This window comes from Clostridium sp. FS41 (genome assembly GCF_000954015.1).
In the GTDB taxonomy this organism is placed as follows: domain Bacteria; phylum Bacillota; class Clostridia; order Lachnospirales; family Lachnospiraceae; genus Enterocloster; species Enterocloster citroniae.
This window is the reverse complement of sequence record NZ_JYHN01000059.1, coordinates 346,027-403,697: the sequence shown is the minus strand read 5'-3', so window position 1 is coordinate 403,697 and position 57,671 is coordinate 346,027. Positions and strand designations below refer to the sequence as shown.

Genomic DNA, 57,671 nt, shown 5'->3' with positions numbered 1-57,671 from the left:
GCTTAAGCACCCGGCGCTCCGGATCCAGAGTAGTCTCCCACAGCTGTTCGGCGTCCATTTCACCAAGTCCCTTATATCGCTGAAGGGTAAAATCCCCGGTATGGCTCCTGCGGTAGCGCTCCAGCTCCTTTTCATCATACAGATACTGCTCCTCGCCCCGCTTCGGGATCACCTTAAACAGGGGCGGCATTGCAATATACACATGTCCGTCATAGATCAGCTCAGGCATAAACCTGTATAAAAATGTGAGAAGAAGCGTATCGATATGGCTTCCGTCCACATCGGCATCCGTCATCAGTATGATCTTATCATAGCGCAGCTTGGTAATATCAAAATCATTGCCATAGCCTTCCGAGAACCCGCAGCCAAAGGTATTGATCATGGTCTTGATCTCGGCGTTAGCAAGAACCTTGTCCATGGATGCCTTCTCCACATTGAGGATTTTTCCCCGGATCGGAAGGATTGCCTGATATTTGCGGTTTCTGGCCGTCTTGGCGGAGCCTCCGGCGGAATCTCCCTCTACGATAAAGATCTCGCATTTTTCCGCTTCCCTGCTCTCACAGTTGGCCAGCTTTCCATTGCTGTCAAAGGAAAATCTGGATTTGGTCAGCATGTTGGTCTTGGCCTTTTCCTCAGCGCGCCGTATCTTGGCCGACTTCTCGGCACAGGCGATCACACCCTTTAGCACTTCCACATTGCGGTCGAAATACAGCTGCAGCTCGTCTCCGGCCACAGTAAACACAGCCTTGGTGGCGTCCGCACTGGCCATCTTTGTCTTAGTCTGTCCCTCAAAGATAGGGTCCGGGTGCTTGATAGCGATCACCGCCGTCATGCCGTTGCGGGTGTCCGCTCCCGTAAAGTTGGTATCCTTTTCTTTTAAAATCCCAAGCTCCCTTGCGTAGCTGTTGATCAGCGCCGTAAACTTGGTCTTGAATCCAGCCAGATGGGTGCCGCCCTCCTGGGTAAATATATTGTTGCAAAAGCCCAGGATGTTCTCCTCAAAGGTATCCACAAACTGAATGGCGGCCTCTACCTCGATCTTGTCCACAGTACCCTTAAAATAGATAGGATCGTGAACCGCGGTCTTGCCCGTATTCAGTTCCTTAACATAGGCCACAATGCCTTCCGGCTCATGGTAAGTGACCTTCTCCTCTTCCCCCGCCCGCTTATTCTCATAGTAGATGGTCATCTGCGGATTCAGATAGGCAGTCTCATGAAGACGGCTTTTAAGCCATTCGGCCTTAAATCTGGTCTTCTCAAAAATCTCGCTGTCCGGAAGGAAATTGATTCTGGTTCCGGTCTCCCTGGTCTTTCCCACAATGGGAAGCAGCCCGTTCTCAAGCTTGACCACGGGCTTTCCTTTCTCATATTCGTCATGGTGAATGAAACCGTCCCGGTACACCTTTACATCCATGTGTTCCGACAGGGCATTAACTACGGAGGAACCCACTCCGTGAAGTCCTCCGCTGGTCTTATACGCGTCATTATCAAATTTACCGCCTGCATGTAAGGTGGAAAGAACGATCCTGGCTGCCGATACCCCCTTCTTGTGCATCCCCACCGGTATACCGCGTCCATTATCCCGCACCGTGCAGGAACCGTCCGCTTCCAGGGTCACCCAAGCGCTGTCACAGTATCCGGCCAGATGCTCGTCCACCGCATTGTCCACAATCTCATAGATCAGGTGGTTTAATCCCTTTGATCCAACGCCTCCTATATACATACCCGGACGCTTACGCACTGCTTCCAACCCTTCCAGCACTGTAATACTGTCCGCATTATACTGTTCCTTTGCCATTGCAATCCTCCATAATCAATAAGTACATACGTACGTTTCATCTTATAGTATTAAAACATATTTGTATTGTTTTGGCAAGTTTTGAGGGAGAAAAATTCTCCTGTGTAAAAATCTCCTGCCGTTTTGATGATTTTAAGAAACAAAAAAGGCCCTGTATTCACAAGGCCCTCAGTGTAAGCAGATGACGGGAATCGAACCCGCCTCCCCAGCTTGGGAAGCTGGTGTTCTACCGATGAACTACATCTGCACAACACTGATATTATACCACATCTTCCCGATATTTCAAGCAGATTTTATAAAATTTGGAAATTTTTTTATATGTTCTCTTATATTCGTCCTGCCATCTCTACAATACCTTGTTTAAAAAGCTTCTGGTACGCTCCTCCCTGGGGTTCCCAAATACCTCCTCAGGCGTGCCTTCCTCCACAATATACCCTTCATCCATAAAGATCACCCGGTCGGCCACTTCCCTGGCAAATCCCATCTCATGGGTGACCACCACCATGGTCATGCCATCGGCTGCCAGCTGCTTCATAACCTCCAAAACTTCTCCTACCATCTCAGGATCCAGGGCCGAGGTGGGCTCATCAAAGAGCATGACATCCGGATTCATGGCCAGGGAACGGGCAATTGCCACCCTCTGCTTCTGTCCCCCGGAGAGCTGTCCCGGATATGCATCCGCCTTATCAGCCAGCCCCACCCGGTTCAGAAGCTCCATTGCCTTTTTGTCCGCGTCAGCCTTGTTCAGAAGTTTCAGCTCCGTGGGAGCCAACGTAATGTTCTCACGCACCGTAAGGTGGGGGAACAGGTTAAAATGCTGGAACACCATGCCAATGTTCTCACGCACCTTGTTGATATTGGTGTTGGGATCGGAAATCGGATGGCCGTCCACCACAACATCACCTGCCGTGATCTTCTCCAAACGGTTAAGGCAACGCAGAAACGTACTTTTACCCGAGCCGGAAGGCCCGATCATACACACGACCTCCCCTTCCCTTATCTCAATATTGATATCCTTTAAAACTTCCAGATCCCCAAAGCTTTTCTGGAGTTTCTTAACTGAAATCTTATTTTCCATAGGACACTCTCCTCTCCACATATTTTGCCATCCTGGACAGTATGGTACATACAACCAGGTAGAAAATTGCCACGGCCAGGTAAATGGGCATTACCATGGAACTGGCATTGGCGGCAATGATTTTGCCGTTCTGTGTAAGCTCCCTTGGGCCGATGACAGAAATCAGGGATGTATCCTTCAGCGTGATAATGAACTGGTTAATGATGGTGGGAAGCATGGTGCGGAATGCCTGGGGCAGGATCACCTTTCTCATGGCCTTGCCGTAGGACAGTCCAAGGCTTCTGGCCGCCTCCATCTGTCCCTTGTCCACAGCCTCAATGCCGCCTCTGATGATCTCGGCCATATAGGCGCCCGCATTCAGGCTCAGGGTCACGCAGCCTGCCGTAAAGGCCCCGCCGTAAAGGTTCCACTGGAACCCCAAGGGACGCAGCATACTGCCCACTCCATAGTACATGATATAGACCTGCACCAGAAGCGGCGTTCCTCTGATGATATCAATATAAAAATTGGCAATCACCTTCAGCGCCTTAAAGTCAGAGACCTTAAACAGTCCAAAGATCACTCCCAGGACCGTGGCGCAAAGAAGTGAAATGACCGTCATCTGCATGGTGATTCCCAATGCCTTAAAAAACGATGGGTAATACTGTGTCAAAATGTTAATAATCTGCATACTATCATCCTTTTCTCTTTTATAAGCTGCATGTGTCCTCCGGCAGGCTGCCGGACCGTTATAGCCAAATTTAAAACACTTAGCGCCACTGCATGTAACTGCTTTAAATTTATCCATAACATTTGTTTTCACATTCAGGCGCCGGTCCTGCTCCTGGCAGCAACCGGCGCTCATTGACTGCTGTGTGCCAGCAGTACTTATTTAGCAATATAGGTGTTCAGAATCTCTTCATACTTTCCATTTGCCTTGATGTTCTCCAGTCCCTTGTTGAACATGTCAACCAGTTCTGGATTAGCGCCCTTTAAGGTTGCAAAGCCATAGGAAGAACCTTTTTCCATATCAGTGGGAAGTGTCAGTTCAAGGCCTCTGGAAATCTCATAGCCGATTACAGGATAATCCTCAAAGCAGGCAGCCGCCTCGCCGCTGAGAACTGCCTGGTACATGTCGGAGGAGCTCTCGTACTGTGTCACCTCAAAACCATACTGGTCAGCAATGGACTCCGCAAAGGTGCATCCTTCCGTACCGATCTTTGCAGCCACATTCTGTCCCTTTAACTGGTCATATGTAGTGATGTCGGAACCGGACAGCACTGCCATTCCAACACCGGAATCATAGTATGGTTCAGAAAAATCGTATTTCTGTATCCTCTCATCTGTGATGGACATGCCAGCGATCACGCCATCGCACTCTCCGGACTCCAGAGCGATACATGCTGCGGAAAATCCAACCGGAATCACTTCATACTCAAATCCCTGGTCCTGGGCAATTGCCTTTAAAATATCCAGGTCAATCCCCACCATCTCACCCTTCTCATTCTCAAATTCAAATGGGGCAAATGTGGTATCCGTGTTGATGACGTACTTCTTTCCTGACGCTGCGGTACCTGCTGCTGATTCAGCTGCCGTGGTATCGGCCGCGCTGGTATCGGCCGCTGCCTCTGTTGCCGCCGTGGTATCGGCCGTGGTCGTCTCCGCCGGCTTGGAACCACATCCGGCCATGGAAAGTACCATAACAGCTGCCATTGATAATGCCATGAATTTTTTCATATCTACTTCCTCCTTTTGCTCAATGAAATAAAATAAGGGTGACTTTAATACATCCTGTCCCCTTTGACCTGTGACGCACCTGCATCATGCAGAATACTATAACACAAAGAAAAGCCAAAGTCAACTTATTGTAACTACCACAATCGAAAAATTGTGGTTTTCCGTAACAGTTCAGGACGGCGGGAAAACAAGTGCAAAAGCGGGGTCTAAATCCCCTGGCGAACCGGAAATTTCTCCACGATCTTCCCTGTGTGATATGCCTCCAGGAGCATTTCCAGATCACGTATCTTTGTCTTCAGCTGGCATCCCACATCCGTATCGCCCACAAGCTTGCGGTTGGACACCCGTTTGACAATGATGCTCTCCGAGTGGATATCGCTTTCCTTTTCTATGGCCGCCTCCGTGGACTCAAAGGGTTCATGGGCTGCCAGGATCAGCCCGTAGGAATTATAGCTGAGCGTATAACCTGCAATGCCGGTTTCCTTCTGGTATGCCCGTGAAAATCCGCCGTCAATGACCAGCACCTTTCCGCCGCATTTGACGGGATTCTCGCCGTTTTTTGACTTCACGGGCACATGGCCGTTGATGATGTGCCCCTCCTCCTGGGAAAGTCCGAATTCATCCAATATTGCCCGGGCCGTGGCCTCATCCTCCAAAAGGCTGTAGTAGGGATTCTTCTTCTCCCTGTGCGTCTCCTTGTCTGTCAGGAAATACCGCTCAAAGGTAGCCATCTTGTCCTTGCCAAACAGCGGGGAGTTCTGATGGAGCCAGATATACCAGCAGATATCCCTTCCCTTTTTCTGTTCCTCACAGTCGGTGGACATAAAACCCTTGCGAACATAGCTGTCCAGCCGTTCATATAGGGCCTTGCCCTTACAGGTTTCCCCGTATATCTCAACTTCCTTAAAGCTGCCGTCCTCATTTAGAGGGATGCAGCCGTGATAGAGGAGGTTTCCGTTGTATACCTTGTACAGGCTGCCTTTGGCCAGCAGAAAACGCATATGCTGCTGCAGTTTTTCACAGTTCATGAATGCCTTTACCAGGCGTTCCATGATCCCTTCCTCCTCCTCTGTCAGCCGGTATGGATCCGCCGGGTCCACGGTGGGGAAATGACAGTCCGTCATCTGGTACTCCTTCCCATCCAGACAGATGGTGCCTTTCTCAAAATCAACCAGATGGAGAAGATTCCTGGCCTCCAGTTCAAATTCCGGATGCTCCTTGATGAGCTGTCCCTCCACCTTAAACTGGATAATGGAGATGGCTTTGTGCATCTTCATATTCAGGTCCGTCTCGCTGGGACTGCAGGTGTTGGTCCCCTTAAGCACAAAACAGGTGCAGGGATCATTTCCATAGACGTCCAGGGCAAAGGTGGCCAGCGGAAGCAGGTTGATGCCATATCCGTCTTCCAGGATATCCAGGTTTCCGTACCTTGCACAGATGCGGATCGCATTTGCAATGCATCCCCTCTGCCCCACCGCGGCTCCCATCCAGAGCACATCATGGTTCCCCCACTGAATGTCCAGGGAATGATAGGACATAAGCTTATCCATGATGATATGGGGTCCCGGCCCCCTGTCATATATATCTCCCAGTATGTGCAGATGGTCTACAATGAGGCGCTGGATCAGTTCACACAGGGCCACGATAAATTCCCCGGCCCGGCCCACCCGTATGATGGTCCGCACAATGGCGCTGTAGTAGGATTCCTTATCCCTCACATCCACCTTTTCCGTGATCAGCTCCTCGATCACATAGGCAAATTCTGGCGGCAGGGCCTTTCTCACTTTAGATCGGGTGTATTTGCTCGCCGCCCGCTTGCTCACCTCAATGAGGCGGTACAGGGTTATCTTATACCAATCCTCCCTGTTATGTACCTGATCCAGGATCTGCGCCATCTTCTCCCTGGGATAATAGATCAGGGTGGCCAGTTTCTGCTTATCCTGGCTGCTCAGCGTGTTTCCGAACACGTCATTTACCTTGCGCCGCACAGCTCCCGACCCATTTTTTAACACATGGGAAAATGCTTCATATTCCCCATGGATATCTGTCAGGAAATGCTCGGTCCCTTTTGGCAGGTTCAAAATGGCCTCCAGATTGATCACCTCCGTGGAAGCTGCCGCAATGGTGGGGTACAGTTCCGACAACCGCTCCAGATACCTAGTTTCAAGATTACTCATAGTTACCTCCTCCCTGTTTAAAAGGGCCTGCCACCCTTACAGCGGGAAAGCAGGCCCGAATACCGGCCGGTATCAGACAACGGGAACATTTACTCCTGTATGTCCCGGTCGATATAAATCTTTTCTTCTTCATCTATATGGTCCAGGCGCAGATAATCCTCCGTTCTGGAGGACAGGTCCTTTTTCACAAGGGAATTGCTCACATACATGGATGTAAGCCTGTATATAACGGCAAATGTGGGAACCCCGATGATCATTCCCACAAAGCCCATGAGTCCGCCAAACAGCAGGATGGAAAACAGCACCCAGAAGCTGGGAAGCCCCGTGGAATCCCCCAGTATCTTCGGCCCCAGGATATTGCCGTCAAATTGCTGTAAAATCAGTATGAAAATGAGGAAATACAGGCACTTCATGGGACTGACCAAAAGGATCAGGAATGCGCTGGGTATGGCTCCGATAAAGGGGCCGAAAAAGGGGATCACATTGGTCACGCCTATGATCACACTGATGAGGAGCACATAGGGCATTTTCAGGAATTTCAGGGCAAAAAAGCACATGATCCCGATGATCAGGGAATCCAGAAGCTTGCCGGTGATAAAACCGCCGAACACACCGTGGGCAAAACGCACTTCACTTACGATCCGGTTGGCTTCCTTGAGCTTGAACACACTGTATATGATCTTCTTGGACTGGGCTGCCAGGGTATCCTTGATATTCAGGAAATAAACCATGACAATCACGCCGATCAATATATTCTTCACCACCGTAACCACGTTCAGCAGTCCCGTGGACAGCTGTCCGATGATCATTGACATGTTGGGGACCAGCTTCTCGGTGAGCCACTTCTGGAATTCCTCCACAGCCTGCTCATAATATGGCATAACAGCCTGCTGGACATCCGGGTTGTCCTCAAACAGCTTGGTCATCCAAAGGGTCAGGTTGTTGATATACTCTCCTATACTCTCCTGCAGCCCGATGATACTGGTGTAGATCTGGGGGATGATCATACTGAACAACCCAGCCACAATGGCGAACAATACAATAAGGCTTACCAGGGTGCCGGCCGTCTTGGCCAGCTTTCCGATGGCAGACTCACTTTTCATAACAGTCTTCAGCTTCAGCGTGGTGCATGCTCTTGTCTTATTGTAAATGGGCAGCATCAGATATGCCAGCACTGCCCCGTATATGATGGGCATCAGAATGGAGGCAATCTTCCCCAGCGCCCCGGATACCAGTTCAAACCGGGACAGAAAGAATCCAAACGCCACGCTGAGGGCGATCACGGCAAGGGCGGTGGTGCCCCAGTATATATAATTTTTAAATCTTGGGTTTTTCATGTACTATACTCCTATATCTTAAGTATTCCGTCATTTTCACAGGTCATACACCTGGACTTCCGTTTTAGTATACCATAAGCAGATGTTTCCAGCAATTGAGATTTATTTGAACCCGATGTTCCGGGGAAATTTTCACGGTTTCTTAACGCCTGTACCCCCTTCCCATTGCCCTGTTCCCTGCCCTTTAAAAGGAAACTCACACAAATCCTCGCATTTGTGGTATGATAGGGTTTACAGGAGTGCTCCGGGGACCCCTTTATATCCGGATCCCCAGGAGTGCCCCAGCAATTGATCGAGGTGTTGAACTATGTCATACATTATAAAAATGGCCCTGGATATCAAGGCCCGTTTTGAACCCCCCGCCCCCATGACATCTCCCCTGGAGGCCTACTGCGCCATCGGCACCATTGCCAAGGCCATGAAATTCAAGATGCCGGACCGGCAGGACACCCTGTTTCAGATGCGTGAAAAACTGAACGCTGACATAGGCCCGGATGGGCCTGAAGATGAGCGCATCAGAAAGATACATACCATCCTTATGAATTTCATCCGGGATGATGAGACAACAGATCAGATGATGGAATATGTCGCATATGGATATGAGAATGAGAGGTGACGGAAATGGATTATACGGAATATAGGGTTATTTTTCATATTGACGAACGTTCCAAATGGAAGCTGCTTCTGGGCAATGTGGAAAACCTGCTGCAGGCAGCTGATTCCCATGAGGATTGTCAAAGCATCACAGTGGAAGTACTGGCCAACAGCGAAGCAGTGCTGGAGTACGCCCCGGCCAGAGGCGCCGGCAGTTACTCGGCCCAAATGGCCGGTCTGCATCAAAGGGGTGTTACCTTTGCCGCCTGCAGGAATGCAATGAAAGGCAACGGTCTTACCGAGACGGATTTGGAAGATTTTGTGGTTGCGGTGCCTGCCGGTGTGATGGAACTGGTAAAGCGGCAGGCTCAGGGTTACGGTTATATCAAGCCGTAACCCGTTGAGCTGCAATACCGTTAAGCGGGCCATACCCCTGTCGGGCTCTGATATTGTTAAACGGGCAGGATTATGTCCTGCCTTTTTTCCTGGTCATTACGTAGATCAGGGACGCGGTCAGGGCCACGGTCAGTATGATCATGCCTGCCACCGGAAGGAGAAGTCCGTACTCAGCCCTTCCTGTTTTGGGGAGGGCTTGAAGCTCCTCCTGCGACACGGCCTGGATCAGTGTCGGCTCTTCCGGCTGGCCAAGTCCGCCTTTGTCCTGACCCGGATCGCTTAGATTGACCCAGAAATCCCTGTTCCCGTAATAGTAACCGCAGTACCCCCACAGATCCCCGTTGGGATCCTTATATATCATATCAAACTGCATATCACTTTCCATTATCTTCAGTTCATTGTACCAGTCTTCAGCCCCCGGATACTGCCACAGATAAATGATCCCCTGTTCCGGCATTTCAACACGGGGCATGGATTCCTGGTCTGTCTCCTGCAGCTCACCCTTATGTTCTTCCCGGAAACTCTGTCCATCGTAGACCACCAGAAGGTCTGTCATGGGGATCCAGCCCACAGCCGCGCCATCCTCCCATCCATAATCCATCACCGGACTGCCGTTTTCATCCATGCGGTACTGAACCACTCCCCAGGTCCCGGAACGCCCGGTATCATAGGTCATGGAAACATAAAACACCGCTCCATTGGCAATGTGGTCTATGATCTTCCCTGTATCCGGCTGTTCCATGACCGTCACATATCCGTTGGAACCATTGGCATAATACCTGCGTCCCACATATTCGCAGTCCTCATAGTGCTCCTCGTAAAAGGAGTCATTGGGGGTCCATATCACGTCTCCATAGGCAGTCCCATTGCCCAGAAAACAGATGGATACTGCCAAAAGCATGCACCAAATCCACGGAACAGCATACCGCACTTCTGCCCGTTCCATCTCTGCCCGTTCCATCTTTGCCCGTTTCACCTCTGCCCGTTTCCTGTCCCTCTGTTTCCTTCCCCAACACGTCCTGCCGCCAAAACCGCTTTTCATCTTGATCTCCTCCTACTTTTTATCTCCTCCGGCTTATCCTCTGGTCCCATCTTTTATTCCCGCCTTTAGCATCTGCCTTCTATTTCTGTCTTCCATCCCCGCCTTTAGCATCTGCCTTCCCGCTCTATCTGCCGGCCAGCGATGTGATGGTCGCTCCCACAGTAAAAGAAAACAGGTTGGCCCCTGCTGAAAACAGCCAGGGACGGCGGATCCGTCTGGATGCCGCCCTGTAGCACAGCCCTTCGGCCGCCGCCGCGCCTATCTCCAGCGCCGCTGTAACCGCTGCCTGGTTCTGTCCCATATACAGCAGATTCACATAATTAAGAAACACCACCGCCGGATTAGTCAGCAGGTTTACAAGTATCACCAATATCATATCCCAGGGATTCCTGATTCCAAGGATCATTCCAAAACCAAGTTCCAGCACAATGGTCAGCGCCAGCGATATGGCCAGTGTTTTTAATATCCATATTCCCATTAGTTTACCACCTGCCTTAATCCCCACCCCAGAAGGAACAGGGACAGGACAGCCATGGGCGCCATCCCCGCCGGCGCAGATGCCGCAGTGAAAAGACCGGCAGATGACAGCAGGTTCCTTGTCCCTGATCCGGCGCCTTCCAGATAGACCGGGCAAAAGCCAAGGAACAGGCCAAATGTGAGAAGGCCGAAGCCAAATCCCTTTGCGCCGGGAAAGGCCCCGGCCACTGCCCAGAGTGTGAGGGGCATGGACATGTTCCAGAAAAGCACGGCCCCCAGCCCGCCAAAGGGATGCTCCAAACATAGAAATCCCAGCGCGGCTGCGCCCATGGAGAGGAACGCTGTCCTCGTGATGCCCATCCGGTCCCCCAGGATCCCTCCCAGGATCTTTCCCAGCACTACGCACAATATAAGGAGCAGGGCGCCTCCAGGAAAAGTCTCTTTCCAGGGAAACTTCTGGACCATGCCGGAAAAAGATCTCAGTATAACGGCACACAGGCAGCATCCCACAGCCAGAAGAATCCGCCGGGAACGCGCCCTGTTTTCAAACCGGACAGGCAGGTTTCCTGAGGAACGCCATAAGCCGCGGCTGTCTGCGGCCACAGGGATGAGAACCGCTGACAAAAGCAACAGCCCGGCGACCCAGATGGCCATACCCGTTCCTGTCTTTCCCGCCACTGTTCCAATATAGACGCCCAACGCTCCCGGAGCCACAAACAGGCCCAGAGGCCCTGCTTTCTTTTCACAGTGGTTCAGCACATCGATCCCGCCTCCCACATGAAAACAGGCGTTGCCGACCCCCGCGGTCAGGGAAGCGGCAGCGGGATATCCGGCAGCTCCCAGTCCCAACCCGGCCAGGACACCCACACATCCACCCGCAGCCACCATACCGTTGCGGTTCAACCGGTCGGCAGCCGCGCCAATGGGCATTTGCATGGCAAAGGCACAGAAATTATAAACAAGCAGCCAAAGGTACCACCCTTCCCCTCCCACCACATAGGCAAATACAAGAAAGGCACATGATAAATCCACTGCCATATGGACCAGCGCATAAATTCCCGTCACCTGTTCTCCCCCTTACCCGGGTCCTGCGGTTTGTTCCTGAACCTGCCATCCCCTGCATTCTTTTGGATATCCGGGATATCCATATTCTTCCTTTACTATACCACAGGAATTATGGGCATTGTTTTAATATTTGCTTACGGTTCCTAAAAGAAAAACGGCAAAAAAGCGGAGGGATGGTTTCCGCCCCCTCCGCAATTACCTGCGCCCGCTGCATAAATCATCCCTACTCTCTTGAGATCATGCCCAACGCTTCCGCTATGTCCAGATTACAGCCAAGTACGTTGACTGTCTCTTCACCGAAGATGCCTAATGTCTTACCTGTGGTATTCCTGTCTATGATGGAATTCAGCTCATCTTCTGTCAGGCCCGAGGCTTCCATGACAGCTCCAACCTGTACTCTGGCCCCCTGAACCGTTATATGCGGGTCCAGGCCGGACCCCGATGCAGTCAGGAGCTCAGAGGGTATATCTTCCTGTTTCACACCGGGATGATCTTTCATCCAGGCGGCCAGGTCTGCTTCCACCCGCGCCTTCAGATCCGGATTGGAATTTCCATAATTATAGGAACCGGATGACACACCGCCATAGCTGCCCTCTGCTTTTTCCTCCTCTGTATAGCAATTATAATTGACTGAAGAGATCCTTCCGTGGAAAAAGCGGGAATCCTCAAATTGCTGCCCTACATATTCAGAGCCCACCACCTGTTCCTGGCCGTCCACAGTAACCGTAATCAGGCTTCCGTTTGCCTGTTTTGGGAAAAGTGCCTGCCCGGCCAGGGTTAATGCCGCCGGATATACCACACAGCATAACACGCCCAGAACCAGGGAACATTTAAATGCGCTGTTTAAATACTTCATAACTGATTTCATATTTTTTATCTCCTTCCGGCCGTTTTATTTGCCTTGATTTTATAAGCCTAACAATGCAAGTAACGGTGACACCATGACATCGATGATCTTAATTCCTATAAATGGCACGATCACACCGCCCACTCCATAGATTCCCATATTTTTAAGCAGCATCTTATCAGACCGCATGGGCTTATATTTTACTCCACGCATGGCAATGGGAATCAGGCTGGGGATGATGATGGCATTAAATATAAGCGCCGAAAGGATTGCACTGTATGGGGTTGTGAGCTTCATGATATTCAACATGTTCATCTGCGGAATCACCAACATGAACATTGCCGGTATGATGGCAAAATATTTGGCCACATCATTGGCAATTGAAAACGTGGTCAATGACCCTCTTGTAATCAAAAGCTGCTTGCCTATTTCCACCACTTCCAGGATTTTTGTCGGGTCGGAATCCAGATCCACCATGTTGGCCGCCTCTTTGGCCGCCTGGGTCCCCGAATTCATTGCAAGTCCCACATCCGCCTGCGCCAGAGCCGGAGCATCATTGGTTCCGTCTCCTGTCATTGCCACGATTTTTCCCTCAGCCTGCTCTTTCCTGATTTCAGTAATTTTATCTTCCGGCTTGCATTCGGCGATAAAACCGTCCACACCGGCTTCCTTTGCAATGGTTGCGGCAGTTAGTGGGTTATCGCCGGTACACATAATGGTCTTGATGCCAATTTCCCGAAGTCTTGCAAAACGCTCCACCAGCCCCGGTTTTACCGTATCTTTCAAATAAATGACGCCGAGAATACGGTTGTCTCTGCAAACAGTAAGAGGTGTTCCGCCTAATTTTGATATTTCCTCTACAATCGTGTCCAAATCCTTTGGAAGCTTTCCGCCATGGGCGCTCACAAATGCCTTGATCGCCTCTCCCGCCCCTTTTCGTATCCTGGTGCCGTCCTCCAGATCAACTCCCGACATCTTGGATTGGGCTGTAAACTCGATGAAATCCATGTTCTTCTCAACGGAAAGATCGATCCTGCTCCCCATCTTCTTCCCCAACTCCACAATGGACTTTCCCTCAGGTGTTGTATCTTCCAGCGATGACAATACCGCCAAGTCAATCAGTTCCCGTTGATCTGCCCCTGCCACCGGCCGGAAATCCGCCGCAAGGCGGTTGCCAAATGTGATGGTACCTGTTTTATCAAGTATCATTGTATCCACGTCACCACAAGCCTCCACAGCCTTTCCTGACATGGCGATCACATTAAATCTGGTAACGCGGTCCATGCCCGCGATACCGATTGCAGACAGCAGCCCTCCAATGGTGGTAGGGATCAGGCAGACCATCAGCGCAATCAATGTTGCCACCGGAATCTGTACCCCTGAATAGACCGCAAAGGGGTATAGGCACACAATGACGATCAGGAATATAATAGTCAGCCCTACCAGCAATGTGTTAAGAGCGATTTCATTTGGCGTCTTCTGCCTGGACGCTCCCTCTACCAGGGCAATCATTTTATCGAGGAAAGAACTTCCCGGTTCCGCTGCGATTTTTATCTTCAGCCAGTCTGATACCACAGTCGTTCCGCCTGTCACGGAGGAAAAGTCACCTCCGGCTTCGCGGGTAACCGGCGCGGATTCACCCGTGATGGCCGATTCGTCAACAGAGGCAATTCCTTCAATGACCTCGCCGTCATTGGGGATCAGCTCGTTCATCCTGACCATCACCACATCTCCCTTTTTCAGTTCAGAAGCCGGAATGTCCGTCTCTGAACCATCCGGCATCAGCAGATGGGCAATGGTGTCCTTTTTTGTCTTCTTAAGGGTTTCCGCCTGAGCCTTTCCCCTTCCTTCCGCTACTGATTCAGCAAAGTTTGCAAATAATACAGTGATAAAAAGGATGATGGTAACAATGACATTATACGCCCTCAGGGACGCCACGGAAAACCCGTCTCCCATGGCATCTACATCTCCAAACATATTTGGGATAAAACAGAGAAGAAGGGTTATAAAAAATCCTATCTCAACCACAAACATGACCGGGTTCTTACTCATATATCTTGGATCAAGCTTCTGGAATGCCCCCATTATGGAGTTTTTCAGTATATCCTTTGTTATGAATTTTGTTGTTTGCTGTTTCTTGTTTGACATTTGAAATTTCCTCCTTAACTTAACCCATTACCGGGAACCAGACTGTCAGGTGCTCCGCGATGGGTCCCAGCGCCAGTGCCGGAAAGAACGTCAATGCCGCGAATATATATACGACAAACACAAGAATCAATGTAAATATTACATTATCCGTTCTAAGTGTACCGATCGTTTCATTTACCTTTCGTTTGGCAAGAATGCTTCCGGCAATTGCCAGCTGCAGTATAATAGCCGGAAAACGTCCAAAATACATTGCCAAGCCTGCCGTCATGTTCCAGAAAACAGAGTTATCTGCAAGCCCCTCAAAGCCGGATCCATTGTTTGCCGCTGAGGAACTATATTCATACAGTACCTGGGACAGACCGTGGAACCCCGGATTGGTAATCCCCTCAAGGCCGCCTGCCGTGGATACGGCCAGAGCTGAAAAGCCAAGGATCAGCAGCGGATGAATGATAAGGCAGACCGCCACCAGTTTCATCTCCCGCCCTTCTATCTTCTTGCCCAGGTATTCCGGTGTACGCCCAATCATCAGGCCGCTGATAAACACCGCCAATATGACATACATGACCATGTTCATCAGGCCTACGCCCTTTCCTCCAAATACACAGTTGAGCATCATATGGAGCAAAGGTACCAATCCTCCTAACGGCGTCAGTGTATCATGCATGTTATTAACGGTTCCGGTTGTAAATGAAGTGGTCGTAGTGGTGAATAACGCTGACTGGGCAATTCCAAACCGCACTTCCTTTCCTTCATAGGATCCCATATCCTGATTCAGGCCCACGCCTGCAAGGATGGGATTACCTGCTTTTTCAGATACATAGCAGACTGCCAGGCCTGCCATGAAGATAATGGCCATTGCTGCAAACACAGTCCTGCCCTGTTTCCCGAAGATAGTCTTCTTCCCCAGTTCCCTGCGCTTGTCGGCAATCATACGGCCAAAAGCAATCACACAAGCACCCGGAAGAATCATCATGGAATAAAGCTCTGCAATATTTGATATGATCGTAGGGTTTTCCAATGGTGTGGATGAGTTGGCTCCCAGAAATCCACCTCCGTTTGTTCCCACATGCTTAATGGATTCCAGCGCTGCAATGGGTCCCGTTGCAATATCCTGGAGTTTTCCCTCCATTGTATGTACCGTAAAGTTTGACTGGAAGTTCTGCGGTGTACCCTGCCAGATCAAAATCAGTCCTACTATAAATGCAATGGGAATCAGGATACGTGTGGTGTTCCTGACCATGTCTTCATAAAAATTACCCATAGGTCTCCCGGACATACCGCGGCAGAATGCCATACAGGCTGCGTATCCGGTTGCCGCCGAGGTGAACATCATAAATATGATGACAACCACCTGGCTCAGGTAGGTCAGGCCGGATTCGCCGGAGTAATGCTGAAGGTTCGTGTTGGTCATAAATGAAATGATCGTGTTATAGGAAAGGGTGGGTTCCATTGCCCCAATCTTATTGGGATTCAGGAAAAGCAATCCCTGCAGCCTTAAAACCAAGTAACCGATCAATATCATAACTGCATTTGTCATAAGCAGGTTAAGGGCATAGGTTTTCCAGCTCATATTCCCCCGCTCAATGCGGCAGACCTTATAAATCCGATTGTCGATCCGGTCAAATACAGGATCAGCAAATGTCTTTTGTTTTGTTGCCACATGATACAGATAAATTCCCACAGGAACCACCAAAACCATGTAAATGAGCAACGTCATCAATATCTGAAACATCTCTATTCTTCCTCCTCTTAATCTGTTGTGCACTCCCGGAGACTCCGAGGGTACACCTGTCTTACAGCTTTTCCGGATACACAAGCGCATACACCAGATATGCAGCCATTCCTGCAATGATGATCCCTAAGATAATCATACGATTCCTCACTCCTTTTTTATTCCGTCCTTTAAAATCCTGAACCGCCTTACTGCTTCTCCTTTGGATCCACCTGGGATTCACACCAGTCCACAAACAGCTTCATCAGCACGCAGCTGGCTAATATGGTGCCAACCATACAAATATCCATCATTTACATTTCCTCCTTCATATACGTTGCAACTGTTTTCGTATTGTAGCATCAAACCATATAAAAATTCCAATGGGATTCCCCCTATTGCTTATAAATATTTCATAAAGCATTATTCTACCAATCGGTATCCCGCTCCTTCAACAGTTTGGATAAAACGTGGATTTTGATAGTCGTCATCTATTTTCTTTCGGACTGTCCCGATATAAACCCTTATCTTCCGGATATCCACTTTGAGGCTTTTCCCCCACACAGCATCGTTAATGTCTTCATAGGTCATCAGGCGCCCTCTGTTGTTGATGAGGACTGACAGCAGCCTATATTCCGTAGGCGTCAAATGCACACTCCTGCCATGGACAATGACTCTCATCTTTCCGAAATCAACGGTCAGATATCTCATCTTGAATATGGGCTGTTCCTGTGTGTCCTCAACCAGCATTCTGCGCCTGCACCTTGCTCTTATCCTGGCAAGAAATTCTCCCTCGCCAAATGGTTTCCTGATGTAATCATCCGCACCGCATTCCAATGCCTCGATCACAATTGCATCCTCCCCTTTCATAAATGATGTTGCAATAATAGGTATCTGTGACACACTCCGTACATCCCTTATGAATTCCAGCGCCCCATAGTCCTCCAGCATCATGTCCAAGATAATCAGATCCATTGAACTGTTCCTTAAAACAGACCAGCCAACCTTACCCTTATCTGTCAATACGCATTGATACTTATGCTTTTCAAGAAAAGACCCCATGTACTTTTGCACCTGGGAATCACTTTCAATCACTAAAATCCGTTCAAACACAATCCACATGCCTCCCTATTGCTGTCAAACATGGTAAATACTGCCCTAATACCATAACAAATAAGCATATAAAGAAGCCATACGGCTTTTGCTCATGACAATAAATATTGTATAAGCGCTGAGATATGGCCTGTTCGTCATAACGTCCTGATATGTGAAAAACAAAAAAGAGGCTATAAAAGCCTCTTCAAAATCTTTTAAAATTTAAATAAACCCCTGTAAACACAGGGGTTTTAATCAAGCCACTGGCCGGACTCGAACCGGCGACCCACGCATTACGAATGCGTTGCGCTACCAACTGCGCTACAGTGGCATCCGAACAGCTTTCACTGTCCAACAAGATGACACGAGGCTGTCGCATCAGCAACAGCCTCATCATCATGACCTGACCGGGAATCGAACCCGGGTTTACGCCGTGAGAGGGCATCGTCTTAGCCGCTTGACCATCAGGCCTTAAGGTACATCGAGGCGACGTGATTCGAACACGCGGCCTCTGCGTCCCGAACGCAGCGCTCTACCAAACTGAGCCACGCCTCGATACCTTTGGTAGTATAATACAATTAAGCTGGAATGTCAACCATAAATTGTCAAAGTTTTTAAAATAATTTTGAAAATATTATACTTCCACTGCCGAGAAACCCAATCCGTCCAAAATCTCCACTGCTTTTGCCTCACAGGAACCGCATCCGTCAATGGTCACTGTCTTGGAATCCAGATCCACCTTATTTTTAATATCAGCGGCATCCAGCCCTTTTTTTATCCTGTTTACACAGCCCCCGCACATCATTTCCTCGCATTTGAACGTCTTCATCTCAGTCTCCTTTTCAGTCGTCATTTTATCAGTAGATATCATTGTAGTCATAGTTTGCATAGAAATCAGTGATTCTATCAAAATATTCCTCTTTATTTTCCCTGGTCAGCCGGTGCTCTCCCGCTGCCATCCATTCCAGAAGCTGGTCTCCCACCTTTTCCGAGTAGTGGATGACATCCATGTAATTGTCCAGATCACAGATAATTGAGAACTGGTCGTCAAAACCAAAAAGCCGGATATTGTCACACTCCGTCAGCATGTCCGTCATAAGCCTGAGAGCGGAAAGCTGCCGTTCAAACTCGCCTTTTGCGATCAGCTCACTGTGCCAATAGGCAATGCTGTAGGGCGGGATAAAACAATAAAAGGTAATGTCCGGGTTCGCCCTGGCCGTGGCCAGGATATTCTGCTCCACATTCTCCCGGACCAGTTCACGGTCCTCCTGGGTAAAGGGAACCGGCTCCTTGACTGAGTCAGGACGATCAAATGTTTTTAGCACTGCCTCCCTTCCCCATTCCTTGTCCGGAGCCCAGTGCATGTATTCGTCAAAGGTGGTCGTGCGCCCGCCCGCTCTGGTCCTGGCAAAGACGCCCCTCACATTTCCAAAGATCACTTCCTTGTTCCATATGTAATTCACATCATTCCAGGGATTCCTGTCATTTAAGTAATCGGGCGCCGGCGCCGTGGTATTCCAGGCATCCTTGTCATACATGAGGAAGCTTTTATCCAGGCTCCTGAACACCATTTTGATCCGGGGATGATAGGAAACAGCCCGCCTGACCGCCTCATCCACCTCTTTATAATATGCGCCTCCGTATGGTATCTTGATGGAGGTCACTCCAAACAGCCGGTCGAACTGGGACGCTTTAAAGTTCTCCGTCATAGAGGTGCCTGTCAGCACCGCGTCATATGTAAAATGCCGGCTGATGCCGTCATTCTGATAGCGCTCACTGTCAATGGAATAGGCCAGCCCCCGAAGGGGTTTGTGGTAATGGAAAAATGGATCCACAGCCACTACAATACCCCCCAGCAGGACCAGACCTGCCAGAAATATTCCCAGCGTAGCCCAAAGCCACCTTCCCCAGCCCCCCTGCTCTGCTTTTTTGCGTGTCCCCGGTTCACCGGTCTGTGTCTTTTCCCGGCCTTTGCCTGTTTTGTCCTCTGTCCGCATATCCAATGTCTTTTCTCCCGTAGCTCTTTTTAAAATTGAAAATAGATAAAGGTGGAGATCCCAGCAAGTGAGATCACCGACCACACCAAAAGCAGCGCGGTGCCTATACTCCTTAACAGGGTGGGCTTAAGTTCAGCTTCCCCCATATTCCTGGTATTCATCACCAGGTAAAGGGCTATGGCATGAATTAAAACTACACAAAAAACCCTGTGGCTCTGGATTGCCAGGGGCAGCTCTACCAGTTTAAAGCTTCCCAGCCATCCGGGACTCAGCTGCATGTTGTCAAGCCGCACCAGCTGTTTAAGGAACTGCTTTGCCTGGGAAATGCTGTCCGCCCGGAATATGACCCAGGTCATATTCACAAACAGAAAGGTTGCCATCCATTGGAATGCCGTGTGAAGCTGGTTCCACTGCTTCTCAAAGGCCCTGTTAAGGGCCTGGGCCGCCCCGTGCAGTGCGCCCCAAAGGATAAAAGTCCAGTTGGCCCCGTGCCACAGGCCGCTGGCCAGAAACACAATCATGATATTCACATAGGTCCGCACTGTCCCCTTTCTGCTTCCCCCCAGGGGGAAATATATGTAAGTCCGCAGAAAACGCGTCAGCGTCATATGCCAGCGTTTCCAGAAATCCACGGGCGACAGCGCCTTGTAGGGCGAATCGAAATTTGGGGGCAGTTCCAGATTAAACATCCGGGATATCCCCATTGCCATATCACAGTAGCCGCTGAAATCAAAATACAGCTGGAACGCGTAGGCCAGCATTACAAGAAATGCATCCGTGGAGCTTAACATTTCCACCTGAGCATATCCCCAGGCGACAGGACTGGCAAAAAACTCGGCCAGGATCACTTTTTTAAACAGGCCCACTGCAAATACCATCAGTCCCTTGGACATGTGTTCCGGATTCATGTTCCTGCGGGATTCATCCCAAAGCTGTGGTATAAATTCCCTGTGCAACAGGATCGGACCCATGGCGATCTTCGGAAAATAGACCGTAAAGAGAACATAATCCAAAAAGCCGTATTCTCCCGTCTCACCGCGCCAGGAGTCCACCAGCCATGCAATCTGCTGGAAGGTAAAAAAGCTGATTCCCACGGGCAGGAGGATTTTTGACAGCACCAGATCCTGACGGAAGATCAGGTTCAGGTTTTCAATGAAAAAATTAAAATATTTATAATAGAATAAAAGGCCCAGATTGGCCGCAATTGCAATGGTAAGAAGCGCTTTGCCAAAACTGGGGCTTTGGGCAGGACGGTTGCCGTCATTTGCCCCGCTTCTATAAAACATACGTGAGATCCACCAGTTAAACACTGCACTGATCAAAAGGAGCACCAGATACCACGGGTTCCCATAGGCAAAAAACAGTAAGGACATGGCTGCCAGAAACATTCTGGCCGCCCTCTCCTTACCAAAGTGGTGCAATCCGAAATACCCTGTCAGGGCCGCCGGAAGAAAGATCATTATAAAGAGATAAGAGTTAAACTGCATGGGTGTCATTTCCTTTGTCATTGGTTTTTACAATCAGAGTTTCAGATTCTTAAGCCGCAAAGCGTTTCCAACCACGCACACGGAGCTTAAGGACATGGCAAATCCGCCAAGCATGGGGCTTAACAGCGGGCCGCCCATCAGGTACAGCAGCCCGGCCGCCACCGGGATCCCCAGCGTATTATAGAAAAAAGCCCAGAACAGGTTCTGCCTGATATTGCGAATGGTGGCTTTGCTGAGCTTAATGGCCCGGTACACATCCATCAGATCGGATTTCATCAGCACCACATCACCTGATTCCAGGGCAATATCGCTGCCGTTTCCAATGGCGCATCCCACGTCCGCCTGGACCAAGGCCGGCGCATCGTTGATGCCGTCACCTACCATCATAACTGTTTTTCCCTCTTTCTGCAACCGGTTTACCACATCAGCCTTGTCCTCAGGCAGAACTTCCGCCACCACGTGATCCACATGGGCCAGCTTTCCGATATAACGTGCCGTTTTCTCATTATCGCCTGTGACCATGTGGACCTGGACACCCAGGCTTTTGATCTTTTCCACGGCCGCCACGCTTGTTTCCTTGATGGTATCCGCAACACAGATCAGCCCGGCCAGCCGGCCGTCAATTACAATATACATGGGCGTCTTTCCCATTCCCGCAAATTCCGCGGCCTGGTTCCCTGTTTCCTCGGATACCGGTACATTCAGATGTTCCACCAGCCTGCGGTTGCCCACAGCCACCTTCCATCCCTTCCAGGCGGTAATAATGCCCGCTCCCGTCACACTCTCAAATGCTTCCGGCATCACCAGATCCATCTGCTTATCCCTGGCAGCCCGGACAATGGCCTGGCCCAATGGATGTTCCGACATCTGCTCACAGGAGGCTGCCAGGAAAAGCAGGTGTTCCTTCTTCTCAGCATCGGACGGCGGTGCTGCTTTGGTGGTGTCTGCGGGAGCGGATGCAGGCACGGTTCCGGGCACCAACGCGCTTTCCAGCTTCCATACCTGTTCCACCACCGCACTGCTGATCACGCTCACATCCGTCACCTTCGGCCTGCCCTCAGTGATCGTTCCTGTTTTATCCAGAATCACCGCGTCCACTTTATGACATATTTCCAGCGCTTCGCCGCTCTTGATCAAGATTCCGTGTCCTGCTCCCACCCCGGTTCCCACCATGATGGCAGTGGGTGTGGCAAGCCCCAGGGCACAGGGGCAGGCGATGACCAGCACCGCCACAAAGATGGTCAGCACAAATGCCAGATCCTTGCCGCCCACCAGCCACCACAAAAGTGCGGCCACCACAGCGATGCCCATTACTGCCGGCACAAAGTAACCCGCCACCTGGTCGGCCAGCTTGGAAATGGGTGCTTTCTTTCCCTGGGCATCCTCTATCATACGGATGATTCTGGAAAGCGTGGTATCATTTCCCACATGGGTCACTTCCACCTCCATGGCCCCGTTGTAGTTCATGCTTCCGCCGATCACCCGGTCACCGGACTGCTTTTCCACCGGAACGCTCTCCCCTGTCAGCATGGACTCGTCCACACTGCTGTTTCCGTTGATAAGGACACCGTCCAGCGGGATCCGGCTGCCCGGCTTGATCAGTATGTGCTGCCCCACACCCACCTGCGCTGTCTCCACCTCACGCTCCACTCCATTTTCATAAAGAATGGCTGTGTCGGGCGCCAGTTCCATCAGCTTGCGGATGGCTTCGGACGTCTTTCCCTTGCTTCTGGTCTCCATATACTTGCCCAGCATCACAAGTGTTACGACCACGGCCGCTGATTCGTAGTAGAGCTGATGGGCCCTCATATGGTTGTCCGGTACTCCCAGGGTCATCACAAGGCTGTAAATAAACGCGCTTCCTGTTCCAATGGCCACCAGGGAGTCCATGTTGGGGTTTCCCTTTAAAAGGGAGCGGATACCCACCACATAGAATTTGCGCCCGCAGATCAGGATGGGCACTGTGAGGATCAGCTGTGCCAATGAAAAGTTCAGGGGATTTTGATCCATGGCGATCATACTGGGAAGGGGCAGTGTAAAGGGCAGCATATGTCCCATGGAAATATACAGCAGAGGGATGGCAAAGCAGACCGCGACCACCACCTGGCGCCTGGCGGCCTGCTGGTGTTTCTCCTGCCTTTGCCACTCCTCTTCCTCCGCCTTCCCGGTCAGGTCCTCCTTCTCCATCAGACTGGCGGCAAATCCGGCCTTTGCCACCCTGTCGCTGATCATGTCCGGGGTCACCTTACTCTCATCATAAGTAATGACCATACGGCCCGTGGTCAGGTTCACATCACTGCTCTCCACTCCGCCAAGTTTTCTTGTGACCCGTTCCACCGCACTGCTGCACGCCGCGCAGGTCATTCCGTCTATGTGATACTGCTTTGTTGTCATATGCTCTGCTCCTTTCCGGTTTTCCACGGTTAGTATGTCCTGCACGGAAAGGCTTTATCAGATTTTCTGTCCATATTGCTAAAAATTTCATACCGGCCTTTTTACTGCAAACCGGATCGTCCATGGTTTACATGGCCTTCTGCAGCATCCGGCGGAATATCACCAGGATCACCCCATAGCACGCGATCACTGCCATCAGGGTTCTGGATACGGTCAGGCTGATGAATCCGCTCACCAGAATACCGATATAGAGCAGGATCATCACCGTATACCCGGTGTAGGCCCAGCAGCGCAGCCCCAACAGGCGGTTTCTCTCATCTGTCTCATAGATCTTCCTGGCCTTTCTAAGCTCCGGGTCCTTCAGATACCGCATATTCCTCATCACGGTTATGATGCCCGCAGCCATCAGCCCCACTCCGGTTCCTCCGTAGAATCCCGGGATGTATTCCCGGTAACCCGGTTCCAGATACAAAACAAACACATGACTTTTGGATATAAACGCCATCCCCAGGGCCGCCGCTCCTAAAAGTGCAAACAGGATTCCCGTTATTATGCGGCTTCTGCACCGCTTTTCAAAGTTAATTGGATTCTCAATAAATAATTGACTCAGCCACATGGTCATTCCTCCTCCTCATATAAAAAAATATCCTCAATGCTTTTCTCAAAAAACCTGGCGATCTTAAACGCCAGCTGAAGGGATGCGTTATACTTCCCATTCTCCAGGGAAATGATGGTCTGCCTGGTTACTCCCAGGGCAGACGCCAGCTCTTCCTGGGTCACCTTGTTCTGCTTTCGCAGCTCCTGTATCCTTGTCTTCAATCACATCACCCCTTGCCTGACTGTCATTTTATGCTTCGTAAATGTAAATCATGCTTTACATTTTTAGTATAGTCTGCTTTACATTAAATGTCAAGCTAATTTTACATTTACTGATAGATACATAAAAATACCCTTTTTTCCTCCACTATAAAAACAAACAGGCAGCCTGACCGCTTCCATGGCCAGGCTGCCTGTTGATCGTCTGTTATTTCTGACTCTGAATTAAAACTTATTTCACCATAAATTTTGATACATATCCCTGTATAAAGATGCCCAGCACGATCAGGGGCAGGATATAACTCACGTAAATCCTGGCCCAGGCCGGGAACTTGATTCCCTCACCCTCATTGGCCTCGGCCATAAATTTCTTAAAACCCCATCCATACCTGCTGGTACAGAACAGAAGGTACAGCATACTGCCAATGGGCAAAAGATTATTGCTGAGAATAAAATCCTCCAGATCAAGCACCGTGCTGCCCTCCCCCAGAGGCGCAAAGCCGCTCCACAGGTTAAAGCCCAATACACAGGGGACCGATAAAAGGATGATGACCACAATATTGCAGATGACTGCTTTTTTGATGGTGCATCCCGTCAGATCCGTTGCAAAGGATATGATGTTCTGGAACACTGCAATGATGGTGGAAAATGCAGCAAAGGACATAAACAGGAAAAACAGGGTCCCCCATATCCTTCCGCCAGCCATATGGTTAAATACATTGGGAAGGGTAATAAAGATCAGGGACGGACCTGCCTTGGACTCAATGTTGTAAGCAAAGCATGCCGGGAAAATGATCAGTCCGGCCATAAACGCCACCAGGGTATCTAACAGAGCAACACTGATCGCCTCACCTGTCAGAGTCCTCTCTTTTCCAATATAGCTTCCGAATATGGCCAGCGCGCCAATTCCAATGCTCAGTGTAAAAAAGGACTGTCCCAGAGCGGCAAATACAGCTTCGCCGATCCCTGCCTCCGCCATCTTGCCAAAATCAGGCATCAGGTAAAATTTAAGGCCGGGGCCGCCTCCGGGAAGGATCATGGAATGAACGGCCAATACCACCATAAGCACAAGCAGACATAACATCATGACCTTGGTGATCCGCTCCACGCCTTTTTGAAGCCCCATGGCGCAGACGCCAAAGCACAGGAATACCACCGCCACCATAAAACCGCCCATGAGGGCCGGGTTTGCAAGCATGGATCCAAACTCCCCTGCCACCGCATCCGCCTCAAGTCCGGTAAAATCACCTTTCATCATCTTAAAAAAGTAAAGGAGCATCCATCCGCCAACCGTGGTATAAAACATCATTAACAGGTAGTTTCCTGCCATGGCGATATACTTGGTCAGGTGCCACTTGCTCTCCTTTGGCTCCAGCACATCAAATGACAGAGCAGCACTTTTCCGGCTGGCCCGTCCCACTGCAAATTCCATTACCACAATAGGCAGTCCCAAGATCAGGAGGAACACCAGGTAGACCAGCACAAATGCAGCGCCTCCGTATTCTCCCACGATATATGGGAAACGCCACACATTTCCCAGACCAATGGCACATCCGGCTGATATCAGGATAAAACCCAGTCTGGATGAAAACTTTTCGCGTTCCATATTTAATCCCCCGTTTCGTAATATAAACCTAAAGCGCCTTTACGGTGTGCTAAAACACACCTGAATCAAAGGCGCTTTCATATATTATCATATTATCGGTCAAATATCAACTGGGGATTCTCCAGAGCCCCCTTGTCTCTGTGAGCCCTCTGTGAACAGTGACAGGTTCATACATTTACCCCTTGTCTCTATAGATCTTATCTCTTAGATCTTACCTCTGCCCCTTGTCATAGGGAATGCCAGAGGCCCTTGGGGCCTGGGAATTTTTAGATGTGAATACCAGGACCACCAGGGTTGCCAGGTAAGGGATCATCTTATACACATAGCTGGGGATTCCGGTGGCTGCCAGGAAGGGGATCCCTGAATACGCTGCCGCCACTGCCTTCATCAGACCAAAAAACAGTGATGCCCACATGATCTTTACCGGTTTCCACTGGCCAAAGATCAGCACGGCCAGGGCCAGGAATCCATATCCCGCCACATCGGCATTAAAATTCGTGGAAGTGGGGACCACAAACACCAGCCCGCCAAGTCCGCCAAGCATACCGGAGATCAGCACCCCCGCGTACTGCATCCTGTACACATTAATGCCGGCCGCATCAGCTGCCTGGGGATGCTCCCCGCAGGAGCGCAGCCGAAGCCCAAACCTGGTTTTGTACAGCACCAGCGTGGACACGACCAGGATCAGGATCCCCAGGTAGGTGGTGATATAGGTATTCTGGAACAGCAGCGGCCCAAAAAACGGGATCTTTCCCAACAGGGGTACGGATTCAATCCGGAAGGTGTTGCTGAACTGGATCTGCTGCACCCCCTGGATCACCCTTGCCACAAAGATGGCAAAGGCCGGCGCAAACATATTAAGGGCCGTGCCGCTGATGGTCTGGTTAGCCTTCATGTTAATGGATGCATAAGCATGGAAAAAGGCAAATGCCGCCCCGGTGGCCGTGGATATGAGGATGGCCAGAAGCAGCTGCGCCTGACCGCTCATCCTTCCCCCGGTCAGGTTCAGAAACAGGATCCCCGTAAATGCCCCCATGGTCATGATTCCCTCCAGGGCAATGTTCACAACGCCGCTCCGCTCGGAGAACATACCGCCCAAAGCCACGATCATCAGCGGAATGGTAAACAGCATGGTCTGCTGGAAAATAAAATAGATCACACTCATGCCTGCCCGCCCCCTTTCTCCCGGTCCCTGTGGATCCGGCTCAGGATGGTCTTTACGATCAGTGCAAAGGCACTGAAGTAAATGATCACTGCCACAATGATATCAATGATCTCCGTGGAAAATTCAAAGAGCTGCAGATAAAATCCTCCCGCTGTCAGATATGCGATAAACAGCCCTGAAAAAAGTACTCCAATGGGATGGCTCAGTCCCAAAAGGGCTACTGATATTCCCGTAAATCCTTCGGAAGCCAGGACATCCTTAATTTCAATATGTTTTCCCGTACCGGCCAGGTACAGCAGTCCGCCCGCCATTCCCGCAATGGCTCCTGCGATCACCATACTCATGACAATACTCTTTTTCTCATTGATCCCCGCGTATTTGCTGGCGTCACGGTTAAAGCCCACTGCCTTCAGTTCAAAGCCAAAGGTAGTCTTATTGAGAATGATCCAGATCAAAAGCACGGTGGCAATGGCAATCAGGATTCCCCCGTTGACGCTGGACTCAGGAAACAGCTTATCCATCCCCATCTTGGGGATCTGGGCCGTGACCGCCACATTCTTGGACTCATTGCGCAGGTTATTAAACAACGGCTTATAGCTTTTTGTAATCCAGTTGACCATGTACATTCCGATATAGTTCATCATAATGGAGGCGATGACCTCGTTTACATTAAAGTATGCCTTTAACAATCCAGGAACCAATCCCCAGACCGCGCCTCCCAGCACTGCCGCAAACAGGGCTGCGATCCAATGGACAGGTCCCAGTCCGCCGCACATGATCCCCACATACACAGCAGCAAAGGCTCCCACTATGAATTGTCCCGGAGTCCCGATATTAAACAGGCCAGTCTTAAATGCAAATCCCACGGAAAGTCCGGTGAGGATTATGGGGGTGGCATAATAAAACACCTGCCCAACGCCCTTTAACCCATGGGTGAAGGCGCCTGTCAGAATGGTAATGAATCCCGGAAACGCCTGGGATGGATTGCAGATCAAAAGTATGATGAGTCCCACCAGCAAACCGATGATAATGGCAAATACAGATGACAGCACACCCACATGATCCTGTTTACCCGATCTTTTACCTTTGCTCATTACGTGTCACCTGCCTCTCCGTCCGCCTCTTTGTGCGCTTCTCTGTCCGCTTCGCTCTGCCGCTTGGCGCCTGCCATATACAATCCCAGTTCCTGGACCGTGACTTCATGGGGATTCAGATCCGCCACAATGGCTCCCTCAAACATCACAAGGATGCGGTCACTCAGGTTCATGACCTCCTCCAGCTCCAGGGATATGAGAAGGATGGCGGTCCCCGCGTCCCTCTGTTTTACCAATTCCCTGTGGATGTACTCAATGGCGCCCACGTCCAGTCCCCTGGTGGGCTGTACGGCCAGCAGGATGTCATGTTTCCTGGAAATCTCACGGGCCACAATGGCCTTTTGCTGGTTTCCTCCCGACATGCTGCGGGTCACGGTGTCCGCTCCTTCACCGCTGCGGATGTCAAAATCCTGGATCAGCCGGTCCGCATACCGGTAGATCTCCTCATTGTCCAGAAAGCCGCAACGCTGGAATCCGGGCTCAAAATACTGCTGCAGCACCAGGTTGTATGCCAGATTATAATCCAGGACCAGGCCGTGCTTGTGCCTGTCCTCGGGAATGTGGCTGAGTCCCTGAGTGTTGCGCCGGCGTATACTCTTTCCTGTAATGTCCTCCCCGTTTAATGTGACCTTGCCGGCGCTTATAGTCCCCAGACCTGTAATGGCATGGACCAGCTCAGCCTGACCATTGCCGTCAATCCCGGCAATACAGACGATTTCTCCCCTCTGCACCCGGAAGCTTACGTCATTTACAAGGAGCTTGGCGTGACCTTCCATGCTGGACTGGACGGACAGATGCTCCACTTCCAGAACGGTCCGGTCCGGCTTTGCCTCGGTCTTTTCCACGGTGAGACTCACCTTTCGCCCCACCATCATCTCCGACATCTCCTCTTTGGAAATGGAATCCACCTCCACGGTACCGATATATTTTCCACGGCGCAGCACCGAGCACCGGTCAGCTACCGCCTTGATTTCTTCCAGTTTATGGGTAATGAACAGGATGGATTTCCCCTCTGCCACCAGACTGCGCATGATCTGCATAAGTTCGTCTATCTCCTGGGGCGTCAGCACCGCAGTGGGCTCATCAAAGATCATGATTTCATTGTCCCTGTACAGCATTTTGAGGATCTCCACCCTCTGCTGCATGCCCACGGTGATGTCTTCGATCAGGGCGTCCGGATCAATATAAAGCCCGTACCGTTGGCTCAGTTCTATCACCTTTTTCCTTGCATCATCCATCTTTAAAAAGCCGTGCTTGACAGTCTCCATGCCCAGAACAATATTCTGCAGCACGGTAAAATTATGCACCAGCTTAAAATGCTGGTGGACCATACCAATCCCCAGGGCATTGGCGTCCAGCGGCCCCTTGATTTTCACTTCCCTGCCCCTGACCTTTATGCTTCCTTTTTCCGGCTGATAAAGCCCGAACAATACACTCATCAGCGTGGACTTACCTGCTCCGTTTTCACCTAACAGGGCATGTATCTCCCCTTTTCTCAGCTGAAGGGTAATATTGTCATTGGCAATAATGCCGGGAAATTCTTTTGTAATGCCTGACATCTCAATAATATAATCATCCATATGGTTCTCCATATACTAAAACAGGGTGCCGCGCAAAACGGCACCCTGTGTGTCATGAATCCCTGCCGCAGGTTATGTCAGGCGGACGTTTCTGTCCGCTGTCCTGTCTGCATTTATTCTACAAATGTAACTTTACTGTTAGTCAGTGAGGTCAGATCCATGGTAGGATTATTGTTATCCTGTGAGAACTGGACCAGGGTGATCTCCCCGTCCGCCAGTTTCTTATAGATGGCATCGTACTGCTCCTGGGTAAATTTCTCAAACTTGGAGGTGTCCATGGGAAGACCCACGCCGTTGTTTGCCACTGTAAAAACAGAAGTCTTGCCCCCTGGGAAGGATCCGTCATAGAAATCCTTTACCCCGTCATAGACGGAGTTGGAAAGCAGCTTCATAGCCGATGTGATCACTGTCTCGGATTCGCTGCTCTGGTCAACGTCCACGCCGATCACCTTGGCATTCTTCTCCTGGGCCGCTGCCATAACAGAGTTTCCAACCGCGCCTCCGCAGCCAAAGATCACTTCCGTCCCATTCTGATACCAGGAAGCTGCCATGGACTGTGCCTCAGGTGTCGCGGCAAAACCACCTGTGTAATTGTACATGATCTCAATGCCTGTAACACCGTCTTCTTCCGCCGCATACTCAGCGCCCTGTACAAAGCCGTAGCCAAAACGGATCACGGCAGGAACAGCCATGCCGCCCATGAATCCCATCTTGGTATAGCCGTCCTTCACAGCCGCATAACCGGCCAGGAAACCGGCCTGGTCTTCCTGGAACAGGATGGGCATTACATTGTCGCCCGTCTTATAGTTATAGTCCGCGTCATGGGGCTCACCGTCCAACAGGATAAAGTGGATATCCGGATACTTATCCTGGGCCATGAAAATAGGTTCCTCAAACAGGAAACCGGGACACACCACCAGTTTGGCACCGCCCTCTATGGCCAGTCCGATGGTCTCCAGGTATGAATCCGTAGTCCCTTCCTGGGGCTGGTAATACTTATATGAAATGCTGTTCTCCTCGGCGTACTTTTTCAGTCCCTCCCAGGCGCCCTGGTTAAAGGATTTATCGTCAATGGTTCCAAGGTCTGTCACAAGGGCCAGTTCGTACCCGCCGGAACCGGACTGGGATGAAGCTGCCTCTGAAGCTGCCTTTGTGGCTGCCCCGCTCTCTTCGCCGCTCTTTTGTTCAGGAGCCTGGGTGGCAGCTGGTGCCGCTGTGGTGGTACCTCCGCCTGAGCCGCCGCATGCAGCCAGGGAACCGGCCATAACTGCTGTCAGCGCCAATGCCAAAAGTCTTTTTTTCATAAGCTTAATTCCTCCTCTTAAGATGTGGTTGAATGTTGCTATGTACCATTGTAGCTGTTCAGGACGGCTCATCTTTTTGACCGGAAAAGCCGGTCATGAACTGTTACGTATAATTTAAATTTACCATATATTACAAATTAATACAACCATTCTCTTACAAATCGAACAGGGACAGCTGGTTGGAGCGGGGAAGGTCCTTTAAAAGTCCCAGGTCTGACATCAGGGTGCAAAGGGTGCCGTTGACCTTGGAACGGTTGCTGAAATCCTCAATGGACAGAAAGGCGCCGTCCTTTACCGCATCCACCACTGCATCGGCCGCCTTTTCGCCCAAACCGTCAATACTGCTGAGTGAGGGCATCAGCTTTCCGTCAATGATCTGGAAATGCCTTGCCTTTGCACGGTAAATATCAATGGGCATAAAATCATATCCCCTGGCATACATCTCCTGGACAATACGCATATCCCTCAGGGTATCCTGCTCTTTCTTGGACAGGGTATCCACCCTCTTTTTGTAATCCGCCAGATAGTACTCCAGCTTATCCCGGCCCTGGCACATGATCTCATAGGAAAACGCATTGGCACGGATACTGAAAAAAGCCGCATAGTAAGCCTGGGGATAAAAGATCTTACAGTAAGCAATACGCCACGCCATCATAACATAGGCGGCCGCATGGGCTTTGGGGAACATGTATTTGATCTTTTTACAGGACCAGATATACCAGTCCGGAACATCATGGGCCTTCATTTCCGTCTCCCACTCGGGCTTAAGCCCCTTGCCCTTACGCACGCTCTCCATAATGGTAAAGGACAATCCTTCCTCCAAGCCCTGGGCAATGAGATAGACCATAATGTCATCTCGCGTACAGATAGCTGTCTGAATGGTGGCCTTTCCCTCCTGGATCAGGGTCTGGGCATTGCCCAGCCACACATCCGTACCATGGGCCAGACCGGCAATACGCACCAAGTCGGAGAAATACTTTGGTTTGGTATCCAAAAGCATCTGCATGGCAAAATCCGTACCAAACTCCGGCACTCCCAGGGCGCCCAGGGGACAGCCCCCAATGTCGTCCGGCGTGATCCCCAGGGCCGATGTGTTCTGGAACAGGCTCATGACCTCCCTGCTGTCCAGGGGAATATCTTTAACCGGGTCAATGCCGATCAGGTCCTGAAGCATACGGATCATGGTGGGATCATCATGTCCCAGTATATCCAGTTTCAGCAGGTTATGGTCAATGGAGTGGTAATCAAAATGGGTGGTTATGGTGGAGGTGGTCATATCATTGGCCGGGTGCTGCACCGGGGTAAAGGAATAGATCTCCTCCCCCAGGGGAAGTACAATAATACCGCCCGGGTGCTGCCCCGTTGTACGCCTGACCCCCACGCAGCCCTGGACAATGCGGTTGATCTCGCAGTTGCGTTTCCTGGTCCCCCGCTCCTCATAGTATTTTTTCACATAACCAAATGCAGTCTTATCCGCCAATGTACCGATGGTCCCGGCCCTGAAGGTCTGTCCCTTTCCAAAGATAACCTCCGTGTAGTCATGGGCCTTACTCTGATATTCTCCGGAAAAATTAAGGTCGATATCCGGCTCCTTATCCCCCTTAAATCCAAGGAACGTCTCAAAGGGGATATCAAATCCATCCTTTTCAAGGGGTGTGCCGCACACAGGGCAGGATTTGTCCGGCATATCGCAGCCCGCCATACCGGAGAACTTTTTTACTTCCTCTGAATCAAAGTCATAGTAACGGCAGTTTGGACAGTGGTAATGAGGGCTTAAGGGATTTACCTCCGTGATACCCGACATGGTGGCCACAAAGGAGGAGCCTACGGAGCCACGGGAGCCAACCAGGTATCCGTCCTCATTGGATTTCCATACCAGCTTCTGGGCAATGATGTACATAACCGCAAACCCGTTGGTGATAATGGAATGAAGCTCCCTCTCCAGGCGGTCCACTACGATCTTGGGCAGATCCTCGCCGTACATCTCGTGGGCTCTGTCATAGCAGATCTTGGTCAGCGTCTTATCGGAATCCTCAATGACAGGAGGGCACTTATCCGGGCGGACAGGGGAAATCTTCTCACACATATCCGAAATCTTCCTGGTATTGGTGACCACCACCTCATGGGCTTTGTCCGGTCCCAGGTAAGAAAATTCCTTCAGCATCTCTTCCGTAGTCCTAAGATACAGGGGCGCCTGGTCATCCGAATCCTTAAATCCCTGGCCCGCCATGATGATCCGCCGGTAGACCTCGTCCTGGGGGTCCAGGAAATGCACATCGCAGGTGGCACATACCAGTTTGTTAAACTGTGTGCCCAGCTCCACTATCTTTTTATTGATCTCGATCAGGTCGTCCTCGGACTTTACCGTACTCTTCTCATCCCGGAGCATGAATCCGTTATTGCCCAGGGGCTGTATTTCCAGATAATCATAGAAGTTCACCAGCCTTGCGATCTCCGCATCCGGGGCACCGCGAAGCAGGGCCTGATACAGCTCACCCGCCTCACAGGCGGAACCGATGATAAGGCCCTCCCTGTACTTGTCAAGGATGCTCTTGGGGATCCTGGGCCTTCTTGCATAGTACTCCAGGTGGGACCAACTCACCAGGCGGTACAGGTTGACCCTCCCGATATCATTCTTGGCCAGGATGATCACATGATAGGTGGGCAGCTTTCGGATGGTGGCCGTATCCATGGTGCTCAGCCCATTCAGGCCGTCCAGGTCCGTCACCGACCGATCCCTGAGCATTTTTACAAAGGCAGCAAATATCTCTGCCGTGGCTCCTGCATCATCCACTGCCCGGTGATGGTTTGCCAGGGAAATGTTCAGCGCCTTTGCCACTGTGTCCAGCTTAAAACGGTTCAGGTTGGGAAGCAGCAGCCTTGCGATGGTCACCGTATCCAGGACCGTGGGGTTAAAAGGCAGCCCCTGCTCTTCGGCAAAATGACTGATAAATCCCACATCAAACCCTGCATTATGGGCTACAAGGACCGAATCCCCCACAAACTCCAAAAATTGCGGCAAAATCACATCGATTTTTGGGTGAGGAAGCACCATTGCATCATTGATGCCCGTAAGTTTTTCTATGTCAAAGGGAATGGGCACATCCGGGTTTACAAAGGCTGAAAACCGGTCGGTTATCTTACCGTCCACCACCTTCACTGCGCCGATCTCTATGATCTTATTTTTCTTGGGACTGAATCCAGTGGTTTCTATGTCAAATACCACAAAACTGTCCTCAAAGCTCTGTCCCTTTGAGTTTTCAACCAGCTGCTTGGTGTCATCTACCAGGTATCCCTCCACGCCGTATATGACCTTAAAGGTATCCCCTTTGTCCAGGGAGTGGTTGGCGTCCGGGAATGCCTGGACGCAGCCATGGTCAGTCACCGCCACTGCCGGCATCCCCCACTGTTTGGCCCTTTTGATGATGTGTTTTACCTCCGACACGCCGTCCATATCGCTCATCTTGGTGTGGCAGTGGAGTTCCACCCTTTTCTCCAGGCTGTTGTCCATGCGCTTACTGGTAAAATCATCCGTCTTTTTGATGCCCACAATGGAGCCCAGAGTCAGTTCACCGTCAAATTTATCAATGGTGGTCACGCCCTTTACCTTGATAAAGATTCCGGGGGTGATCACTGACTTTACCTCGTCAAAAAGTTCGGGCCGGATAAACATTTTTACGGTCAATGTGTCCGTAAAATCACTGACATCAAAAGTCAGGATAAATTTACCGCTGCGCAGTTCCCGGTTTTCACAGGTAAGGATCTTTCCTCTTAAGGTCACCTCACCCATTTCCCCGTCCACTTTCTCGATCTCCATGGGTTCATCCTCAAAATCACGACCATACAGCACATCGGGATTATTGGAACGCTTGACGGAATACTTCTTGTCATCCCCAAAACCGTTATCCCTATCCTTGCCCCAGCCCTTCCTGCCTTTATTAAGCTGCGGTTTTTCCCTAGCAGCACCTTGTGCCCCTTTTTGGGAAGCCGCTGCGCCTGGTGCGCCGGAACTGTCAGGACCTGCGCCTATATCGCCGCTGGCAGCCTGGGCCATAAGGGTATCCCAGGGAGCGCTATCCGCCGCGCCGGAGTCCATGAATTCCTGCTTTCCTCCTGTGGCGCCTCCGGATACCAGTTCCTGGCCCTCCAGCCCCTCGGTGGAAAAGGAAGCCCCCATGGCTGCCAGCTCCTCCTTGTGATTCTGCCAGTAAATGGCTTGGGCCTCCCGCTCCATTTTAAGCTCAATCTGCCGCCTGCGGTCACTTCCCTGCGGTTCCACAAAGGCAAATCCCACCTCTACGGGAAGGCCGCAGCGCTCAGCAAACACTTTTTCAAGCACACGCTTAAGCTCACCGGTCTTATCCCGGTTGACAATGGTGTCCTCCACTGACAATACCATCAGATCTTCCTTGTCAAAGCGGATATCCGCCTTGCGGAACATGGTATATTCAATGATGCTGTAATTCTTAAGTTCCAAAAGCAGGCTTTCCTTGTACATATCCAAAAGCTTCTTTGGGGTATACTGCTCCGACAGCCTGTACTTTTCCTGGATCTTTATGGTCACCTGCTTGTCCGGGAACAGCTGGTCCTTGATCCCTTTTTCCAGGTCATATATATTCTGTTTATGTATCAGTCTTGGACTTTTCAGATAAATGCGGATAGAGCTTCTATCCCTGGTGGTGGTAACCTTTTCCACCAGCACCAGGCCTAAAAGCTCTTTTAATGATTCCGCGATATTGAGAGTTGGAAATACTTCCAGGAAACTTTTTTCCATATATCCCTACTTCTTTCTGTATGCTCTCCGTTGTTTATTCCTTTTTTGATTCATCAGTTTTATGCGGCTGTTTAGGACCGCATGGACTCCAGTTCTGAGCGCAGCACCGGCAGCAGCTCTGCCTCCGGTACCTTTCGGATGATCTCCCCTTTCTTAATGAGAAGGCCCTCACCCACACCGCCTGCAATACCGATATCCGCTTCCCTGGCCTCACCCGGTCCGTTTACCACGCAGCCCATAACAGCTACCTTCACATCCAGGTCGTCAAACTCAGAGACCATGGTTTCCACCTGGTTTGCCAGCCCGATCAGATCGATCCGCGTGCGGCCGCAGGTGGGACAGGATACCACTTCTATCCCCCCGCTCCTCAGTCCCAGGGTGCGCAGGATCAGTTTGGCCGACTTGATCTCTTCCACCGGATCCCCTGTGAGGGACACCCTTATGGTATCCCCGATCCCCTGGTAAAGGATGATCCCCAGGCCCACCGATGACTTGATATTGCCGGAAGAAAGGGTTCCTGACTCCGTGATTCCCACATGAAGGGGATATCCGGTTCTGGAGGCGATCAGTTCATGGGCTTTGACACACATCATCACATCAGATGATTTGATACTGATCACCAGGTTGTCATACCCCATATCCTCAATCAGCCTTACCTTATCCAGCGCGCTCTCCACGATCCCTTCCGCCGTCACACCGCCGTACTTTTCAAGCAAAGATTTCTCCAGGGAACCGCTGTTCACACCCACCCTGATGGGAATGTCATATTCCCTTGCCTTATCCACAACTGCCTTTACCTTTTCACGGTCCCCGATATTGCCGGGATTGATGCGTATCTTATCCGCCCCGTTCTCAATGGAGGCAATGGCCAGACGGTAATCAAAATGGATATCCGCCACCAGGGGAATGTGTATCTCCTTCCTGATGCAGGATAAGGCCCTTGCAGCCTCCATGGTGGGGACCGCCACCCGGATGATGTCGCAGCCCGCCTGCTCCAGTCTGTGGATCTGGTTCACAGTGGCGTTTATATCCTCTGTCTTTGTATTGCACATGGACTGGATCAGGACGGGATTGCCGCCCCCTATGACCCTGTCTCCAATTTTGATTGTTTTTGTATGATTCCTGAACATGTATCTTTCATCTCCCTTTGCTAAAACAGCTTGCGTACATCATTAAACAGGATGAGTACCATCAGCGCCAGGAGCACTACCATTCCCGCCATGTGTACCATTCCCTCTTTCTCCTTGTCAATCGGCTTTCCTCTTACCGCCTCAATGATCAGGAACACCAGTCTTCCGCCGTCCAGAGCCGGAATGGGCAAAAGGTTCATCACTCCCAGATTGGCGCTGAGCAGGATGGTCAGCTGCATCAGCATCAGGACCACGGCCGATACGCCGTAGGAGGACGCCTCGTCCACAGAGCTGTCTATTACCGTAACGATCCCCACCGGACCGCTGATATCATTAAGGGACACCAGCCCGTGGAACATCATATAAAATGTGTCAAACACATAGTGGATCCAATACTGGACCTCATACAAACCGTGAAGGAGCAGCTGTCCCACATGTTCCACCTGTCTGGGGGCCGGGTCAAACTGCACACCGATCATATACTGATCGTTCTCCTGGGAATAAGCAGGCGCCAGCTCTGCGCTGTAGGTCTGCTTTGCCCCGGACGGATCAGTCCTGCTCCAGGTGACCTCCACCTGTTTTTGGGGGTGAGTGAACAGGTACATATTAATGTCCCGGTAGGAATGCACCCTTCTGCCATTGATGGACCGGATCACATCCCCTGCCTGCATTCCCGCGGCCTGGGCCGGATAGCCGTCCAGCACACCGTTTAACTGTGTAGTGTCATATCCGGTAGCCCCGATCAGGGCCATGGACAAAAGGAAGGCCAGAAGAAAGTTGAAGATGGGTCCTGCCGCCACCACGGAGATCCTGGCCCAAACAGATTTGTTGTTGAATGCGTGCTCATCCGCTTCATTTTCATCTTCTCCCAGCATCATGCAGGAGCCGCCAAAGGGCAGTATCTTAAAGGAATACCTGGTGCCGCCTTTTTCAAAGCTTATAAGCCTTGGTCCCATACCAAGGGAAAATTCGATCACACCTATCCCATTTAATTTTGCAAATAAAAAATGGCCGAACTCGTGAATCATGATAATGATTCCCAGCATCAGCACCGCTATGATTAAGCTCATCCGGCTGTCACCTGTCCATCTAACCTTTCTGTTTCATTTTTATACCACAGTCTAAAATCCGCTCTTTATGAATTAAATCTGCTCTTTATGAATTCGTATGTTTCCTGTTCCGCTTCCAGGATCCCCGCAACATCCGGGTTCTTTTGTATCTTGTGATGGGCCATGGCTTCCCCGATCATATCGACAATGGTCAAAAACCCGATCTCACGCCTTAAAAACATTGCAACCGCCATCTCATTGGCTGCATTAAATACCGTGGGCATGGAACCGCCCTGCCTTCCGGCCTCATATGCCAGTTTAAGTCCGTGGAAATTTTCCATGTCCGGCACCTCAAAAGAGATCTGGGTCAGCTTTGTAAAATCCAGCCGGTCCCCGGGAAGATACCGGCGCTTAGGATAATAGATGGCGTACTGGATCGGAAGCTTCATATCCGGCGTGCCCATCTGCGCGATCACCGCACCGTCCTCATATTCTACCATGGAATGAATAATACTGGCAGGCTGTACCACCACCTGTACATGATCAATGGGAACATGAAACAGCCAGTGTGCCTCCATTACCTCCAGGCCCTTGTTCACAAGGGTGGCGGAATCAATGGTGATCTTATGCCCCATGGACCAGTTGGGATGTTTAAGGGCATCCTCCACCTGGACAGAAGCCATCTGCTCTCTGGTCCATCCCCTGAACGGCCCGCCCGATGCTGTCAGGAGTATCTTATGGATTGCACTCTGCCCCTCTCCTCTCAAGCACTGAAAGATGGCTGAGTGTTCCGAATCAACCGGCAGGATCTTCACGCCCTTTTCTTCAGCCAAAGGCATTATGATGTGGCCCGCTGTGACAAGTGTCTCCTTATTTGCCAGGGCAATGTCCTTGCCCGCTTCCATGGCGGCAATGGTGGGTTTGATGCCGATCATGCCGACCACACCGGTGACCACGGTCTCTGCGTGGCTCTCCGTTGCCGCCTCGATCAGTCCGTTCATCCCGCTGACCACCTTCACATCCAGATCAGACACCCGCGCCTTCAGTTCCATGGCCTTGTTCTCATCCCAGAGACAGGCCAGCCTGGGTTTAAATTCCCGGATCTGCCGCTCCATAAGACAGACATTGCCGCCTGCCGCCAGGGCTGTTACCCGGACATCCTGATTGTATCTTACAATATCCAATGTCTGGGTCCCTATAGAACCTGTGGAACCCAGAATTGCAATGTTCTTCATCATAACTTATATTCTCCCTATCCCGAAGAAATACTCTTTTCGTTTCATTTATTTTAAAAAAGTCAGGGCAAAATAAATGGCAGGCGCTGTAAATATCATGCTGTCAAATCTGTCCAGAATGCCTCCATGGCCGGGAATCAGCTTGCCGTAATCCTTTATCCCGTGATTCCTCTTAATAGCAGAAGCCGCCAGATCCCCGATCTGGGAGATGACCGCAGCTATGGCACAGGCTATGGCGCAGGATGCCTGGGGGTTTTGGAACTCCGACATCCGGGCGCCAAAAAAGGCAGCGTACACAAACCCCAGCAGCGCGGCTCCCAGGGCGCCTCCCACCGCGCCCTCTATGGATTTCTTTGGGCTTAAAACAGGCGCCAGCTTATGGCGTCCCAAAAGCATACCGCTGCAGTAAGCACAGGTATCGCATCCCCAGGAACTGATAAGGATCAGCCATACCAGGTAAGCACCGTCACTCATAACCCTTGTCTGGTACAGAAAAGAGAGCATCACCGGTACATAACACACGCCGAAAAACGCTCCTGTAATCTCTTCCGTCTTATATTTGGGAAAGGTGAACACATAAAGCGCCATCATGACCATCAGTGACGCAATAATTAAAAGGGTCATATAACGCTGACCCTCAAACCACAAAATTCCGTAGTAGGAACAGGCCGTGGCATATCCAATGACCGCCAGGGATCTTTTCTCTATGCCAAGAACCCGGTACAGTTCAAACAGACCAATAACGGAAATCAGCGCCGTAACACCAAAAAGCAGGGCACCTCCCTGCCCGACAATCACAATGGACAGAAGCACCAGTATGATTCCGCTTATTAATCGGGTCGTAAACATGGCCTTCTCCTTTCTTGCAATGCATTACTTTACCGCTCCGAACCGCCGGTCTCTTTTATTATATTGCACAATAGCTTTTTCTAATTCCTCCTGATTAAAATCAGGCCACAGGCAGTCTGTCACAACAATCTCCGTATATGCCAGCTGCCACAGCAGGTAGTTGGAAAGCCTCAACTCGCCGCTGGTGCGGATCAGCAGATCCGGATCCGGCATATCCGCAGTGTCCAGGTAGGAGGCAATGACCGCCTCATCGATCCGGGATGCATCCGCCTTTCCAGCCACACAGTCCTGGGCAAGCCGGGCCGCTGCCCTGCGTATCTCATCCCGTCCTCCGTAATTCACGGCGATCACAAAGGTGAGTCCTGTATTATCCTTTGTCTGGCTCTCCAGACGGTTGATCCCTTCTATGATATCTGAATCAAATCTGGTCCTGTCCCCAATCATCCTCACCCGCACATTGTTTGCAGTCGCGATCTTAAGAAGACGTACCATGTAATACCTGAAAAGCTGCATCAGCGCCCCTACTTCTTCCTTGGAACGCTTCCAGTTTTCAGTGGAAAAACCATATACGGTGAGATAGCGGATGCCCATTCTGGCAGCGATCTCCACTGTTTTCTCCACTGTGACGCACCCTTCCTTATGGCCCATGGTCCGGGGAAGTCCGCGCTTTTTCGCCCACCTTCCATTGCCGTCCAGAATCAGCGCCACATGCTCCGGTATTACCATATTCTCATCTAATGCCATGCTCCTCCGCCTTTCCATTTATCATGGGTAATCCATTTGTCATGGGTAATCCGCATTTGAATGTTGGAAAGTACTTGCACCTGACCGGCAGTTTAGCCCTCAGGTGCAATGATCTTCCAAACACGCTCCAGCGTGAAACAAGAGGCAGGAGTCCCTCCTGCCCCCTGTATTCACTTATATGGATTAAACTGTCATGATTTCCTTTGTCTTTTCTTCTACCGCCTTGTCGATCTTCTCAACCATCTTATCGGTCAGCTTCTGCATACGCTCGGTAGCCTCGGTCAGATCATCCTCGGACATATCCCCTGCCTTTTCCGCTTTCTTAAAAGCTTCATTGGCATCGCGGCGGATATTGCGCAGTGCAACCTTGGCTCCCTCGCCTTTTTTCTTTACATCCTTGGAAACAGCCTTTCTGCGTTCCTCTGTCATCTCAGGGAATACAAGGCGGATGCAGTTTCCGTCATTAGTTGGGTTGATACCCAGTTCAGAGGTAAGGATCGCCTTCTCGATGGGCTTTAAAAGGCTCTTCTCCCATGGCTGGATCACAATCATGCGGGCTTCGGGAACAGATACGTTCCCCACCTGCTGAAGGGGGGTCGGAGTCCCGTAATAGTCCACTTTGATCTTATCCAGCACATGGGGATTGGCACGTCCCGCGCGGATGGTTCCAAAATCGGATAACAGCACATCCAGTGTCTTATTCATCTTGTCCTCATAAAGTTTTAATTCTTCCATAAGTTCCTCCTGTTAATGCAGCCTCATCGCTGCTTAATAATATTCCTTCTTAAGCTGTCACAATGGTTCCGTTGATCCGTCCCTGCATTGCATTGGCGATTCCATTCTTCTCATTCAGGCTGAATACCGCCATGGGCATCTTGTGCTCCATGCACATGATGGATGCGGTGAGATCCACCACTGCCAGCTGCTGATCGATCACTTCCTGAATGGATATGGTGTCGTACTTCTTAGCCTGTGGATTTACCTTGGGATCACTGTCATATACGCCGTCAATGGCTTTCGCAAGGAGAATACAGTCAGCATCCATCTCAATGGCCCTGAGAGCGATTCCGGTATCTGTTGAAAAATACGGATGGCCTGTCCCTCCTGCAAAGAATACCACCATCCCTTTTTGAAAGTACTTATTTGCCCTGTCCTTGGAAAACAGTTTGGTCATGGAGCCGCACTCAAAGGGAGTGAGGATCTGTGTCATCATCCCCTCGTTCCTAAACAGTTCCGACACATAAATGCAGTTCATCACAGTTGCCAGCATTCCGATCTGGTCTGCTTTCGTCCTGTCAATGGCCTCACTGGTGCGTCCCCTCCAGAAGTTACCCCCACCGATCACAATTCCTACCTGTATACCTGCATCTACAGAGAGTTTCACCTGTCTGGCTACTTCCTTCACGGTTTCTTCATCAAAACCGGTCTTTTTAGGGCCTGCAAGAGCCTCTCCGCTCAATTTCAAAAACACACGATTCATCTTCATAAAAGCTTTTTCTCCTTGTTACAATATCTGTCGCTATTATAACATAGTTGGGTCAATTTGCAAAGAAAAAGAAAATATTTCTGTTTTTTTCCTTTTCGTCTCACATTTCACAAATAAAAATTGAGATTTTCTGGCTTTTATATTATAATGGAGGAAACGTATTACAGGCAGGTCACTGCCTGTGAAGCATAAAGGAGGAAACAATCATGGGTTTGTTTCAGCACAAAAAAGATAAAGTCCAGGCAGAACTGCCACCCAATCCACCTGAATTCACTCCATCGGAACCTGTTGGGGAGGGACGGGCCGCCTGTATGAACAGGTTGGAGACAATTCTGGGCGCACCTTCTTCCAAGGGCGTTGTGTTAAAACTCTATCTGGAAAACTTTAAAAGCCTGAACAAGACATTTGGCTATGAATACTGCGAGGAACTCCTGTCACAGATCACAGGATACCTGACCGAACTGGCCGAAGGCAATATATACCGTTACATAGGCGTTGAATTCATTGTTGTATTGGAGCAGTTCAGCGAAGGCCAGGCATCGGATCTGGCTGACGAGATCCTGGAACGCTTTGGGAATGTTTGGAAGATACGGGATGTGGACTGTCTCTGCTCCGCACAGATCGGTCTCTGCTCCTATCCGGGCCACGCAACGGCTGTGGACGAGCTGATCAAGCGTCTGGATCTGGCTGTGGCATCTGCAGCTGAATGCGGTCCTAACCAGATGTCTGTATATGACAGCAACATGCACACCCAGTTCGTGCGCCGTCAGGCTATTGCCATGTATTTACAGACCGCTCTGGAAAAGCATGAGCTGGAAGTCCGCTACCGTCCCACCTATAATTTGAAGGAAGGCCGGTTTACAAGAGCCGACTCCTATATGAGGATCTTTATCCAGGGAATCGGGCTTGTGGGCGCAGGCGAATTTCTTCCCATTGCAGAGGATTCCGGCCAGATCCGCGCCATTGGCTATTATGCCCTGGATCATGCCGGTCAGTGCATTGCAGACCTGATCGCCTCGGGCAAGGAATTTGATTCCATCTGTATCCCGGTATCCCCCATTCTTCTGGTACAGGAGGATTTCATTGATCAGGTAAGGCTGGTCATTGAAAAATATGATATCCCGGAACGCAAGCTGGCCCTTGAAATCGATGACAGCGCACTTTCAAGCGTATACCTGAACGTAAATATTACCATGCAGGAACTGTACGACATGGGAGTGGAATTGGTCATGAATAATTTTGGTTCCGGCTGTGCGCCTGTTACCAGCATCCTGGACCTGCCGGTCCACACCGTAAAGCTGGAGCGCATGTTCGTATGGCAGCTGGAGACCAATCCCAAGTCAGCCTCCATTGCAGGCGGCCTGATCCAGATCGCCAAGGAGCTTGGCATCCACATCATTGCCGAAGGCGTGGAAACAGAGAATCAGCTGAACGCCCTTAACAGTTACTCCTGCGAGTATCAGCAGGGATTCTACTACGCTCCTACCATGGAGCTGGATGTACTGAAAAAGGTACTGGGAACCACCCTGGAGGAATCCCGGGTAACGGTTGAGGAAGAAAAGCTGAAGATGAAGCGTTAAAGCTTGGCTTTAACATGATTCTTGTATAAAAGATCGAAACGGACATGGCACTGCGGCAGTATTACGCAGTGCCATGTTTTTGTATGGGTTTGTCCACAGTTCTCCCATTCATAGGTCCAGTTTATCTGTCCCTAATACATGGGAAAAGTCCTGAAGGATCTCATAGATCACCTGAATTTCGTAGGAATGGATCTCAACTTTGTATACATCCTGGATCTCCTGGAAACATTCTCTTATTTTCAGGCATATGGATTCCGATATTCCCAGTGTCTCATCAGGATAAGACGGCTTCAGGAAAAGTTCCCGTTCCACCAGGCAGCACAGATGCAGCGTCAATGTCACATATTGGGGTTTTGATAAGGTCAGGGAAAATTGCTGCTCCAATCCTCTGATCACATGTTCCACATAACCGGACAGCATCTCACTGTTCAGGTATCGGACAAAGTTATGGATAATAGTTCCTGAAATTCGTTCCGGCTGTCTGCCTGTCTCATAAATTCCATATAGTTCCAAAAGGTCGGTAAGTCTGTCCATCCCATTTCCAAATATAATCTCCTCCAGAGATACAAAGGGGACTTCCATTGAAAATGGGCTGTGTGTTCCGACCACACATATGATGTCGTCCTTAAACGCCTCCTCATCCATTCTTATGCTCAACTCATCAAGTGTATCCAAATCCAGAGAAACGATCTTGATATGATTATGAAAGGTAAAACGCCTGGTAATCATATTTGTTATCTTTTCCGAAGAGCCATACCCTGTCAGACACACGGTAAACAGTATCTTCTTGTCTGTCTCCTGCTGATCCTGATCCACTTTCCCCGGCCGGCGGGAGAATGTACTCACTGACCGGTTCAGACGGTAGTAAAGACTGTCCAGGGTCATATCGGATGTACTGACCAGCTTAACCGCCTCAACCACTAACGGCATAGTAATGGCATGAATGAACCGGATCGGCAGTTGTCTGATATGACGTTTGATCTCCTCACTCATAATCTCCCACTGCACCGTATCACACAGGACCAGGATTCCCTTGCAGCTGGCAATATGCCTGATAAGCTTTACCACCGCATCCAGATTTTCTCCGGAACTGCACTCATCTTCATATTCATACCACTGTACCAGGGATGTACCGAATATATGGTTCACTTCGTCTGCAATGGATTTTGCCCGGTTCCTGCCCTTTGCCAAAATAAGGATTGCAATACCTGACTGATTTTTATTCTGGTTTCGCATTAATATTTTATAGATCTTCCCTATGGCCTGATAGCCCAAGATCTGGTATCCGAATGCTTCCCGAAAACATCCTCCAATCTGCTCTGCAGCCTCCCAGATTTCATGGTCCAAAGCCCCTGTCCTGTCTCCGATCAGATCCTCTGGACTCTCAGGAAACCGGTTCTCGATCAGTTCAATAAGCAGGACCGACAATTCTGACGAAAGCTGGCCCGTGATATTGATCGCAGTGCTGTCCCTGATAATATTAAACGCTTCGATCATTACATTGATCAACTGACTTGGAGTAACCTCTTTGCCGGCTTTGCTGCCATCGCCTGCCTCTGTCCCCTCCGGCATCCCAAGGTGGCATTTGATCATCCCTGACAATATCTTTTGTATTTCCTCAGGTGCGGTTTCCTTTAATGTCTGGACATTGTATTCCTCATCCATCATCTGGTACAGACTTGTTTTAATGGATTCCCGATCCGTTCCCGGATAGGCGCCTACCTTTATATAATCATCCGGCTGGTTGATCCTGTATCCTTTCTTATAGATGGATAAAAGTTCTCTGCGCATGTCCTCCGATACATCATCCACATCAATGCATACATCCCGCTCACCATTAATAACATGCCTCATATAGGCCCTTGCGGAAATAATTTTGATATCATTCTTTAACTGTCCGATATTTCCCCTGCAGGGATATTTTAAAAGTATCTGTATCACACTGTTGTGAATGTAAATGGGGCAATTTAAGATAGCAGCCTCCTCACTCATAACCCGGTCGATCATATTAAGGCGCTGCAGCAGTGTAAAATCCTTAAAGGAGGGCATCTGGATCACAACCGGGATCCTCCTTAAAAACGTCTTAAGGAATGTATCTTCCGGACTTTCTGTTGTGGCAAAAATCAGCCTGACATCTGACACGCAGCTGTTTCCCGACTCCCCCAGACGTCTGTACGTGCCGGAATCAATGATGCCAAAAAGCATTTCCTGAACCTCACTTGGAAGGCGGTGCGCTTCATCTAAAAATAGGAAACCATGCTCCGCCTCGGCCACCAGCCCTCCCTGTTCAGATACAGCACCTGTGTAAGCCCCTTTTTTATGTCCGAACAGGACGGAGGAGACAAGCTGAGGATTATTGGAATAATCCGCGCAGTTAAAGGATACAAATGGGCAGCCTGACTTCACCACGCCTGCCGCTACTGCGTATTGATAGGTCAGCCTGGCAAAAAAGGTCTTTCCCACTCCGGTTTCCCCGCTTATGAGCATGGGAAGTCCATGATCTGGATAATGGACCGATGCCATGGCTAACTCAATGGGTTTTGCATAGATGGAGTCCCTTCCATATGTTGCATAAAAAATATTGCTGCTCTCCTGTCCATCCTCTGAGGGCAGATGATAAAGGACCGGTTTGCCCAAAGTCTTGGACAGCTTCTCCATGCGGTATAATTCATTCAAATAACTGCTGGCACTGGAGCGTGAAATATGAAATGTATCTGCAATCTGGGATGCGCTAAAACAATCCCGGCCGCTTTTTGCAATATGATCATAAATATCATAAACTATTTTTATAGCCAATGTCCCCCGCTCCTTTTCTCAGTAATAATAGTGCGAAAATTTATTAAATTTTCTATATATACCCCATACTTTTCCAATATTATACCATTATTTTCTGTTTACTGTCAAATTTACATGACGGAAAGAGAGCCATACTATAATTCATAGGCTCCCTGTCCGTTTACATATCAAAATGCTCTTTCATAAATTGCTGTGATCATCTCCCTGTCCGCTTTCACCGGTGTTGTCTGGTAACACCCGTCAATCAATGCCTTTTGGGCCATATTGGAAAACTCCTTTTGGGCCACGCCCAATTCTCTCAGCTTCCTGGCTGTCCCAATGCGTTCTGACATCCCTCTGATATGGGAGATCATCTTATCTGAGGCCATACCCTCACTGCAATTTTCAGGTGCTTTTTCCGACACCCGGTGCCAAAGGTTGTCGTAAAGCCCAGGGCAGATATTCCTGTTAAATTCCATGACATAGGGAAGCAGTATTGCGTTACATAACCCATGAGCCAGTCCGTATGTGGCACTCAGCTGGTGGGACATGGCATGTACCAGGCCAAGTCCGGAATTACAAAAGGAAATTCCAGCCAAAAATTCAGCATATATGAGATTGTCCCGATGTTCATAGGAATCCGGACTACTGCATGCCTTTTCCAGATGCTCCAATATCAGACGCACTGCCTCCAGGGCAGAGGCACGTGTAACCGGATATGCCTCCGTGGATGTATAGCTTTCCACAGCATGAGTCAGCGCATCCATACCAGTGGACGCTGTCAGTCCTGGTGGAAGTGAAACCATCAGTTCACTGTCATTGACGGCCAGCAGAGGAATAGCATGCTTATCCTTGATTGCAATCTTTCGTCCCTGGGATTCATCAATGATCAGGCATGCCCTGGATATTTCGCTGGCCGTTCCTGCTGTTGTGTTGACTGCGATCAGAGGTACGGAATCCTTGGCGCATCGTTCCAGGCCAATGTAATCCCTTAACTCGCCCTTTCCTCCCAGCCATACCCCCATGGCTTTCCCACAGTCAATAGGAGATCCCCCTCCTACTGCTATGATACAGTCACAGCCTTTTTTTTGATAGTACTCCGCGCCCTCTCTCACATTGGTAAGAGTTGGGTTAGGTGACACCTGGTCAAATAGTTCAAAGGAAATTCCATATTCTTCCAAAGGAACCGTCACCCGGTTCACCACCCCGCACTCCACCAGATGGGTGTCTGTAACCACAAGCGCACTGCATAGATTTCTTTGGGAAAGGTATTGCCCGATCTTCCGGGAGCATCCCCTTCCAAACAGACTCTCTCTGGGCATAAAAAACTGCTTTACATGTTCTTCCATTGCACCCTCCTACTACAGTTTCAGCATCACCCTGTACTGATCCGGCCTGCTGGCTGCCTCAAACGCTTCCTGTACCTGCTCCATGGAATACTCCTCCTCAATGAGCAATTCCAGCTGAAGTTCCTTCTTATTGATAAAATCCATTGCCTTTTGGAAGGCGGGCAGAGATGCTGTGTATGTACCGATGAGCTCCCACAGATTATAATGAACCATATTAGGGGTAATGGAAATTCCCCAGTCAGGCTCCGGGTAATTAGCTGCAAAAAGAAGGATACGGCAGCATTTGGGGGCTATCTCAAATACCTGTTTATAGACATTGGTAGCACCCACGCTTACGATAATGGCATCCAGTGCATCACCCTTTAAGATTTCTTCCAAACGTTCCTTCATATTTTCCCTGGAAGGATTGATCAGACTGCGAAATCCCATTTGTTTCAGTGTCTCAAGTTTTTTATCGCTTACTTCGCTGATGATCACGGACGCGCCGTAACGCGCCGCAACCTGGGCATTGAGATTCCCCATAGTACCTGCACCGATTACCAGCACATTCTCTCCCGGACTGAGACGCAGGCGCTCAATCCCCTCCACAACCGTAGCCACAGGTTCCAGAAAAGCCGCATGGCAAAGGGGAACGTCATCCCTCACTTTAAACAGTTTTCTCTCTTCTACCGCCTTATACAGAGACGCGCCATGAGGACCATGGTATCCGTCTGCATTGCCTGCAATGTGGGATGATACCACATGGGTACACCGTTTCAGGTTCAGCCCCTTTTTACAGTCCTCACACACGCCGCATCCCAGTACCCCCACCGCCACACGGTCCCCTTCTTTTATATGTTTTACTTCAGACCCAACCTTGGCCACAATACCGGCATTTTCATGTCCGAATGCCACATGATAGGGTACATTATCTCTTTTCCCCATCCACAGCTGGTAATCCGAGGTACAGAGGGCGCATACCTTATTCTGCAGTAAAACTTCTGACGGCCTTATTTCAGGCATAGGCGCATCCTCCACACATGCCTTTCCAGGTCCCTCAATTACACTTACACGGTTTTTTTCCATTTTCTTCACTCCTTTTCCCATCAGATAACGCCAAGCAGTCCCATCAGAAATGCGATTATAATAATATAAAGCAGTACACGCTGTACCCGCAGACCTTTTCTGTCAAAATACAGGTAGATCAGGCCTATCACCGTAAAAGGAAGGATGCCCGGAAGGATCTGATCCAGTATGCCGGCCAACTCCCACTCTTTTCCGTTAATGGACCATTTGAGCGCGGGTACGATCTTTACATAATTTGCAGCTAAAACTCCCATCATCAGCATTCCAAGGACAGAGGCGCCTTCAATCAGGTTAGCGGTTGAAGAGCTCTGAAGAAACTTTGCAGCTGCCCCCCGACCCAGGTTGTATGACTTGTGCATGAAATATTGCCCATAGATCACAGAAATAACAATAAATACAGTGATGGGCATAAATCCGCCGATCCATGATCCCTGTCCTGCCCAGGGTATGGCTAGTGCAAGAAGCATTGCCCGGATCGTTCCCCAGTCAATGGAATCCCCGATTCCGGCCAGAGGCCCCATCAGTCCAATTTTTGTGGTGGTAATGATCTCCGGATTGCGCTCTTCCGCCGGCAGAGATGCATTTTCCTCCTCCAAGGCAATGGTGGCGCCCAATATAAAGCCGCCGCCCCAGATCGCCTGTGTATTAAAAAACTGTAAATGACGTCTCAAAGCATCCTGAAGTTCCTGCTTTTCAGTGTAAAGTTTTTGCAGAACAGGTATCATGGCGTAACAGAATGCAAGCCCCATTAACCGCTCAAATGAATGGGATGCCTCTGCAAAAACCCACCATCTCCACCATGCATGTTTTAGATCTTTGTTCGTAATATGTTTTTCCACACATGCGGTTGTCTTGGTCATTGTCTATTCCCCCTCTCCGGTCATTGCATTATTTTTAAGAAGAACGTACACATAGCATATCACTGCCCCGATGATCGCATATAATGCAATATTAATACCGCCAAGCTTACTCATGGCTACGGCGAAAAAATAGGCTCCCACAAAAAACGGAAGAAGTTTCTTATTTCCAATCGTCTTGACGATCAGGGCAAACCCAAGTGCCGGAAGTACCATTCCCACTGCGGCAAGTCCATTGATGACAGCCTGGGGGATGATCTCCAGGATCCGGTTGGCCATATCCGGTCCCACAAAGAAAACAAATGTTAAAACAGGTACGTATATAGTAAAGGCGGTGAGCATGGGATATATGGTGGCGCATCGTTTTACTTCACCGATGTTCATATGCTCCACGGCATTCTCAGCCCGATGGATCCATGTTCCATTTGCAATATACAGAAGATTCATCAGCTGATTTCCCACAATCCCCACCGGAACAGCGATGGAAACAGCTGCTTCCGGCGTTGTATCAGTTAAAAGAGCAATGCTGATCCCAATAATACTGCCAATACAGGTATCCGTAGGAATTGCGCCTCCTGTATTCTGCATTCCCATATAGATAAGCTGAAGCGGGACAGCCGCTATCATGGCCGCCGGCACATCTCCCAGCACAATGCCAACCACCAGTCCTACCACTAAGGGTTGGCGGTCCAGGCCAAATGCAGAGTAAAACAGCCCGGATCGGTACAGCCAAACCCACATTGCCAGTATGAAAGCTGCAAATAATGTCATATGTATTTCCCCCTTTATTTAAAATATTTACGAATGATCCAATCCAATTCCCATCCATTCTCCTCCGGAATCAATTGAAAGTATACTCTCACCCCTTTCTCTGCGATTTCCTTCAGGTGATCCGCATCCTCTTTTGTGATGCTGATGGAACCTGCCACCACCACACTGGCGGCCTTTGCCGCAATACCGCCCACATTAACTTCTCCAACAGGCATCCCATGCTCGATCAGATATTTCATTGTATTAACTGTTCTTGTAAGCATCAGGATATCCTCTTCCTTAAAAAATCCTTCCTCCCACTTTTTCACTGCATCCTCTTGGGATAACAGTGAAAATTTCAGGTTCCTGGGAACCGTAGATTTGTAGATCGCTATCATAAACGGATCCTCTGCAAATTGGTCATCTACGATCAGGATCCGGTCCACAGGTACGGACTTTGACCACTTTACAATAATCTGCCCATGAATCAACCGGTCATCGATCCTGGATAATGTTAGTTTTGCCACAATATCACCCTCTCCTTTATTCTGCCGCCAGCAGGGCCCGGTCCATTCTCGTAACCCCGGTCTTCCCAACTTCACAGGCCAGATCACTTAACTCACTGTATGATAGTTCTCCCCTCATCATCAAAACCTCGATCAACATAGGCAGATTTAACCCTGTAATAACTGAGATATCATAATCCTTCAGCATCCGTACCGCCTGTCCATACGCGCTTCCGCCCAGGATGTCCACTAGTACCAGGGGTAGGGCATTGCTTTTTTCCATGGCTTCCCGTATTTTGTCGCAAAAGAAATGGTAAATATCATCTGCTCCGACACCTGCCACAATTGACATGACATCCACATCCTCCTGCTTTCCCATCACCAGCTCACAGGCCTCCCTTACAGCCTCGCCCAGATGTCCATGTGTTGCCAATATAATCGTTCTGGCCATACGCCACCTCCCTCTATATCGTATAGCTTTGATCCGTAACCGCGCTGCCGCTCAGTTGATAATGCGCGGTTGCCTGGTCCACTTCCCACCCTTGATGAACAATGGATCTCAATGCCGATACAACCTTTTCCATATCTGGATGTCCCCATACATTCCGTCCAAATACCACTGCCTTTGCCCCGCAATCCATGATCTCCTTTGTGACGGACAGAACTGTCCTTATATCCTTTGGACTTCCACCCAGCACAGTGACCGGGATTCTGGAAACGCGGACCAATTCGGCAAACCTTTCCTTGTCATCCGTATAAGGGATTTTCAGCACATCCGCTCCCAGTTCAATGGCGATCCTGCAGGCGTTTGCCACAACATCATGGCTTTTTGCATATTCTTCCGGGCATTTTCCCGAGGGAAAGGGTTCCACCATTACCGGTATATGAAAATGATCCGCCTCCCTTACCACCTGGGTCAGAATCTTCACATGGCTTATGGTCACCTTCTCATCATCCCCATAGGGAATCATGACCTTGACCGCGGTACAGCCCACATCCATGGCCTGTTCCACACTCACGCTCTGAAAGCTGTCCAGAACGCCTTCATTGTAACCCGGTATCTTCCAATAATGCCGGTAGTCCATTGCTATAATCATGGCCGGCGGGTTTGCAAGAGCGTCAAACAATTTCTTGGTCTGCTTCGCCATTCCAAGCTGCATCAGGGTGCCATCGATTCCGGCTTTTAAAAGCAGTGAAATAACCTGCACAGGATCCTCAAGGCCCTTTTTGATCCCTCCGATTCCATGGTCAACAGGTACATATACCGCCTTCCCATCCGCTGCAAACATGGAGTTAATAAGCTGCTCTTTTAATTGCATGTTAATGCCTCCTTTACACTTTATTCTGTCAATATTAATAAGCAATCTTTGTGCCAATTTTTAATTTCTCCATGCAGGACCGGATCCCCTCTTTTTCCGTATAATTTCCGCCTGATCCGGACTTTTTCCAACAAAAAAAGTGTTGGCTTCTTGTCCAACACTTCTTTCTGACATCCAACACTTCTTTTCTTAACAAGGTCACCCCTTGTCACCAAAGGCTCTCCGGCAGATCGGAAGTCCCCTGTCCGTAATACCGGAATATCTCTACTGCCCTGTCCACCTGCTCTTTAGTGAGCAGGGGAACATGGTGGTTCATTCCGTACGCAATACTGTAGGTCTTTGCTGCCTCCTCCAGGTAAACACAGGCATACAGGGCCTGCTTCAGACTGTCGCCCACGCTGATCACCCCATGGTGTTTCAGAATGACAGCCAGCCTGTCGCCGATATTTTCCACAACTTCAATCCCCATCTGCATGCTTGCAGCAGAGGAATAAGGGCATACCTTCACAGCGCCCCGGGTAGCGTTTGCCAGGGTCGTGAGATTACAGGGAAGTTCGTCTGTCACCAGCCCCACGGCCGTGGCATAGGGCTGATGGGTGTGGATGACGGCGTTCACCTCAGGCTTATGGGTTAATATGTAAAGCAGGGCTCTCACATCCACTGATGGTTTCCGTTCCCCCTCAAGCACATTTCCCTCCAGATCCATGACCAGGATATCCCCGGGAACCATGTCCTCATACACCATGCCGGATGGGGTGACCAGAACGGTCCCGTCAGTCATGCGCAGGGTCACGTTTCCCCCGGACAGGGCAACCAGCCCATAGCGGTCCAGTTTGATCCCTGCATTAATCAGTTTCTTTTTTTCTTCTTCAAACATATCCAGCTCTCTTTTCCTTTTTTTCCGTTGTCAGGAGACGGGTTTGCTTTTGCCTCTGGCCCAGGCCTTTATGGAATCCGGATGGATCAGGCACTCCCTGTCCACAATGGCGTTGTACAGTTCGTCCGTGTCATTGAAGTAATAACAGTGCAGCCAGTACCTTCCTCGAAAGAATCCTGCCTGGTTTATGCGGATGAACAGTTTCCTGGCGCCCGTCAATTCCTTGACCCGGAATTGACTGATCTCATTCCAGCCGTACCTGTGTTCCCTTCCATAAGCACTGAATATAATTTCATGTTCATCCATTCTCACCTGCCTGGGGTTGCTCAGGGATATGAATGTCTCCCATACTGTATAGGCGGCCACAACCCCCACACCTGTCCACACAGGCAGGCTGCCTCCTGCCAGGATCCGGACTCCTGCATAAATAAGCACCGCTGTGCAGAATATCCCGATCAACGTAATCTTTCTGGCGTAAATTGCCGAATCATATGTATACGTACGCAAACCTGAGTCATCTCCCTTTATATTGTACATTTATTCTGCCGAACGCAGGGTAGCTGCTTCTTTCTTGATCTTTTTCCTGTTGACCAAAGCCATGGCCAGCGCCACCGCGCCCACAGATGCAATGCCCACAATGGGTGAAACCCCATGAAGGCGGACAATCAGCCATGTCAGCGGATTGGCTCCATCACAGATACTGGAAATTGCAGTGGCAGTACCCATATCGTAGTTTGCCAGCACGGCTGCCTGTGTGATAAGGGGGGCCAGGTTGGTTGCAATATACAGTCCGGATGTAACAGTTGCAAAGCCAATGACCAGGGCGCGGAATCCATTTCCCTTAACAACGGGTGTGATCAGCACAAACATCCATGGGAACACTGCCAGGTCCGCAAAGGGCATTACCTTGTTTCCGGGAAGCACCACTGCCAAAAATACTGCCAGGGGAACCAGGATCAGGGCCACTGACAGGGTCAGGGGATGGCCTACACCAACGGCGGAGTCAAGACCAATATAGATTTTGCCGCGGTTGGAAAACTTCTTCTCAATAAATTCCGATGCAGCGTCTGAGATGGGAAGAAGTCCCTCCATGAGAAGGGCTGCCATCTTAGGGATCAGCACCAGAACAGCGCCCAGGTTCACGCCCAGCCCCAGAATACCCATATCACCCGCATAGACTTCGCTGGCTGCCGTGGGAGCGATCCCGTATCCTGCCAGAACACCGATCACAAGACCCAGCACCGTACCTACCAGGATGGGTTCGCCGAACACGCCAAACTTTTTCTGCATTTTTTCCAGGTCAAAATTAATCTTATTAATCCCCGGAATCATGTCAATGATCTTGTTCAGTGCCATGGCAATAGGGGCATAGGCTGCAGTAAAGCCGTGGGGAAGAGATACGCCCGGAAGTCCCAGAGTCTCCTCCACACCCTTGGCAGTCCAGTCACCCAGCACCATAACGATCACCATGTTGAGGATCGCAGCGATCACTCCGTAAATCTGATTGCCTGTCAGCACTGCCACAAGCGCCCCTGTAAAAGCAAAATGCCAGTAATCCCAGATGTCCACATCCACGGTCTGCGTTGTATTGGTGAGCAGCATCACTATGTTCACCACCAGGCACACAGGAATGATCACCATTCCCACAGTGGATGCAAATGCAATGGCGGCCGCGGACGGCCAGCCCACATCGATCACGGAAAGTTCCAGACCGAACCTGCTGACCATCTCCTGCACCGCTGCTCCCAGGCTGCTTCCCATCAATCCGGTGACCAGATTCAGACCAATGAAACCAATCCCCACCGTAAGCCCTGCCCGGATGGATTTGCCGAATCCTGCCCCCAGTGCAAGACCCATAATACAGATGATGATCGGCATCATGGTGGTTGCGCCTAAATCCTTAATATAATTAAAGATACCCAATATAAAATCCATACTTCTCCCTCCTCGTTGTAAGCCAGTATTTATTGTGACAGTATTTATCGTGACAGTATTTCTACGATTTCATCCACCAGTTTTTCCGTATTCCGCCCCAAAAGGAACTGGGTTCCGATGATCAGCGGGCAGTGGCATTCCCCGCCCAGGACCGTGGTGGATATGCACAGGTCATAATTGGATGACTGGCCCGCCACCTCCGATGCCTTTCCCTGGGTGATCTTGTACTGCCCTTTTAATCCCCTTTCATCCAATGCCTTGCTTACCTTCTGATTCACTGCCGTGGATGTACAGATCCCGGAACCGCATACCAGTAATATTCTCTTCATTTCACCTATCTCCTTTTTATTGATTGTTGTCAAAAAAATTTCTTAAACCGTTCGGCCGCCTCTGTAGGGTCAGCCGCATGATAAATGCCGGAAAGATTTCCCTCCTTTTGGCAGGAGTCGATCATATGGCTCAGGAAGTCAAGCTGTTTATCCGGTTTGTTGATGGCCAGCATGAACATAAGCTGCACATCCAAAGCTCCATCCAGTTCGCCCATGGTGCGGAACCTCACGGGCTTTTTCAGGATTCCGATCCCTATGGCCTGACGGTTCACATGGACCGCATCCGTATGGGGCATGGCTACCCCCATTTCCTCAAATCCAAGACCGGTAAAAAATTCCTTTTCACGTTCCTTTACCGCCTGTATATAGCTTTCTTTCACATATCCCTGATCATAGAGCATCCTGGCCATGATACCGATCGCCTCCTGGTCCGTCTCCGCTTCCAGCCCCATAATCACCAATTCAGGGGAAACCACTATATCATCTAAAACATTTACCGCAATGTCAGCCATACCACCTATTCCTTCCCATATCCTATATTTTTATAACGCATACTCAAATTCTCCAATGATCCTGGCAGCCTGCGCAGCTGTTGACGCACGTGTCAGCGTTTTCTTAAACTCATCATTTTCCAACAGATTTACCAGATTGATAAATGCCTGGAGATGTGTCTCATTGTCCACTGCGCTGAGACAGCAGAAAAACCTTACCGGCTGCACGGAACCGAACTCCACAGGCTCCTTTAGGCGGATCAGGCTCATCCCCGCCTTTTTAGTCCCTTCATCCAGCCCGGCATGGGGCATGGCAAATCCCGGGCTTATAACAATGTACGCGCCATGCAGTTCAATATTATGGATCATCGCGTCCACATAACGCTCCTCGATGTATCCAAGCTCCAGCAGCTTTCCGGCTGACTTAACAACTGCTTCCCTCCAGTTCCTGCACTCCACATCCAGCTCGATGAACTCAGCTGTCAGCAGGTCTCTGAGTTTTAAGGCAGTCTTCTGTTCCCTGATCCCATCTTCTTTGTCCAGAAAGGATATGACCTCATTGCAGATTGCCTCCTGCAAATCCCCGGACTGGCGGACCCCATACCGCTCCAGCACATGTTCCACACACTCTGCCAGAGCTTCTTTGGGAAAGGCAGGTGACTTTTTGAATTCAACCGTAAAATTCCCCTGGGCCCGAAGCTTATCCTCTGCCTGTTTTATGATCTCACAATCTTCCGCTCCCAGCATGGCTGAGACCTCCACCACCGGCACAGGCAGATCCTCCAGGGGCACCGTGGATACGACCATGTCTGCCTCAGACTGCCTCAGATACCTGGCTTCATGTGATGATATGACCTTGACGATCTGAAAATGAAACAGATTCTCCAGCTTCGCGGCCAGGAGCTGGGATGTTCCCACGCCCCCATTGCATGCCAGCACGACCCGGATGGGCCTGACGTGATTCTGTTTTCTCTCCAGCGCAGCGCAGATGTGGATGGTAATATAGACGCTCTCGATGTCGGTCAGCTTTCTGCCGATATATTCCTCCAGTATATTCTGGTTGTTGCACACAGTCTGGTACACATCCGGGTTCTTCCTGGTGATCTCAAAAAACATGGAATTGGTGGAGAACATATTGGAATCCGCATCCAGGCTTGTGGCCAGATGGCTGGACAGGTTTTCAAACAGATAATAATCCTTATTCAGATTGCTGTTCAGTTCCCTGGATACGGCCTCTATAAACTGCCTTGTAACGATCTGGATGCTCAGGATCTTTTTATCCATTTTCCTCCGCTTCATGTAGCGCAGGCTCTTTAACACCGTTCCCAGATAAAGCTTTTCATGATCCGTAAAGACGAGCCGGCAATACTGGGAAATATATTTTAGGATATCCCTGGCCATGCTGTCATACACCGTGCCTGAGTCCGCGCATTCTTCAATAAAATTGCCGTCATGCACCCGTTTCATCATGATCCACAGGTAACTCAGAAGGGACTCATAGGAATCATCCGTCAGGTACAAATCATGGGAATGTTCCTGTTCCTGTATGATCTTGCGGATCACATTGGTCTCCTGCTCCGGGTTTGTATAGGCGGCACTGACCACAATCTCCTCGTGCATAAACTCCTGGTTCTGGTTATACTCCTG

50 protein-coding genes and 4 tRNA genes (2 of these 54 only partly in view) are annotated in these 57,671 nt (G+C 50.0%); 3 read left to right on the top strand and 51 right to left on the bottom strand.

Annotated features, from left to right (window positions below; translation table 11 throughout):
* The 7 genes from CLFS41_RS13850 to CLFS41_RS13820 all read right to left on the bottom strand — a co-directional run.
* Positions 1–1,798, bottom strand: partial view of a DNA gyrase subunit B gene (locus CLFS41_RS13850; RefSeq protein WP_045092573.1) — the 5' portion only. Its footprint begins 122 nt before the window's first position; the window shows 1,798 of its 1,920 coding nt (coding positions 1–1,798); its start codon is at positions 1,796–1,798; its stop codon lies off the left edge, out of view.
* 176 nt (positions 1,799–1,974) lie between these two features.
* Positions 1,975–2,045, bottom strand: a tRNA-Gly gene (locus tag CLFS41_RS13845).
* A gap of 99 nt (positions 2,046–2,144) precedes the next feature.
* Positions 2,145–2,876: an amino acid ABC transporter ATP-binding protein gene (locus CLFS41_RS13840; RefSeq protein ID WP_045092572.1), complete on the bottom strand. Its 732-nt coding sequence runs from the start codon at positions 2,874–2,876 to the stop codon at positions 2,145–2,147.
* Positions 2,866–3,546 (bottom strand): amino acid ABC transporter permease, encoded by a 681-nt coding sequence (locus CLFS41_RS13835; RefSeq protein ID WP_007857928.1) that lies wholly within the window; start codon positions 3,544–3,546, stop codon positions 2,866–2,868. The genes CLFS41_RS13840 and CLFS41_RS13835 overlap by 11 nt, the downstream gene beginning before the upstream one ends.
* Positions 3,547–3,743: 197 nt before the next feature.
* Positions 3,744–4,592 (bottom strand): transporter substrate-binding domain-containing protein, encoded by an 849-nt coding sequence (locus CLFS41_RS13830; RefSeq protein ID WP_007857930.1) that lies wholly within the window; start codon positions 4,590–4,592, stop codon positions 3,744–3,746.
* Positions 4,593–4,798: 206 nt separating this feature from the next.
* Entirely contained in the window at positions 4,799–6,769 is a 1,971-nt protein-coding gene (locus tag CLFS41_RS13825) for a fructose-bisphosphatase class III (protein ID WP_045092571.1), read from the bottom strand.
* Between the two features lie 89 nt (positions 6,770–6,858).
* Positions 6,859–8,106 carry an AI-2E family transporter gene (locus tag CLFS41_RS13820; protein WP_007857937.1) on the bottom strand — a complete coding sequence of 416 codons (1,248 nt, stop codon included), beginning with the start codon at positions 8,104–8,106 and terminating at the stop codon, positions 6,859–6,861.
* 307 nt (positions 8,107–8,413) lie between these two features.
* Here CLFS41_RS13820 and CLFS41_RS13815 point away from each other — a divergent pair, with 307 nt between their 5' ends.
* Together CLFS41_RS13815 and CLFS41_RS13810 are read left to right on the top strand one after the other, a co-directional pair.
* A complete protein-coding gene (locus CLFS41_RS13815; protein WP_007857938.1) occupies positions 8,414–8,722 on the top strand; it encodes a DUF3837 family protein in 309 nt (102 codons plus the stop codon).
* Positions 8,723–8,727: 5 nt separating this feature from the next.
* Positions 8,728–9,096 carry a DsrE family protein gene (locus CLFS41_RS13810; RefSeq protein ID WP_007857939.1) on the top strand — a complete coding sequence of 123 codons (369 nt, stop codon included), beginning with the start codon at positions 8,728–8,730 and terminating at the stop codon, positions 9,094–9,096.
* Positions 9,097–9,166: 70 nt separating this feature from the next.
* Here the strand turns inward: CLFS41_RS13810 and CLFS41_RS13805 are convergent, their stop codons facing one another.
* The 30 genes from CLFS41_RS13805 to pyrH all read right to left on the bottom strand — a co-directional run bounded on the left by CLFS41_RS13805 (position 9,167) and on the right by pyrH (position 42,191).
* On the bottom strand, positions 9,167–10,138 hold the full coding sequence (locus CLFS41_RS13805; protein WP_007857941.1) for a hypothetical protein: 972 nt from the start codon (positions 10,136–10,138) through the stop codon (positions 9,167–9,169).
* Positions 10,139–10,262: 124 nt separating this feature from the next.
* Positions 10,263–10,616: a hypothetical protein gene (locus CLFS41_RS13800; RefSeq protein ID WP_045092570.1), complete on the bottom strand. Its 354-nt coding sequence runs from the start codon at positions 10,614–10,616 to the stop codon at positions 10,263–10,265.
* Positions 10,616–11,680 carry a hypothetical protein gene (locus CLFS41_RS13795; RefSeq protein WP_045092569.1) on the bottom strand — a complete coding sequence of 355 codons (1,065 nt, stop codon included), beginning with the start codon at positions 11,678–11,680 and terminating at the stop codon, positions 10,616–10,618. The genes CLFS41_RS13800 and CLFS41_RS13795 overlap by 1 nt, the downstream gene beginning before the upstream one ends.
* Positions 11,681–11,903: 223 nt before the next feature.
* Positions 11,904–12,548, bottom strand: a complete 645-nt coding sequence (gene kdpC, locus CLFS41_RS13790; RefSeq protein WP_007857946.1) for a K(+)-transporting ATPase subunit C — start codon at positions 12,546–12,548, stop codon at positions 11,904–11,906.
* Between the two features lie 39 nt (positions 12,549–12,587).
* Positions 12,588–14,675: a potassium-transporting ATPase subunit KdpB gene (gene kdpB, locus CLFS41_RS13785; protein WP_045092568.1), complete on the bottom strand. Its 2,088-nt coding sequence runs from the start codon at positions 14,673–14,675 to the stop codon at positions 12,588–12,590.
* A 19-nt stretch (positions 14,676–14,694) separates the two neighbouring features.
* A complete protein-coding gene (gene kdpA / locus CLFS41_RS13780) occupies positions 14,695–16,407 on the bottom strand; it encodes a potassium-transporting ATPase subunit KdpA (protein ID WP_045092567.1) in 1,713 nt (570 codons plus the stop codon).
* Between the two features lie 61 nt (positions 16,408–16,468).
* Positions 16,469–16,558 (bottom strand): K(+)-transporting ATPase subunit F, encoded by a 90-nt coding sequence (gene kdpF, locus CLFS41_RS29465; protein ID WP_082082584.1) that lies wholly within the window; start codon positions 16,556–16,558, stop codon positions 16,469–16,471.
* 251 nt (positions 16,559–16,809) lie between these two features.
* Entirely contained in the window at positions 16,810–17,499 is a 690-nt protein-coding gene (locus CLFS41_RS13775; protein WP_161797489.1) for a response regulator transcription factor, read from the bottom strand.
* Between the two features lie 240 nt (positions 17,500–17,739).
* Positions 17,740–17,812 (bottom strand) — tRNA-Thr (locus CLFS41_RS13770).
* 68 nt (positions 17,813–17,880) lie between these two features.
* Positions 17,881–17,952 (bottom strand) — tRNA-Glu (locus CLFS41_RS13765).
* 10 nt (positions 17,953–17,962) lie between these two features.
* Positions 17,963–18,036: transfer RNA gene (locus CLFS41_RS13760), tRNA-Pro, on the bottom strand.
* Positions 18,037–18,115: 79 nt separating this feature from the next.
* A complete protein-coding gene (locus CLFS41_RS13755; protein WP_045092565.1) occupies positions 18,116–18,310 on the bottom strand; it encodes a heavy-metal-associated domain-containing protein in 195 nt (64 codons plus the stop codon).
* A gap of 28 nt (positions 18,311–18,338) precedes the next feature.
* On the bottom strand, positions 18,339–19,484 hold the full coding sequence (locus CLFS41_RS13750) for a hypothetical protein (RefSeq protein WP_330376827.1): 1,146 nt from the start codon (positions 19,482–19,484) through the stop codon (positions 18,339–18,341).
* A gap of 23 nt (positions 19,485–19,507) precedes the next feature.
* Positions 19,508–20,965, bottom strand: coding sequence for an MBOAT family O-acyltransferase (locus CLFS41_RS13745; RefSeq protein ID WP_045092564.1), 1,458 nt, complete (start codon positions 20,963–20,965; stop codon positions 19,508–19,510).
* Positions 20,966–20,998: 33 nt separating this feature from the next.
* The gene (locus CLFS41_RS13740; RefSeq protein WP_045092563.1) at positions 20,999–23,359 is read right to left on the bottom strand and encodes a heavy metal translocating P-type ATPase; all 2,361 of its coding nucleotides are present in this window, start codon (positions 23,357–23,359) and stop codon (positions 20,999–21,001) included.
* 127 nt (positions 23,360–23,486) lie between these two features.
* The gene (locus CLFS41_RS13735) at positions 23,487–23,975 is read right to left on the bottom strand and encodes a hypothetical protein (RefSeq protein WP_007857956.1); all 489 of its coding nucleotides are present in this window, start codon (positions 23,973–23,975) and stop codon (positions 23,487–23,489) included.
* A 2-nt stretch (positions 23,976–23,977) separates the two neighbouring features.
* Positions 23,978–24,178, bottom strand: a complete 201-nt coding sequence (locus CLFS41_RS13730) for a helix-turn-helix transcriptional regulator (RefSeq protein WP_007857957.1) — start codon at positions 24,176–24,178, stop codon at positions 23,978–23,980.
* 229 nt (positions 24,179–24,407) lie between these two features.
* Entirely contained in the window at positions 24,408–25,781 is a 1,374-nt protein-coding gene (locus CLFS41_RS13725; protein WP_007857959.1) for a sodium-dependent transporter, read from the bottom strand.
* Positions 25,782–25,992: 211 nt separating this feature from the next.
* On the bottom strand, positions 25,993–26,946 hold the full coding sequence (locus CLFS41_RS13720) for an ABC transporter permease (protein WP_007857961.1): 954 nt from the start codon (positions 26,944–26,946) through the stop codon (positions 25,993–25,995).
* A complete protein-coding gene (locus CLFS41_RS13715) occupies positions 26,943–28,040 on the bottom strand; it encodes an ABC transporter permease (protein ID WP_007857962.1) in 1,098 nt (365 codons plus the stop codon). The genes CLFS41_RS13720 and CLFS41_RS13715 overlap by 4 nt, the downstream gene beginning before the upstream one ends.
* Positions 28,040–29,620, bottom strand: a complete 1,581-nt coding sequence (locus tag CLFS41_RS13710; protein ID WP_045092562.1) for an ABC transporter ATP-binding protein — start codon at positions 29,618–29,620, stop codon at positions 28,040–28,042. The genes CLFS41_RS13715 and CLFS41_RS13710 overlap by 1 nt, the downstream gene beginning before the upstream one ends.
* A gap of 113 nt (positions 29,621–29,733) precedes the next feature.
* Positions 29,734–30,924: a BMP family ABC transporter substrate-binding protein gene (locus CLFS41_RS13705; RefSeq protein ID WP_007857976.1), complete on the bottom strand. Its 1,191-nt coding sequence runs from the start codon at positions 30,922–30,924 to the stop codon at positions 29,734–29,736.
* Between the two features lie 154 nt (positions 30,925–31,078).
* Positions 31,079–35,698, bottom strand: coding sequence for a PolC-type DNA polymerase III (locus CLFS41_RS13700; RefSeq protein WP_007857978.1), 4,620 nt, complete (start codon positions 35,696–35,698; stop codon positions 31,079–31,081).
* 71 nt (positions 35,699–35,769) lie between these two features.
* Positions 35,770–36,828 (bottom strand): flavodoxin-dependent (E)-4-hydroxy-3-methylbut-2-enyl-diphosphate synthase, encoded by a 1,059-nt coding sequence (gene ispG / locus CLFS41_RS13695; RefSeq protein WP_045092561.1) that lies wholly within the window; start codon positions 36,826–36,828, stop codon positions 35,770–35,772.
* Positions 36,829–36,848: 20 nt separating this feature from the next.
* The gene (rseP, locus tag CLFS41_RS13690; RefSeq protein ID WP_007857982.1) at positions 36,849–37,898 is read right to left on the bottom strand and encodes an RIP metalloprotease RseP; all 1,050 of its coding nucleotides are present in this window, start codon (positions 37,896–37,898) and stop codon (positions 36,849–36,851) included.
* A 65-nt stretch (positions 37,899–37,963) separates the two neighbouring features.
* Positions 37,964–39,112 carry a 1-deoxy-D-xylulose-5-phosphate reductoisomerase gene (gene dxr, locus CLFS41_RS13685; protein ID WP_040415272.1) on the bottom strand — a complete coding sequence of 383 codons (1,149 nt, stop codon included), beginning with the start codon at positions 39,110–39,112 and terminating at the stop codon, positions 37,964–37,966.
* 48 nt (positions 39,113–39,160) lie between these two features.
* Positions 39,161–39,961 carry a phosphatidate cytidylyltransferase gene (locus CLFS41_RS13680; RefSeq protein WP_045092560.1) on the bottom strand — a complete coding sequence of 267 codons (801 nt, stop codon included), beginning with the start codon at positions 39,959–39,961 and terminating at the stop codon, positions 39,161–39,163.
* 24 nt (positions 39,962–39,985) lie between these two features.
* Positions 39,986–40,705 carry an isoprenyl transferase gene (locus CLFS41_RS13675; protein ID WP_007857988.1) on the bottom strand — a complete coding sequence of 240 codons (720 nt, stop codon included), beginning with the start codon at positions 40,703–40,705 and terminating at the stop codon, positions 39,986–39,988.
* Positions 40,706–40,888: 183 nt separating this feature from the next.
* On the bottom strand, positions 40,889–41,440 hold the full coding sequence (frr, locus tag CLFS41_RS13670; protein WP_007857990.1) for a ribosome recycling factor: 552 nt from the start codon (positions 41,438–41,440) through the stop codon (positions 40,889–40,891).
* 49 nt (positions 41,441–41,489) lie between these two features.
* Entirely contained in the window at positions 41,490–42,191 is a 702-nt protein-coding gene (gene pyrH, locus CLFS41_RS13665) for a UMP kinase (RefSeq protein WP_007857993.1), read from the bottom strand.
* Positions 42,192–42,397: 206 nt separating this feature from the next.
* Here pyrH and CLFS41_RS13660 point away from each other — a divergent pair, with 206 nt between their 5' ends.
* Positions 42,398–43,771, top strand: a complete 1,374-nt coding sequence (locus CLFS41_RS13660; protein WP_045092559.1) for a bifunctional diguanylate cyclase/phosphodiesterase — start codon at positions 42,398–42,400, stop codon at positions 43,769–43,771.
* A 108-nt stretch (positions 43,772–43,879) separates the two neighbouring features.
* Here the strand turns inward: CLFS41_RS13660 and CLFS41_RS28990 are convergent, their stop codons facing one another.
* The 14 genes from CLFS41_RS28990 to CLFS41_RS13590 form a co-directional block, all read right to left on the bottom strand.
* Complete coding sequence (locus CLFS41_RS28990; protein WP_007857996.1) at positions 43,880–46,567, bottom strand: sigma 54-interacting transcriptional regulator; 2,688 nt, start codon at positions 46,565–46,567, stop codon at positions 43,880–43,882.
* A 167-nt stretch (positions 46,568–46,734) separates the two neighbouring features.
* Positions 46,735–47,895: an iron-containing alcohol dehydrogenase gene (locus tag CLFS41_RS13650; RefSeq protein WP_045092558.1), complete on the bottom strand. Its 1,161-nt coding sequence runs from the start codon at positions 47,893–47,895 to the stop codon at positions 46,735–46,737.
* 12 nt (positions 47,896–47,907) lie between these two features.
* The gene (locus CLFS41_RS13645; RefSeq protein ID WP_052665725.1) at positions 47,908–48,960 is read right to left on the bottom strand and encodes an alcohol dehydrogenase catalytic domain-containing protein; all 1,053 of its coding nucleotides are present in this window, start codon (positions 48,958–48,960) and stop codon (positions 47,908–47,910) included.
* A 20-nt stretch (positions 48,961–48,980) separates the two neighbouring features.
* A complete protein-coding gene (locus tag CLFS41_RS13640; RefSeq protein ID WP_007858002.1) occupies positions 48,981–49,820 on the bottom strand; it encodes a PTS system mannose/fructose/sorbose family transporter subunit IID in 840 nt (279 codons plus the stop codon).
* Positions 49,821–49,823: 3 nt separating this feature from the next.
* Positions 49,824–50,588: a PTS sugar transporter subunit IIC gene (locus tag CLFS41_RS13635; RefSeq protein WP_045092556.1), complete on the bottom strand. Its 765-nt coding sequence runs from the start codon at positions 50,586–50,588 to the stop codon at positions 49,824–49,826.
* A 14-nt stretch (positions 50,589–50,602) separates the two neighbouring features.
* A complete protein-coding gene (locus tag CLFS41_RS13630) occupies positions 50,603–51,094 on the bottom strand; it encodes a PTS sugar transporter subunit IIB (RefSeq protein ID WP_045092555.1) in 492 nt (163 codons plus the stop codon).
* A 16-nt stretch (positions 51,095–51,110) separates the two neighbouring features.
* Positions 51,111–51,524, bottom strand: coding sequence for a hypothetical protein (locus tag CLFS41_RS13625; RefSeq protein WP_007858008.1), 414 nt, complete (start codon positions 51,522–51,524; stop codon positions 51,111–51,113).
* 13 nt (positions 51,525–51,537) lie between these two features.
* Entirely contained in the window at positions 51,538–52,392 is an 855-nt protein-coding gene (locus CLFS41_RS13620; RefSeq protein WP_045092554.1) for a hypothetical protein, read from the bottom strand.
* Positions 52,393–52,600: 208 nt separating this feature from the next.
* Positions 52,601–53,269 carry a class II aldolase/adducin family protein gene (locus CLFS41_RS13615; protein WP_007858011.1) on the bottom strand — a complete coding sequence of 223 codons (669 nt, stop codon included), beginning with the start codon at positions 53,267–53,269 and terminating at the stop codon, positions 52,601–52,603.
* A 30-nt stretch (positions 53,270–53,299) separates the two neighbouring features.
* Entirely contained in the window at positions 53,300–53,776 is a 477-nt protein-coding gene (locus CLFS41_RS13610) for a hypothetical protein (protein WP_007858012.1), read from the bottom strand.
* Positions 53,777–53,806: 30 nt separating this feature from the next.
* Positions 53,807–55,204 (bottom strand): PTS sugar transporter subunit IIC, encoded by a 1,398-nt coding sequence (locus CLFS41_RS13605; protein WP_007858013.1) that lies wholly within the window; start codon positions 55,202–55,204, stop codon positions 53,807–53,809.
* Between the two features lie 44 nt (positions 55,205–55,248).
* Entirely contained in the window at positions 55,249–55,533 is a 285-nt protein-coding gene (locus tag CLFS41_RS13600) for a PTS sugar transporter subunit IIB (protein ID WP_007858014.1), read from the bottom strand.
* Positions 55,534–55,562: 29 nt separating this feature from the next.
* Entirely contained in the window at positions 55,563–56,045 is a 483-nt protein-coding gene (locus CLFS41_RS13595; RefSeq protein WP_007858015.1) for a PTS sugar transporter subunit IIA, read from the bottom strand.
* Positions 56,046–56,075: 30 nt separating this feature from the next.
* Positions 56,076–57,671, bottom strand: the 3' portion of a protein-coding gene (locus CLFS41_RS13590) for a BglG family transcription antiterminator (RefSeq protein WP_007858016.1). Its footprint extends 477 nt past the window's final position; the window shows 1,596 of its 2,073 coding nt (coding positions 478–2,073); its start codon lies off the right edge, out of view — the gene reads right to left on this strand; it ends in the stop codon at positions 56,076–56,078.

What these genes read in the sequence shown, in the direction of transcription:
- pyrH (WP_007857993.1), bottom strand. Translation starts at nt 42,191, where the DNA reads ATGAAGATGAATCGTGTGTTTTTGAAATTGAGCGGAGAGGCTCTTGCA.
- CLFS41_RS13650 (WP_045092558.1), bottom strand. Translation starts at nt 47,895, where the DNA reads ATGGAAGAACATGTAAAGCAGTTTTTTATGCCCAGAGAGAGTCTGTTT.
- CLFS41_RS13800 (WP_045092570.1), bottom strand. Translation starts at nt 10,616, where the DNA reads ATGGGAATATGGATATTAAAAACACTGGCCATATCGCTGGCGCTGACC.
- CLFS41_RS13595 (WP_007858015.1), bottom strand. Translation starts at nt 56,045, where the DNA reads ATGGCTGACATTGCGGTAAATGTTTTAGATGATATAGTGGTTTCCCCT.
- CLFS41_RS13815 (WP_007857938.1), top strand. Translation starts at nt 8,414, where the DNA reads ATGTCATACATTATAAAAATGGCCCTGGATATCAAGGCCCGTTTTGAA.
- CLFS41_RS13660 (WP_045092559.1), top strand. Translation starts at nt 42,398, where the DNA reads ATGGGTTTGTTTCAGCACAAAAAAGATAAAGTCCAGGCAGAACTGCCA.
- kdpC (WP_007857946.1), bottom strand. Translation starts at nt 12,548, where the DNA reads ATGAAATCAGTTATGAAGTATTTAAACAGCGCATTTAAATGTTCCCTG.
- CLFS41_RS13835 (WP_007857928.1), bottom strand. Translation starts at nt 3,546, where the DNA reads ATGCAGATTATTAACATTTTGACACAGTATTACCCATCGTTTTTTAAG.
- CLFS41_RS13735 (WP_007857956.1), bottom strand. Translation starts at nt 23,975, where the DNA reads ATGTGGCTGAGTCAATTATTTATTGAGAATCCAATTAACTTTGAAAAG.
- CLFS41_RS13755 (WP_045092565.1), bottom strand. Translation starts at nt 18,310, where the DNA reads ATGAAGACGTTCAAATGCGAGGAAATGATGTGCGGGGGCTGTGTAAAC.
- CLFS41_RS13715 (WP_007857962.1), bottom strand. Translation starts at nt 28,040, where the DNA reads ATGAGCAAAGGTAAAAGATCGGGTAAACAGGATCATGTGGGTGTGCTG.
- CLFS41_RS13680 (WP_045092560.1), bottom strand. Translation starts at nt 39,961, where the DNA reads ATGTTTACGACCCGATTAATAAGCGGAATCATACTGGTGCTTCTGTCC.
- frr (WP_007857990.1), bottom strand. Translation starts at nt 41,440, where the DNA reads ATGGAAGAATTAAAACTTTATGAGGACAAGATGAATAAGACACTGGAT.
- CLFS41_RS13675 (WP_007857988.1), bottom strand. Translation starts at nt 40,705, where the DNA reads ATGGCATTAGATGAGAATATGGTAATACCGGAGCATGTGGCGCTGATT.
- CLFS41_RS13710 (WP_045092562.1), bottom strand. Translation starts at nt 29,620, where the DNA reads ATGGATGATTATATTATTGAGATGTCAGGCATTACAAAAGAATTTCCC.
- rseP (WP_007857982.1), bottom strand. Translation starts at nt 37,898, where the DNA reads ATGAGCTTAATCATAGCGGTGCTGATGCTGGGAATCATTATCATGATT.
- CLFS41_RS13635 (WP_045092556.1), bottom strand. Translation starts at nt 50,588, where the DNA reads ATGACATTATTTGCAGCTTTCATACTGGCAATGTGGGTTTGGCTGTAC.
- CLFS41_RS13810 (WP_007857939.1), top strand. Translation starts at nt 8,728, where the DNA reads ATGGATTATACGGAATATAGGGTTATTTTTCATATTGACGAACGTTCC.
- CLFS41_RS13740 (WP_045092563.1), bottom strand. Translation starts at nt 23,359, where the DNA reads ATGACAACAAAGCAGTATCACATAGACGGAATGACCTGCGCGGCGTGC.
- CLFS41_RS13830 (WP_007857930.1), bottom strand. Translation starts at nt 4,592, where the DNA reads ATGAAAAAATTCATGGCATTATCAATGGCAGCTGTTATGGTACTTTCC.
- CLFS41_RS13745 (WP_045092564.1), bottom strand. Translation starts at nt 20,965, where the DNA reads ATGCAGTTTAACTCTTATCTCTTTATAATGATCTTTCTTCCGGCGGCC.
- dxr (WP_040415272.1), bottom strand. Translation starts at nt 39,112, where the DNA reads ATGAAGAACATTGCAATTCTGGGTTCCACAGGTTCTATAGGGACCCAG.
- CLFS41_RS13600 (WP_007858014.1), bottom strand. Translation starts at nt 55,533, where the DNA reads ATGAAGAGAATATTACTGGTATGCGGTTCCGGGATCTGTACATCCACG.
- CLFS41_RS13700 (WP_007857978.1), bottom strand. Translation starts at nt 35,698, where the DNA reads ATGGAAAAAAGTTTCCTGGAAGTATTTCCAACTCTCAATATCGCGGAA.
- CLFS41_RS13605 (WP_007858013.1), bottom strand. Translation starts at nt 55,204, where the DNA reads ATGGATTTTATATTGGGTATCTTTAATTATATTAAGGATTTAGGCGCA.
- CLFS41_RS13705 (WP_007857976.1), bottom strand. Translation starts at nt 30,924, where the DNA reads ATGAAAAAAAGACTTTTGGCATTGGCGCTGACAGCAGTTATGGCCGGT.
- CLFS41_RS13725 (WP_007857959.1), bottom strand. Translation starts at nt 25,781, where the DNA reads ATGGAACGCGAAAAGTTTTCATCCAGACTGGGTTTTATCCTGATATCA.
- kdpA (WP_045092567.1), bottom strand. Translation starts at nt 16,407, where the DNA reads ATGTTTCAGATATTGATGACGTTGCTCATTTACATGGTTTTGGTGGTT.
- CLFS41_RS13720 (WP_007857961.1), bottom strand. Translation starts at nt 26,946, where the DNA reads ATGAGTGTGATCTATTTTATTTTCCAGCAGACCATGCTGTTTACCATT.
- kdpB (WP_045092568.1), bottom strand. Translation starts at nt 14,675, where the DNA reads ATGTCAAACAAGAAACAGCAAACAACAAAATTCATAACAAAGGATATA.
- CLFS41_RS13840 (WP_045092572.1), bottom strand. Translation starts at nt 2,876, where the DNA reads ATGGAAAATAAGATTTCAGTTAAGAAACTCCAGAAAAGCTTTGGGGAT.
- CLFS41_RS13825 (WP_045092571.1), bottom strand. Translation starts at nt 6,769, where the DNA reads ATGAGTAATCTTGAAACTAGGTATCTGGAGCGGTTGTCGGAACTGTAC.
- CLFS41_RS13820 (WP_007857937.1), bottom strand. Translation starts at nt 8,106, where the DNA reads ATGAAAAACCCAAGATTTAAAAATTATATATACTGGGGCACCACCGCC.
- CLFS41_RS13620 (WP_045092554.1), bottom strand. Translation starts at nt 52,392, where the DNA reads ATGCAATTAAAAGAGCAGCTTATTAACTCCATGTTTGCAGCGGATGGG.
- CLFS41_RS13805 (WP_007857941.1), bottom strand. Translation starts at nt 10,138, where the DNA reads ATGAAAAGCGGTTTTGGCGGCAGGACGTGTTGGGGAAGGAAACAGAGG.
- CLFS41_RS13615 (WP_007858011.1), bottom strand. Translation starts at nt 53,269, where the DNA reads ATGTTTGAAGAAGAAAAAAAGAAACTGATTAATGCAGGGATCAAACTG.
- CLFS41_RS13640 (WP_007858002.1), bottom strand. Translation starts at nt 49,820, where the DNA reads ATGACCAAGACAACCGCATGTGTGGAAAAACATATTACGAACAAAGAT.
- CLFS41_RS13645 (WP_052665725.1), bottom strand. Translation starts at nt 48,960, where the DNA reads ATGGAAAAAAACCGTGTAAGTGTAATTGAGGGACCTGGAAAGGCATGT.
- CLFS41_RS13625 (WP_007858008.1), bottom strand. Translation starts at nt 51,524, where the DNA reads ATGGCCAGAACGATTATATTGGCAACACATGGACATCTGGGCGAGGCT.
- ispG (WP_045092561.1), bottom strand. Translation starts at nt 36,828, where the DNA reads ATGTTCAGGAATCATACAAAAACAATCAAAATTGGAGACAGGGTCATA.